The organism is Nonomuraea sp. NPDC049141, assembly GCF_040648415.1.
In the GTDB taxonomy this organism is placed as follows: Bacteria; Actinomycetota; Actinomycetes; order Streptosporangiales; family Streptosporangiaceae; genus Nonomuraea.
Map to the genome: position 1 here is coordinate 510675 of NZ_JBEZDR010000007.1, position 54920 is coordinate 565594.

Consider the following 54920-nt stretch of genomic DNA (forward strand, 5'->3'; position numbering starts at 1 on the left):
GGGCGGCCTTGGTGGTGAACCCCTCCCTGAACACCTCTTCGACCAGGTCAGGAGCGATACCGGGACCTGAGTCGCCGACCCGTACGTGCAGGCCCTCGGCGTCGGTCAGCACCGACACCTCGATCGTGCCCGTGGCCCCGTCGAGCGCGTCCATCGCGTTGGCCACCAGGTTGCCGACCACCAGGACCGCGTCCTGCGGGTCGCCGAGCGTACCCTCCGCCACCGCGGAGTCCTCGGACAGGACGAGCTGGACGCCGCGCTCGGCCGCCTCCGCCGACTTGGCGAGCAGCAACGCGGCCAGCGTCGGGTCCTGGACGCGATCGCGCAGGCCGGTGGCGTACGTGCCGCGGGTGGTGCGGGTGATGAAGCCGATCGCGGCGTCGTGCTCGCCCAGTTCGAGCAGGCCGACGACGGTGTGCATGCGGTTGGCGAACTCGTGCGCCTGGGCCCTGAGCGCCTCGGTGGCGCTGCTGGTGTCGTCGAGCTCGCGGGCCAGCCGTACGAGCTCGGTGCGGTCTCTGAGGGTGACCACCCAGCCGCGGTGCTGGCCGCGTACGGAGACCGGCGTGCGGTTGAGGACCAGCACCCGCTCACCGTGCAGCACGATCCGGTCCTCGCCCGGGTCGGCGCCGCCGAGCACGTCGCGCATCCGCTCGGAGACCGGCATCTGGGTGAGGTCCTCGCCCACCTCGCCGAGCAGTTCGCGGGCGGAGTCGTTGACGAGCGTCACGCGGCCCGCGAGGTCGAGCGCGAGCACGCCCTCCTTGACCCCGTGCAGCACGCCCTCGCGCTGCTCCAGCAGCCCGGCGATCTCGCGCGGCTCCAGGCCGAACGTCTGCCGGCGCACCCGCGCGGTGATCAGTGCCGCCGCCGCGAGGCCGGACAGCAGCACGGCCAGCGCGGTCCACACCAGCGGCGGCAGCGCGCCCGCGAGCTGACCGGTGACCGTGGTCTGGAGGACGCCGACGGAGACCAGGCCGATGACGTTGCCGTACTCGTCGAAGATCGGCGCCTTGCCCCTGACCGTGGTGCCTATCGTGCCGGTCTCGGTGCCGACCCAGCTCTTGCCGGTGTTCAGCACCGAGGCGCCGTCGGTGGACAGCCGCTTGCCGATCAGCGCGGCGTTGGGGTGGGCGTACCGCGTCTGCTCGCGGTTGGCGATGACCACGTAGTCGGCGCCGGTCGTCTGCTGGACGCTCAGCGCGAGCGGCTGCAGCACGGTCTGCGGATCCTTGACGTCGAACGCGGCCCTGACCTGAGGCAGCCCCGCCACGGACTGGGCGATCGCCAGCGCCCGCTGCTCGTACAGCGAGTCCAGTTGGGCGCGCGTGTGATTGGCCCACACGCCTCCTGTGCCTCCGACGGCCAGCAGCACGATGACCATCTGGAGCACGAACAGCTGGGTTCCGAGGGAGGCGTCACGTACCCGTCTCACCTGGCCCATGGAAACATGCCGAGGTCACAGGGGGGTTGCGACCAATACGACCTATACGACGGCTATCGTAAAAAGGTCGACTCCATCGGCAACGGACTTCACCATCCAGTATCTCGTAACGTGAAATCCCCCCTTTGGAGTGATCATGCGTCTCCGCATACTCGCCGCCGTCGCGGCGCTCTCCGTCGCCGCGGTGTCCGGCTGCGGCGCCGGCTCCGGTTCCGGCTCTGAAGGCGGGGGGACCGGCGCTCTGCGCATCATGGCTCCCGCCTCACCGGGCGGCGGCTGGGACCAGACATCCCGTACGGCCGAGCAAGCGATCAAGGCCGTCGACCCGAAGCGCCGGGTCGAGGTGTACAACGTGCCCGGCGCGGGCGGCACGATCGGCCTGGCCCAGTTGGCCGGCGAGAAGGGCAACGGCAACCTGCTGATGACCATGGGCCTGGTCATGGTCGGCGCGATCGAGCAGAACAAGTCCAAGGTCACCCTGGCCCAGACCACGCCGATCGCCAAGCTGACCGAGGAGTACGAGATCATCGTGGTCCCGGCCGCCTCCCCGTTCAAGTCGGTGGCCGACCTGGTCGCCGCCTGGAAGGCCGACCCGAAGAAGGTGTCCATCTCGGGCGGCTCGGCCGGTGGCACCGACCACATCGCGGCCGGGCTGATGGCCAAGGCCGCCGGCGTGGACCCGAAGCAGGTCAACTACATCGCCCACTCGGGCGGCGGCGAGGCGCTGAACGAGCTGCTCGGCAACAAGGTGAGCGTCGGCATCTCGGGCGTCGGCGAGTTCGCCGAGCACGTGAAGTCCGGCAAGCTGCGCGCGCTGGCCGTGACCTCGGCCCAGCGGCTGCCCGACCTCGACGCGCCCACGCTCAAGGAGGCGGGGCTGGACGTGGAGCTGACCAACTGGCGCGGCTTCGTGGCACCCCCCGGGATCGACGACGCGGCCAAGAAGTCGCTGACCGACCTGGTGACCAAGATGCACGACTCGCAGCCATGGAAGGACGCGGTGGCCAAGAACGGCTGGATCGACTCCTTCCAGACCGGGCAGCAGTTCGCCGACTACCTCAACTCCGAGCAGGCCAAGGTCAAGACCATCATCGCCGAGTTGGGCGTCGTCTCCTGATGTCCGAGACCACAACCGGTCGTACCGGCCCGGGTGACGGCGAGAAGCGGCGCTGGAGATGGCGGCCCGAGCTGGGGCTGGCTCTCATCGTGCTCGCGCTCGGGGTGTTCGTCGTCATCGGGACGCTCGACGTGTCCGCCGCCGCCTCGCAGCTCGGCATCGGGCCGCGGTTCTTCCCGATGCTGGTGGGCGGCTCCATGATCGTCGTCGGCCTGTTCTATGTGGCCGACGTGCTCAGGGGCGGCCGCGGCGACCCCGAGGAGAGCGAGGACGTCGACGTGGACGCCCCCGCCGACTGGCGCAGCGTCGGGCTGGTGAGCGGGATCTTCCTGGCGTTCACCGCGGTGCTGAACGTGCTCGGCTGGATCATCGCCGCGAGCCTGCTGTTCTTCGGCCTGTCGCTGGTGCTCGGCGCTGAGCACCGGCTGCGCGCGGCGGGCGTCGGAGTGATCCTGGGGATCGCCACCTACCTGCTGTTCGTCAAGGGCCTGGGCGTGTCGCTGCCCGGTGGGCTGCTGCGGGGGGTGATCTAGGTGAACTCGTTCCAGCTCCTGCTCGACGGTTTCGCCGGGGCGCTGACGCCGATCAACCTCATGTACGCGCTCATCGGCGTCACCCTCGGCACCCTCGTCGGCGTGCTGCCCGGCATCGGGCCCGCCATGACGGTGGCGCTGCTCCTGCCCATCACCTTCACCGTGCCGCCGACCAGCGCGTTCATCATGTTCGCCGGGATCTACTACGGCGGCATGTACGGCGGCTCGACCACCTCCATCCTGCTCAACACCCCCGGCGAGTCGTCCTCGATGATCACCGCGCTGGAGGGCAACAAGATGGCCAGGCGCGGCCGGGCGGCGCAGGCGCTGGCCACCGCGGCCATCGGCTCGTTCGTGGCGGGCACGATCGCGACCGCGCTGCTGGTCGTGGCGGCGCCCGCGGTGGTGAGCTTCGCCATCGCGTTCGGCCCCGAGGACTACTTCGCGCTGGCGATCCTGGCCTTCACCGCGGTGTCGTCGGTGCTGTCCCGCTCGGTCGTGCGCGGACTGGCCTCGCTCGGGTTCGGCCTGGTGATCGGGCTGATCGGCATCGACCAGCAGACCGGGCAGGCACGGCTCACGCTCGGCATGGACCAGCTGCTCGACGGCGTGGACGTGGTGGTCGTGGCCGTCGGGCTGTTCGCGCTGGGCGAGGCCCTGTACGTGGCCTCGCGGCTGCGTCACTCCCTGCCCGAGGTGGTACCGGTGGGCCGGGCCTGGATGGGCCGTACCGACTGGCGCCGGTCGTGGCTGCCCTGGCTGCGCGGCACCGCGCTCGGCTTCCCGTTCGGCGCGCTGCCCGGCGGCGGCGCCGAGATCCCGACCTTCCTGTCGTACGCGGCCGAGAAGCGGCTGGCCCGCGGCGTCGCCAAGGAGGAGTTCGGCAAGGGCGCCATCGAAGGCGTCGCCGGGCCCGAGGCGGCCAACAACGCCTCGGCCGCCGGGACCCTGGTGCCGCTGCTGACGCTGGGCCTGCCCACGTCCGCGACGGCCGCGATCCTGCTCGCCGCCTTCCAGCAGTACGGCCTGCAGCCCGGGCCGCAGCTGTTCGACCACAACCCGGCCCTGGTGTGGGGCATGATCGCGTCGCTGTTCATCGGCAACACGATGCTCCTCGTGCTGAACCTGCCCCTGGCGCCGCTCTGGGCGCGCGTGCTGCGCATCCCCCGGCCGTACCTGTACGCGGGCATCGTGCTGTTCGCCGCGCTCGGCGTGTACGCCCTGAACGGCTCGGTGGTGGACCTGGTCGCGCTCTTCCTGCTGGGCCTGCTCGGGTACGCGATGCGGCGCTTCGGACTGCCGGTCGCCCCGGCGGTGATCGGCCTGATCCTGGGGCCGATGGCGGAGATCCAGCTACGCCGGGCCCTGGCCATCGGGGCGGGCGACGTGACCGTGCTGGTGAGCAGCCCCATCGCGGTGATCCTGCTGCTGCTCTCTTTGCTGGCGCTGCTCGCGCCGCTGTTCAGGAAGCTGATGGAACGGCGCCACGTCGAACCGGCCCTGCCCACATCGCGGGAGGACTAGGGCCCCGTTTCCTGTCGTAGCGACCGGGCATCATGGCGGCCATGGCCGTGAAAGTACAGGTGACCTTCGACTGCGCCGACCCCGAGAAGCTGGCCAGGTTCTGGGCCGAGGCGCTCCGCTACCGGCTGGAGGAGCCTCCCCAGGGCTTCGCCACCTGGCAGGACTACTGGCGCGCGCGGGGGCTGCCCGAGGAGGAGCTGACCGGCGACGGCGGCTACGACTCGGTCGTCGATCCGGCCGGGGTGGGGCCGCGCCTGTGGTTCCAGAAGGTGCCCGAGGGCAAGGTGGTCAAAAACCGCCTCCACCTCGACCTGTCGATCACGTCAGGCCATGACCGCCCGGTGGAGGTCCGCAAGGCCCAGCTCGACGCCGAGGCCGAACGACTGGTCGGGCTGGGGGCGACGCTGTCGAAGGTGCTCCTGGTGGAGGGCCTGCCCGACTACTAAGCGATCACCCTGCTCGACCCGGAGGGCAATGAGTTCTGCATCAGCTGAGCGTTTACCGGCTTTGCGACGGAGGCCCCGCCGGCTCGCTTCGTCAGCGAGTGGCGGGGCCTTCGGCGACGCATTACCCCTCGACGGGCTTACTCGGAGACGCCCAGCTTCTCCAGGATCAGCTCGCGGGCCCGGGCGGCGTCGGCCTTGCCGCGGCTGGCCTTCATCACGCCGCCCACCAGCGCACCGGCCGCGGCGATCTTCCCGGAGCGGACCTTGTCGGCCGCGTCGGCGTTGCCGGCGATGACCTGGTCGACGATCGCCGACAGCTCGCCCTCGTCGTTGACGATCTTCAGCCCGCGCCGCTCGACGACCTCGTCCGGCGAACCCTCCCCGGCCAGCACGCCTTCGAGCACCTCGCGGGCCAGCTTGTCGTTGAGCGCACCGGAGGCCACCAGCTCGGTGACCCGGGCGATCTGCGCGGGCGTGATGGGCAGGGCGGCCAGGGCCACCCCGGACTCGTTGGCCCGCCGCGCCAGCTCGCCCATCCACCACTTGCGCGCGTCGGCGGCCGGCGCGCCCGCCGCGACCGTCGCCTCGACCAGGTCGAACGCGTCGGCGTTGTGCATGGCCTGCATGTCGAGGTCGGACACCCCCCACTCGGCCTGCAGCCGCTTGCGCCTGACCGACGGCAGCTCGGGCAGCGCTTCCTTGAGCGTGGCCACCCAGGCCGGGTCGGGCGCGATCGGCACCAGGTCGGGCTCGGGGAAGTAGCGGTAGTCCTGCGCCTCCTCCTTGGACCTGCCGGGCGTGGTGACGCCGGTGTCCTCGTGGAAGTGCCTGGTCTCCTGGATGATCCGGCCGCCGTCGGCGAGGATCGCCGCCTGCCGCTCGATCTCGCTGCGCACGGCGCGCTCGACGCTGCGCAGCGAGTTGACGTTCTTGGTCTCGGTACGGGTGCCCCACTCGGAGGCGCCACGCGGCATGAGCGAGACGTTGACGTCGCAGCGCAGCGAGCCCTCTTCCATGCGCACGTCGGAGACGCCCAGCGAGCGCATGGTCTCGCGCAGCTCGGTCACGTACGCCTTGGCCACGTCGGGCGCCAGGCTCTCGGTGCCCTCGATCGGCTTGGTGACGATCTCCACCAGCGGGATGCCGGCCCGGTTGTAGTCGACGATCGAGTAGTCGGCGCCCTGGATGCGGCCGGTCGCGCCGCCCACGTGGGTGGACTTGCCGGTGTCCTCCTCCAGGTGCACCCGCTCGATCTCGACCCGCACGGTCCGGCCGTCGACCTCGACATCGAGGTAGCCGTCGAAGCAGAGCGGCTCGTCGTACTGGGAGATCTGGTAGTTCTTCGGCATGTCCGGATAGAAGTAGTTCTTCCGGGCAAAGCGGCACCACTCGGCGATCGAGCAGTTCAGCGCCAGGCCGATGCGGATCGTCGACTCGATCGCGACGGCGTTGGCCGTCGGCAGCGAGCCGGGAAAGGCCAGGCAGGTCGGGCAGACCTGCGTGTTGGGCGGGGCGCCGAAGGTCGTCTTGCACCCACAGAACATCTTCGACGCGGTGCCGAGTTCGACGTGCGTCTCCAGCCCGAGCACCGGCTCGAACCGGGCGAGCGCCTCGTCGTACGGCATGTGCGTATCGACAGTCATGGTGGAGTCCTTAGTTCAGAGAGCCGGAGCCTTGGACAGCAGGCTGCCGCCCCAGCGGCTTTCGAGGGCCTGCTCGACGGCGGCGCCGACGCGGTAGCAGCGGTCGTCGCCCAGCACCGGGGCCATGATCTGCAGGCCGACCGGGAGCCCGTCCTCGTCGGCCAGGCCGCACGGGACCGAGATGGCCGCGTTGCCCGACAGGTTGGACGGGATCGTGCACAGGTCGGCGAGGTACATGGCGATCGGGTCGTCCGCGCGCTCACCGATCGGGAACGCCGTCGTCGGCGTCGTCGGCGAGACCAGCACGTCCACCTGGTGGAAGGCGGCCTCGAACTCGCGCGAGATGACCGTGCGCACCTTCTGCGCCTGACCGTAGTAGGCGTCGTAGTAGCCGCTCGACAGCGCGTAGGTGCCGAGCATGATGCGCCGCTTGACCTCGGGGCCGAACCCGGCGGCCCTGGTCATCGCCATGACCTCCTCGGCGCTGCGGGTGCCGTCGTCGCCGACGCGCAGGCCGTAGCGCATGGCGTCGAAGCGCGCCAGGTTGGAGGAGCACTCCGACGGCGCGATCAGGTAGTAGGCGGGCAGCGCGGTCAGGAACGACGGGCAGGAGACCTCGACGACCTTGGCGCCGAGCGATTCGAGCAGCTCGACGGCCTCGTGGAAGCGGGCCAGCACGCCGGCCTGGTAGCCCTCGCCACCGAACTCCTTGACCACGCCGACGCGCAGGCCGGAGATGTCGGCGTTGCGAGCGGCCTCGACCACGGAAGGCACGGGCGCGTCGACCGAGGTGGAGTCCATCGGGTCGTGCCCGGAGAACGCCTCGTGCAGCAGCGCCGCGTCGAGCACGTTGCGGGCGAACGGGCCGGGCGTGTCGAGCGAGCTGGCGAACGCGATCAGGCCGTAACGCGACGAACCGCCATAGGTCGGCTTCATGCCCACGATGCCGGTCACCGCGGCTGGCTGCCGGATCGAGCCACCGGTGTCGGTGCCGGTGGACAGCGGCGCCTCGTACGCGGCGACGGCGGCGCTGGAGCCACCGGACGACCCGCCGGGGATCCTGGTCAGGTCCCACGGGTTGTGCGTCGGGCCGTAGGCGGAGTTCTCGGTGGAGGAGCCCATCGCGAACTCGTCGAGGTTCGTCTTGCCGAGGATGACCAGCCCGGCCGCGCGCAGGCGGCTCGTGACGGTCGCGTCGTACGGCGGGCGCCAGCCTTCGAGGATCTTGGACGCGGCCGTCGTCGGCATGTCGGCGGTCGCGAAGATGTCCTTGTGCGCGATCGGCACCCCGGCCAGCGGGCCGAGCCGCTCACCGGCGCCCAGCCGGGCGTCGACGGCCCTCGCCTGCTCGACGGTGGTCTCGCGGTCGATGTGCAGAAACGCGTTGATCTTGGGCTCGACCTCGGCCATGCGGTCAAGATGCGCCTCGGCCACCTCGACGGCGGTCACCTCGCCACCGGCGATCAGCGCGCCCAGCTCGGCGGCGGTCTTGTGGATCAGGCTCATGCCTCCTCCCCCAGGATGCGCGGGACCCGGAAGCGGTTGTCCTCGACGGCCGGCGCGCCGGACAGCGCTTGCTCGGGCGTCAGGGACTGTCGCACCTCGTCGGCGCGGAAGACATTGGTCAGCGGAAGCGCGTGCGACGAAGGCGGAACGTCCTCGGCGGCGACCTCGGCCACCTTCGCGACCGACTCGATGATGGCATCGAGTTGGGTGGCGTAGTGGGCGAGTTCGTCATCGGTGAGGGCCAGCCTGGACAACCGGGCCAGGTGTGCGACCTCGTCGCGGGTTATGGCGGACATGAGTCGTTTAACCCGTTTCGTGGATGGAGTTGGGACACTGTCATCCTAGGGGCCTTGACGGAGCGAGACCGAACCGTTAATCCTCGCCACAGTGGAAGCGTCGGCTCAAGCGGTCTGAGTGACCTCGGAGCGGTAGCCGTACTCGATCCCGGGCGAGCTCTCGAAGTGTTCGCGCAGCCAGACCGTGGCCTCGGCGGGCGGCATGGGCTCGTTGAACAGCCAGCCCTGGCCCATCTCGCAGCCCATCTCGGTGAGCCGGATCGCCACGTCGTCCGACTCCACGCCCTCGGCGACCGAGTGCAGGCCGAGGGAGCGGACCAGGTCGACGATGGAGCGCACGATCCGGTAGTCGTCGTCGGACTCGGCGATGCGCTTGACGAACGACGCGTCGATCTTCACCTCGGACACCGCCAGCCGCTGCAGCCTGATCAGCGAGGAGTAGCCGGTGCCGAAGTCGTCGAGGGACAGCGGCACGCCGAGCACGGCCAGCGCCTTGATCGTCTCGTGCGTGTAAGCCTGGTCGCCCATCAGGATGCGCTCGGTGACCTCCAGCTGGATCGCCGAGGGCGGCAGCCGGAGCTTGGCCAGCCCCGCCTCCAGCTGGTCGGGCAGCGCCGAGTCGAGCAGGTCGCGGGCGGAGATGTTGACCGAGACCTGCACCCGCAGGCCGCTGTGCCACCAGCGGGCGGCCTGCTCCAGCGCGGCCTCGATGACGTATTCGGTGAGCTGGCGCATGAGGTAGGACTGCTCGGCCAGCGGGATGAACTCCGACGGCGGGATCTGGCCGTGCACCGGGTGGCGCCAGCGCAGCAGGGCCTCCATGCCATGCACGGCGCCGGTGCCCAGGCCGACCTTGGGCTGGTAGTGCAGCCTGAGGTCGCGGTTGTCGACGGCGCGCCGCAGGTCGCCGAGGAGGTTGAGGCGTTCGGGCGAGTTGCGGTCCTTGTCCGGCTGGTAGAGCTCCACACCGGTACGCCCCTCCTTGGCAAGGTACATGGCCACGTCGGCGCGCTGGAGCAGCAGCTCGAAGTCGGGGGCGTGGTCGGGATAGAGCGCGATGCCGACGGATCCGTCGAGGTCGAACGACATGCCTTCCAGCCGTACCGGCTCTCTGAGCGCCGCCCGCAGCCTGGCCGCCACCTCGCGGGCCGCGTGGGCGTCCCTGATAGAGGGCAGCAGGACGGCGAACTCGTCACCGCCCAGCCGGGCCACGACGTCGCCGGGCCGTACGGAATGGGTGAGCCGGTGGGCGACCATCTGCAGCAGCCGGTCACCAACCGGGTGGCCCATCGTGTCGTTGACCTCCTTGAACCGGTCGAGGTCGATCAGGAACAGGCCGACCCGCTCGTCCTGGCGGGCCTCGGCGAGCGCCTCCTCGGTGCTCACGATCAGCATCTTGCGGTTGGGCAGGGCGGTCAGCTCGTCGTGCATCGCCTGGTGGTCGCGGCGCATGGACAGCGTGGCGGTGAAGTAGACCGCCGCCAGGGGTGCCACGAACAGCGGCACGAGGGAGGGCGCGTGGGTCATCACCACGACGACCAGGGGCGCCAGGCCGAGCAGCGCGGCGTAGACGAGGCTCTGCGGGCCGAGGCTGGCCCTCAGCACGCGGGTGATCGACCGGCGCTCGTGCAGCGCCACCGCGCCGCTCACCAGCGCGGCCCTGACGGCGAAGTAGGCGATGCCGGCCAGCGTGATCGCCAGCATGTCGGAGCCCGTGGGAACCCACGGCGCGGCCGGGCGCGGCACGATGCCGAACAGGCCGAGCACCACGCCGGCGGCGGTCAGCGCGAGCGTCGACTGGGCGATGTTGAACATCACCCGGTGCCACGCCTTGCGGGTGACGATGCCGTTCATCGTCACGGCCACCGCCTGCATCAGCACCGCCACGGGCAGGCCGAAGTGCAGGAGCACGGCGAAGGTGAACATGGTGGAGGGGTACGTGCCGCCGACGGCGGTCGCCGAGGACACCATGACGGGCCTGAGCTCGCCCAGCACGGCGAGGATGGTCAGCACCCAGAACAAGGGTGTGCGGGCGAGCTCCGCCAGACCGGCCGGGTCGAGCCGGAGCATGGCCACGGCCAGCGCGGTGAAGCCGATCACGGTGATGCCGGCGAGGAACGCCCACAGAGGCGTCCCGACGCGTGGCCCTGTGTCGCGGGTGTCGGTTGGGTCAGCCATCAGTAACAGAACCCCCATTAGGTCACTATGGGAGGGTACGACCTTTACCCCACTTCGCGAAACCAACCGCGTACGTTCCGTCACTTATCCTTCGGACATATACCCCAAAACCACTCTTCGTATGCTACCCGCGACAATCTGTAGATGGCCTATGGCTCCGGAGTGACAGCCGCCTGCGCCGCCGCGTCCGGTCCCTCGGTCAGGAGCACCTCGAAGCCCGCCCCGTCGAGGATCGGCACGCCCAGGCTGACGGCCTTGTCGTACTTGGACCCGGCGTTGTCCCCCGCCACCAGGAACGAGGTCTTCTTCGACACCGAGCTCGCGACCTTGCCGCCCCGATCGCTGAGCGCCTCGGCGGCGGAGTCGCGGGTGAAGCCCGGCAGCGTGCCCGTCACCACGAAGGTCAGCCCCTCCAGCGTCTGCGGCCCCTTCTCGGGAGCGGGCTCGTCCTCCATGCGGACGCCCGCGGCCCGCCAGCGGGTGATGATCTCGCGATGCCAGTCGACCTCGAACCAGGCGCGGATGGTGGCCGCCACCCGCGACCCGATGCCCTTGATCGCGGCGAGCTCCTCCTCCGAGGCGGCCATGACGGCGTCGATCGAGCGCAGGGCGACCGCCAGGTCGCGGGCCGTGGGCGGCCCGACGTGGCGGATGGACAGCGCGACCAGCACGTTGGCCAGCGGCGCCTGCTTCGCCCGCTCGAGCTCCTCGATGAGCTTGTGAGCGTTCTGGCTGGCCTCGCCGTTGATGTTGGAGAAGAACGAGACGACCTTCTCCTCGCCCGTCTTCGGATCGATCTTGGGCAGGCCGCTGTCCTTGTCGCGGACCACTGACCTGATCGGGATCAACCTGTCCAGCGTCAGGTCGAACAGATCGGCCTCGGTACGCACGACCGGCTCCTGCGGCGGCAGCGGCTGGGTGAGCGCGGTCGCCGCGACGTAGCCGAGCCCGTCGATGTCGAACGCGGTGCGCCGGGCCGCGAAGAACAGCCGCTCGCGGATCTGCGCGGGACAGCCGCGGGCGTTGGGGCAGCGCAGGTCGGCGTCGCCCTCCTGCTCGTAGGCCAGCTCCGTGCCGCACTCGGGGCAGTGGGTGGGCATGACGAACGGGCGCTCGGACCCGTCACGCAGGTCGGTGACCGGGCTGAGGATCTCGGGGATGACGTCGCCCGCCTTGCGCAGCACGACGGTGTCGCCGATGAGCACGCCCTTGGCGGCCACCACCGCGGCGTTGTGCAGCGTGGCGCGCTCGACCGTGGAACCGGCCACGCTGATCGGCTCCATCACGGCGAACGGCGTGACGCGGCCGGTGCGGCCGACGCCCACCTGGATGTCGAGCAGCTTGGTGTTGACCTCTTCCGGCGGGTATTTGAAGGCGATCGCCCAGCGCGGCGCCCGCGAGGTGGAGCCGAGCTCACGCTGGGTGCGGAAGTCGTCGACCTTGACCACCACGCCGTCGATCTCGTAGGGCGGGTCGTGGCGGTGCACGCGGTAGTGCTCGATGAAGGCGTCGATCTCGGCGAGGTCGCCGACCACCCGGTAGAGGTCGCTGACCGGCAGGCCGAACTCCCGCAGCCGCTCGTAGACCTCGGACTGCGCCTTGGGCTCGGCCGCGCCCTCCCACACGCCGACACCGTGCACGATCATGCGCAGCGGGCGCTGGGCGGAGATCCGCGGATCCTTCTGGCGCAGCGAGCCGGCCGACGCGTTGCGCGGGTTGGCGAAGGGCGCGATCCCCTGCTCGACGAGCTGCTCGTTGAGCCGGCCGAACTCCTCGACCGGCATGTAGACCTCGCCCCGGACCTCGATCAGGCTGGGGATGTCGGTGCCCTTCAGCCGGTGGGGCACGCCCTCGATGGTGCGGACATTGGGCGTCACGTCGTCGCCCGTCCGGCCGTCGCCCCTGGTCGCGCCGCGCTCCAGCCGGCCGTCGCGGTAGACGAGCGCGATCGCCAGCCCATCGATCTTGAGCTCGCAGAGGTAGGGCCCGGGATCGCCCTCGGCCAGCCGCTCGGCCCGCGCCTGCCACGCGGCCATCCCGGCCGGGTCGAAGGCGTTGTCGAGGCTCTCCATCGGCGCCAGGTGATCGACCTTGGCGAAGTCACCGGCGACCGGCGCGCCCACCTTCTGCGTCGGCGAGTCGGGCGTCACCAGGCCCGGATGCGCCGCCTCCAGCGCGAGCAGCTCGTTGAACCACTCGTCGAACTGACCGTCGCTGACCGTGGGCCGGTCGAGCACGTAGTAGCGATAGCGGGCTTCCTCCACCAGCTCGCTCACCTCGGCGTGCCGCTCACGCGCGGCCACAGGCACGCCCTCGACGCTTGGCTCGCTCACCAGGGTCTCCTTCCGTCCAACACCCTGAGCAAACGCTATCGCCGAGTACCGGCAACGGGCACCTTCCGCGGTGCCCGGTCGCGGCGTGAACGGGGTCAGCCGCCCTGGGACCAGACCCCGTCCCAGGACGAGCACTTGCCGGTGACCTTCGTGGCCGTGCCGCGGCAGACCCGGCCTTCGATGGAGAGCATGTAGCCGGTGGGGAAGGAGAACGCCAGCGGCTTGGTCCCCGAGCAGTTGTGGAAGGTCTTGGCGCCCCTGCCGCCGTCGTCCTTGACCCACCGGAACTTCAGCCACGAGCACCCGCTCCGGCCGGGGAAGTCGTAGAGCTTGCCGTTGATCGTGAACCCCGGCCGGTCGAGGACGACCTTGCCCTTGGCCTTGCCCGCCCGGTCGGTCGAGTAGATGGAGCCCCAGTTCCATGTCTCAGGGTTGGCAGCGGCCGCGGCCGGCGCGGCAAGGGACGCGGAGGAGATCAGGAGCGTGACGCCGACCGCCACAGTACGAAAGATCATAAAGTGAGGCTACTCAGCCGGATTGCAACCCGCTTGCCGGATCGTCGCGCAGCACCTGAGCGGCCTTGCGGCAGGCGGCGAGGGCGGCCCGCGCATAGCCGGGCGAGGCTCCGGCGAGCCCGCAGGCCGGGGTCAGCACGACCTGCCCGGCCAGCTTGTCGGGCGGGAAGCCGAGCCGCCGCCACAGGTCCAGCGCGGGCCTGGCGACGACACCGGCATCGGCCAGCCGGGTGTCGGTGCCCGGCACCACCCCGAGGAACAGCAGCAGCCCCGCCTCCAGAGCCTCCCCGAGCGCGTCGTCGTCCCGGCGGCTGAGCAGGGAGGCGTCCAGCGAGACGCCGCGGACACCGGCCGTACGGAGGAGGCGGAGGGGCACCGAGGGCGCGCAGCAGTGCACGACCGGGTCGCCGAACAGGCGCAGCGACTCCGCCACCCGCCAGCCCTCCACGGGGGCCAGCCGCCCGAAGCCCGAGGCGGTCGGCACGGTGCCCGCGAGCACGCCGGGCAGGCCCGGCTCGTCGAGTTGCAGGACGATCTCGGTGACCCCGGGCAGGCGCCGCCGCACCTCCGCGACGTGGTCCTCGACGCCCTGGGCGAGCGAGGCGATCAGGTCGCGTACGGCTCCGGCGTCGGAGAGCATCTTGTCGCCGTACTTGAGCTCGATGGTGCCCGCCAGCGTCCACGGCCCGCAGACCTGCAGCTTGAGCGGCCCCGCGTAGTCGTGCCCGACCTCCTCCAGACCGTCGAGATCGCGTCTGAGATGGTCGACGGCCCGCTGGTGGTCGCGTCCCGGCCGGTCGGCCAGCCGCCATCCCGACGGCTGCACCTCCACCGCCAGGTCGACGAGCAGCCCAGCCGTCCGCCCCACCAGGTCGGCGCCTACGCCACGGGCCGGCAACTCAGGTAGGTACGGCAGGCTCGGCAATTCCCCGAACACCATCCGAAGCGCCTCGAAATGATCCTCACCCGGATGCGACCCAACCCCGGTGGCTTCCAACGTCGACATGGCACCAGCGTAGGCTCTGGAAACATGAAGCTGACCAAGCACGGCCACGCGTGCGTACGCCTGGAGAAGGACGGCAACGTCCTCGTCGTCGACCCCGGCACCTTCACCGAGGGCCCCGTGCTCGACGGTGCCGGCGCGGTGCTCATCACCCACGAGCACATGGACCACGTCGACGTCGAGCGGCTCAAGGCCGCCTCTCCCGACCTGGAGATCTGGACCTGCGAGGTGGTCGCCGCCCAGTTGACGGAGGTGCCGGCGAAAGTACAGGTCGTACGGCATGGCGACGACTTCACGGCGGCGGGTTTCGCGGTGAAGGCGTTCGGTGAGTGGCATGCGAAGAACCACCCTGACGTGCCGATTGTGCAGAATGTCGGCTTCATGGTCGACGATGAGGTCTTCTACCCGGGTGACGCGCTGACCCTGCCGGGGGTCGAGGTGCCCACCCTCCTGGTGCCCACGAACGCTCCCTGGATGAAGCTGCTGGAGATGGTCGACTACCTGCGCGCGGTCCGGCCGGCCAGGGCGTACTCCACCCATGACGGGCTGCTCAACGACATCGGCCTCAGCCTGGTCGACAACTACCTGAAGCTGGAGTCCGACAAGCAGCACGCCGACATGCGACGACTCAAGGTCGGCGAGTCGGTCGAGCTGTCCTGAAGTGTCAGCCGGCTGCGGCGATGGTGGCCGAGCCGATGACGGTCTCGCCTGAGTACAGCACCGCCGCCTGCCCCGCCGCGACCCCCGTGGCGGGGCGGTCGAGGGTGATCCGCAGCCCCTCGCCGGTCTCCTCGAAACGGCACCCGTAGACCTCGCCGTGGGCCCGCAACTGCACCTTCAGCTCGCCCAGCGCGCCCAGCGCGACAGGCTCCGCCGGGCCGTTCCAGACCGGCCGGCCGCAGGTGATCGAGGTGACCTCCAGCGCCGACCGCGGCCCCACCGTGACCGTGTTGGACACGGGCTCGATCGACAGCACGTAGCGCGGCCTGCCGTCGGCGGCGGGCCGGTCGATGTGCAGCCCCTTGCGCTGGCCGATCGTGAAGCCATGGGCACCGTGGTGGTTGCCGACGACCTCACCCTCCTGGTCGACGATCGGCCCTTCGGCCGCGCCGAGCCGCTTGGCCAGGAAGCCCCGGGTGTCGCCGTCGGCGATGAAGCAGATGTCGTGGCTGTCGGGCTTGTCGGCGACCGTCAGGCCCCGCCTGGCGGCCTCCTCGCGTACCTCGGCCTTGGTCGAGTCGCCCAGCGGGAAGATCGCGTGGCCGAGCTGCTCACGGGTGAGCACGCCCAGCACGTAGGACTGGTCCTTGCCCTGGTCGGCGCTCCTCGACAGCACGCCGCCCACCAGCCTGGCGTGGTGGCCGGTGGCGACCGCGTCGAAGCCCAGCGCCAGCGCCCGGTCGAGCACCGCCGAGAACTTGATCTTCTCGTTGCACCGCAGGCACGGATTGGGCGTGCGGCCCGCGGCGTACTCGGCCACGAAGTCCTCGACCACGTCGCGCTGGAAGCGCTCGGCCATGTCCCAGATGTAGAACGGGATGCCGATCACGTCGGCGGCGCGCCGCGCGTCGCGGGAGTCCTCGACCGTGCAGCAGCCCCTGGCCCCCGTGCGGTGGGACTGGGGGTTGGCCGACAGGGCCAGATGCACGCCAGTAACGTCGTGACCGGCCTCGGCGATCCGGGCGGCGGCCACGGCGGAGTCGACGCCGCCCGACATGGCGGCAAGCACACGCAATCCCATGACCATCCCAGCGTACTGTCCCGCCAAGGGTGCCCGGCCATCTGCACAAGCGGGGCCCGCGTCTGGGAGGATTCAGGCCATGCGACTGTTCGGGCGCAAGGACGACGAAGAAGAGCCCACCGAGCCGAGCGACGGCATCGCGCCGTTCTGGGCGTGGTGGGAGGAGACCAGGCCGCGGCTCGACTCGCTGGTGGCCGCCGGTGAGGCCGAGGGGCTGTCGGAATGGATCGCCCCGGCCGTGGCCGCGGTGCATCCCGACCTGGTCTGGGAGGTGGCTCCCGGCCGGAACGCGGCGCACGCGCTGGTCGTGACCGCCGCCGGCGACCCCGAGCTGCGCTCACTGGCGCACCGCTGGGTCAAGGGCGCGCCGCCCGCCGACCTGCTGTGGGAGTTCCATCCGTCACGCCAGGTCAACCCCCAGGCGCTGGAGCTCACGCTCGACGTGGGCGGTTTCGAGTTCGCGCTGGACAAGCTGATGCTGGGGCTGCGGGTGCCGCCCAACTCACCGCGCGTGGACGTGGCCGCCTATCACCCGATCTTCGGCCAGCTCGACGAGGACACCCGGCTGGAGGCCACGCTGCTGGCCCTCGACTGGCTGCTCGGCGAGGACGACGTGGCGCGCTGGGTGGGCGAGATCACCCCGGCCACGTTCCAGCCGATCGACTCGGTCGCCGCCGTGCATCTGCCCGCCGTGGTGGCCGACCTGGCCTCCGGCTACGAAGAGGAGCAGTGGGCGCTGCTGGAGGGCCAGACGGCGGCGGGCGCGCCACTGATCGCCACCGCCCGCTATCCGCTGCGGCCGGTCGACTATCCGCTCTTCGACCAGCACATCGCGATCACGCTGCCGTACGCGCATCGCGACGAGAACGGGCTGCCCGTCGGCGAGTCGCTGGCGGCGCTGCGCGACTTCGAGGAGCGGCTGGCGGCCCGGCTGCTCAAGCTCCACGACGACGCGGTGCTGGCCGCGCACCTGAGCGCCGAGAGCCACCGGGTCATCCACATCTACGCCGACCCGACCGGCGACGCGGCGATCCACGCCAAGGAGCTGATCGTGAGCTGGGAGGAAGGCGAACCGCGGGTCGACGTGGCGACCGACCCCGCGTGGACCGCGGTGGTGGCCTTCATCAACTAGCCGCCGCTAGCTGAGTCCGGCGCGGCAGGCGCGTTCGACCGCCGCGGGCAGCACCTCGATCAGGCGGTCGACGTCGTCCTGGGTCGAGGTGTGGCCGAGCGAGAACCTGAGCGACCCCCTGGCCGCCGCCGCGTCGGCGCCCATCGCCAGCAGCACGTGGGAGGGCTGGGCCACCCCGGCCGAGCAGGCCGACCCGGTCGAACACTCCACGCCCTTGGCGTCGAGCAGCATGAGCAGGGCGTCGCCCTCGCAGCCGGGGAAGGAGAAGTGGGCGTTTCCCGGCAGGCGGTCCACCGGGTCGCCGTTGAGCACCACGTCGGGGACCGCCTGGCGTACGCGCTGGATGAGGTCGTCCCGCAGCTCGGTCAGGCGGCGGCTCAGCTCCTGCTGCTCCTTGACCGCGACGCGGATCGCGGCGGCGAAGCCGGCGATGGCGGGCCCGTCGAGCGTGCCGGAGCGCACGTCGCGCTCCTGGCCGCCGCCGTGCATGACCGAGACCGGCGTCTGCCCTCGGGCCAGCAGCAGCGCGCCGACGCCCAGCGGGCCGCCGACCTTGTGCCCGGTCACCGTCAGCGCGTCGGCGCCCGAGTCGGCGAACGACACCGGCAGCTGCCCGACCGCCTGCACGGCGTCGGTGTGGAACGGGATGCCGCTGTCGTGCGCGATGGCGGCCAGGATGCGCACGGGCTGGACCGTGCCCACCTCGTTGTTGGCCCACATGACGCTGATCATGGCGACGTCGTCGGGGTCGCGGGCGATGGCGGCGCGCAGCGTGTCGGGATGCACCCGGCCGAGCTCGTCGACCTCCAGCAGCTCGACCTGCGCGCCCTGGCTGTCGGCCAGCCAATGGGCCGGGTCGAGCGCCGCGTGGTGCTCGACCGAGCTGATCAGCAGTCGCTTCCGCGGCCGGCGCGCCCAGTAGAGGCCCTTGACGGCAAGGTTGTCGGCTTCGGTGCCGCCCGAGGTGAACACGACCTCGCTCGGTCTGGCGCCCAGCGTGTCGGCGATCGTCTCGCGGGATTCCTCGACCACCCTGCGCACTCGGCGGCCGGTCGCGTGCAGCGATGACGCGTTTCCGACCAGGCCGAGTTGCTCCGTCATGGCCTCGATCGCCTCGGGAAGCATGGGCGTGGTCGCCGCGTGATCAAGGTAGGCCGACGGTCTGCTCACCAGGAAAGCGTATCCCCTTTGCCACTGTACCGTCCGGACGGTACAGTAGAGGCATGAGAAGGGACGAGCTCTTGGATGCGGCAGAGGATCTCCTCTGCGACCAGGGCTCGACCGCGCTGACCCTGTCCGCGGTGGCCGATCGGGCCGGCGTGAGCAAGGGTGGCCTCCTTTACCACTTCTCCTCCAAGGAAGCCCTGATCAAGGGCATGGTCGAGCGGCTGATCGACGATTTCGACGAGTTGATGGCCGCCCAGACCGGCGCCACCTACACCGAGCGCTACCTGGCGGCGACGCTGGAGGCCGTGCGCTCCAACCGGCTGCGACGATGGGCCGTGGTCACCGGGGCCTCGGGCAACATGTTCCTCCTCGCGCCGATACGCGAGGCGATGGCCCGCTGGCACAGCGAGGGACTGGACGACGAGCCCGACCGGGTGGCGTCCCAGATCGTCCGGCTGGCCTGCGAGGGGCTCTGGGACGTGGCGAGCCACGATCCCGACCTCAACGCCGAGGGCGACCTGCGCGCCCTTGAGGCCCGCTGTCGCGCCCTTCTCAAACCCTAACCCCCCTTACCCCCTTACCTTCCTTCGCCGCCCGGGCTCGCGTCATGAGCTCCGGGCCGCGTCGCGTGCCAACTAATGAGTGATTTGCGAGGTATATCCCTATGATCCGCGACTTGAGGATCGCCCGTTATGGGGCGGTTCTTACTTTTGTTCTGGCCGGGCTGCTGGTGGGCACGATGACCGTGCGCATCCCGGCGTTGACCGACAAGCTCGGCCTGTCCGAGTCGGCGGTCGGCGTGCTCCTGCTCGCCTGGGGCGTGGGCGCCTTGATCACCATGCAGTCCATGCGCCGGATCATGGCCCGCGCGGGCAGCAAGACGATCCTGCGGATCGGCGGCCCGCTCACGGCGCTCGGCCTGGTGGGCGTGGCCTTCGCGCCGAACTTCCCGCTGCTGCTGGCCGCCTCCGTGTTCTTCGGCATGGCGTTCGGCATGGTGGACATCGCGATGAACGCGCAGGGCTCCACCGTGGAGCGGGCCTACGGGCGCCCGCTGCTGAACGGCATGCACGCCGGCTGGTGCGTGGGCGCGATCTCGGCGGGCGCCCTGGGCAGCCTGTCGATCGCCCTGGGCCTGTCGTTCACCGCCAACCTGGCGCTGGTCGGCCTGGTCTCGCTGCCGGTGACGGTCCTGCTGGGCCGCACCTACCTGCCCGAGGCCCCGGCCGCGCGGACCGCCACCAAGGCCGGACGCCGCCTGCCCCCGGTCGTCTACCTGCTCGGCGCCATCATGTTCTTCGCGTTCATGGTGGAGGGCACGGTCGCCGACTGGAACGGGTTGTTCATGCGTGACACCCTGGGCGCGCCGGAGGCGCTGGCCGCGCTCGGCTACCCCGTCTTCGAGGTGGGCATGCTGGTGGCCAGGCTCACCGGCGACCGGCTGGGGTCCAGGTTCGGGGTGCGCGGCATCATGACCGCCTCCGGCGTGGCCACCGCGGGGTTCTTCGCCGTCGTCCTGGTCGCGCCCGCGCCGCTGGTGGCGGTGGTGACGATGTTCTTCGTCGGCCTCGGCGTGGCCACGATCTCGCCGATGACGCTCTCGCTGGCCGGGACCGCCACCGACAACCCCGGCCCGGCGATCGCCCAGGCCGGTGCCATGGGCTACGCGGGACTGCTGCTCGGCCCCGTGGTGATCGGCTTCCTGACGGACGCCACGTCGCTGCGCGCCGCGCTCGGGATCGCCGTCGTGCTGGGTGTGGCGATCGCGGTGGCCGCCCGCTTCCTGCCACGTCAGGAGCCCATGTCGGTCACGGTCTGGCCGGCCGTCGAGGACGCGAGCAGGGAGCCCGAGCCGGCCCACGCCTGACCCCGTGACATTTGTCCTAGTTGGGTGGCTTACATTCTGCACTGCCCCGATCCGCCAGTCAGTGCGAGGCTGAGCCCATGGTCAAACCGATCGCCACCGCCTCGGTCCTCGTCGTGACCGCCGTGCCGAGTGTCCTCCAGTTCTTCCTCCCCGGCCTGGAGCCCGCGCTCATGCGGGACCCGGCGGCCATCGACGCCGGGGAATGGTGGCGGCTGGTGACCTCCCTCGTCGTTCAGGACGGCGGCGTGTTGGGCACGCTGTTCAACCTGGTGTTCCTGGCGGTGCTCGGCTACCTCGCCGAGCGCTCGCTCGGGCCAGCCCGCTGGCTCATCCTGTACGGCGCGGGCGCCGTGGCCGGACAGGCGGCCGGATACCTGTTCAACGATCCGGGAGCCGGGAACTCGATCGCCCTGTGCGGCCTGGCGGCGGGCCTGGCCATCGCCTGCGAGGGATCGCTGGAGCGCTCCGTGGGCGCCTTCTACGCGGTGATGCTGGGCGCGTCCGCCCTCGCGCCGTCCGACGGCACCTGGAGCTGGGTGGTGACGGCGGCGCTCGCCGCGGCCGGGTTCCAGCTGGTGGTCCACCGGGAGCGGCTGCCCCTGTGGATCTTCCCCGTCGTCCTCGTGGCCGTCGGCGTCATGCTCGCCGCCCTCGCCGACCTCCATGGCGTGGCCCTGCTGGGTGGCATGATCGCGGCCTGGGCTCTGACCGTAAAGTCCCGTTCGACCTCACGGCCTACATCGCTCGCGTAAAGAACGGGCCCGGCACCCCCTACGGGGAGCAGCAGTTTCACGCGCTCATGTCCGAGAACGGGGTGATCCCGTGGTCACTTGGCCAGGCCCGGGAGCTGGCGACGCGGATCCGGGAGGCGCTCGCCGGGGCGTGAGCTGGAAGTTCTCTGTGGATCTCGGCCGGGCCTCGCGGCAATCCGCTGCTCGGGGGCTCGGGCTCACAGAAACCTCACAGATCTCCTCAGAAGCCCTCCATCCCGGCGTACGACGCTGGCCGCATGATCCAGCTCAACGGACTGACGAAACGCTACGGCGAGGTGCTCGCCGTGGACGACCTCACCTTCACCGTACGACCGGGCCTGGTCACCGGCTTCCTCGGCCCGAACGGCGCGGGCAAATCCACCACGATGCGGATGATCATCGGCCTCGACCGGCCCACCTCGGGCTCGGTCACCGTCAACGGGCGGGCCTACCGCGACCTGCCCCAGCCACTGCGGGAGGTGGGGGCGCTGCTGGAGGCGCAGGCCGTGCACCCGCACCGCAGCGCCTACAACCACCTGCGCTACCTGGCGCAGACCAACGGGATCCACGACCGGCGCGTGGCCGAGGTGCTCGACCTGGTCGGGCTCACGGACGCGGCCGGGCGGCGGGCGGGGGTGTTCTCCCTGGGCATGAGCCAGCGGCTCGGCATCGCCGCCGCCCTGCTCGGCGACCCGCCGGTGCTGCTGTTCGACGAGCCGGTGAACGGGCTGGACCCCGAGGGCGTCCTGTGGATCCGCACGCTGATGCGCGGGCTGGCCGCCGAAGGGCGCACGGTGCTGGTCTCCAGCCACCTGATGGGCGAGATGGCGCTGACGGCCGACCGGCTGGTGGTCATCGGCAAGGGCAGGCTCATCGCCGACGCGGAGACCGCGACCTTCACTGACACCGGCGAGGGAGTGCTCGTCCGTACACCTGAGGGCGTCATGTTCACCCGGCTGCTGCTGCTGGCCGGAGCCCGGGTGCGGGCGGGCCTCGACGGCGAGCTGATCGTGACCGGCCTGACCGCGCCCGACATCGGGCGGCTGGCCGCCACCGAGGGCGTGCCCCTGTTCGAGCTCGCCCCGCGCCGCACCAGCCTGGAGGAGGCCTTCATGGAGCTCACCTGTGACAGCGTCGAGTACGGAGCGGCCCGATGACCGCCGCGGGCGTGCTGCGCGCCGAATGGACCAAGTTCGCCACCATCCGCTCGACGACGGTCCTCTCCGCGGCGATCGTCGCGATCTCGACCATGTTCGGCTGGCTGTTCGGCACCGCGAGCGCCAACCAGTACGCCGCCGCCTCGGCACAGGACCGGCTGGACTTCGACCCGATGTCCCCGGCCACGCGGGGCCTGTTCATCGTGCAGTTGCTGGTCGCGGGGCTGGGCGCGCTGGTGGCCTCGTCCGAGTACGGCTCGCGCACGATCCGGGCGAGCGCCGCGGCCGTGGGCCGGCGGCGCCTGCTGACCGCCAAGGCCGGGATGACCCTGCTGGCCGCACTGCCGGTGAGCGTGGCGGCCGTGTGGCTGATGGTCCTGACCTGCATGGCGACGCTTTCCGCTCGCGGGGCGCCGGCCATCTGGTTCGGCGACGCCGCCGTCGTCCGCGTCCTGACGCTCGGCCCGCTCGTGCTCACGCTGCTGGCGCTCTTCGGCCTGGCGCTCGGCTTCCTGATGCGGGCCACGGCCGCCGCGGTGAACGTCAGCACCGCCTTCCTGCTGCTCCCGATCTTCGCCGGGTCCTCTCCCGGCTGGCTGCGCGAGCTCCTCGGCATCTACTGGCCGAACGTGGCGGCCTTCTCGGCCGCCTCGGGTCAGGCGGACGCCGGTCTTCCCCCCTGGGCCGGGTTCGGGATCCTCATCGGGTTCACGGCGGTGATGCTGGGCGTCGCGTTCGTGAAGTTCGAGTCCCGCGATCTCTGAGCGCACGGCTCGTACGGACTCATAAGCTCAAAACGGTCAGGACAGGGAGGGCGTCAGTTGCGTGACGGCGAACGGCTGCTCGTAGTCGACGACGAACCCACCGTCAGGGAGCTGCTCTCGGCCACCCTGCGCTTCGCGGGCTTCACCGTGAGCTCGGCCGAGAGCGGCGTGCAGGCGCTGGAGTCGGCCGGACTCGACCCGCCCGATCTGGTCCTGCTCGATGTGATGCTGCCTGATCTCGATGGGTTCGAGGTCATCCGCCGGCTCAGGATGCTGCCCCGGGGCGAGGGCCGGCCGGGGCCGGTGCCGGTGCTGTTCCTGACGGCCCGCGACGCCACGGCCGACAAGATCAACGGGTTGCGCCTGGGCGGCGACGACTACGTGACCAAGCCGTTCGACCTGGAGGAGCTCCTGGCCCGCATCAGGGCCATACTCCGGCGCACCGGCGCGGCCCCCGGCGCCGGCACGCTGCGTGTGGCCGACCTCGAAGTCGATCCCGAGGGCCACCAGGTGACCAGGGCGGGCCAGGCCGTACGGCTGTCACCGACGGAGTTCAGGCTGCTGCTCCACCTGGTGCTCAACGCCGGGCGGGTGCTGTCCAAGGCGCAGATCCTCGAACACGTCTGGCGCTACGACTTCGCCGGGGACTCCAGCATCGTCGACACCTATGTCAGCTACCTGCGCCGCAAGGTGGACACCGGGGACACGAAGCTGATCCACACCGTCCACGGCGTCGGATACGTGCTGCGCAGGCCCAAACAGTGATCGGGCGCCTGTCCCTGCGGCTCAGGCTGCTGGCCATCACGGTGGCGCTGCTGGTCGCCGGGCTGGTGGTGATCAGTTCCGTGGTCGTGCAACAGCTGGAATCCCAGCTTCTGACCAGGATCGACGAGAAGCTGGCGCCCATGGGCGCCGCCCTGTCCGTGATCCCGCCCGAGCTGGCCGAACGGCTGCGACAGGGGTCGGCCGGCAACCCCGCGGCGCAGCTCGACCTCTTCGGGCAGGGTTACGCGGCCTACCTGTCCGCCGACGGCACGATCCTGCGGGAGCTGAGCACCGTACCCGGCCCCCGGCTGCCTCGGCTGGACTCCGCGGCCGTCGCCGCCCACGCGAAGCGGCCGTTCACCGTGAGTGGTGCCGATGGCGTGGATTGGCGGGCGGTCGCGCTGCCCAAGGCGAAACCGGACAGCTCCGGTCACGCCAGTGTGGTCGTGGCGGTCTCGCTCGACGCCATGGACGCGACGATCGGCCGGGTGCGGTTCGCCTGTCTCGTCGCGGGATCGGTGCTGCTGGCCGTACTGGCGCTCATCGGAAGTGTGGCGATCCGGGCGGGGCTCGCGCCGCTGCGGCGCGTGGAGGAGACCGCGGCGGCGATCGCCGGCGGTGACCTGACCAGGCGGGTGCCGTACCTGGCCATGCCGGGGACGGAAATCGGGCGGCTCGCGCACGCGCTGAACGGCATGCTCGCCCAGATCGAGCAGGGGTTCGCCGCCCGCGCGGAGTCCGAGGCCCGCATGCGCGGGTTCGTCGCCGATGTCAGTCACGAGCTGCGCACGCCGCTGTTCGGCATCAAGGGGTTCTCGGAGCTGTACCGGATGGGCGGCACGGACGCCGAGGCGGCGCTGGCCCGCATCGAGAGCGAGTCCGGGCGCCTGGCCCGGCTGGTGGACGACCTGCTGCTGCTCGCCTACCTCGATGAACCCGAGAGGCTCGATCTGACCCCCATGGACCTGCGTACGCTGGCCGCCGACGCGCGGCATGACTTCGCCGCGCTGGACCCGTCCAGGCCGGTCGCGTTCACCGGGCCCGGCGACGGACCCGCGGCGAGCGCTCCGGTGCTGGGCGACGAGGCCAGGCTACGGCAGGTGGTGAGCAACCTCGTCGGCAACGCCGTCACCCACACGCCCGCGGGCTCCCCGGTCAGGATCGGCGTCGGCACCGTGGGCAGACAGGCGGTGCTGGTCATCGAGGACGAGGGGCCGGGGCTCAGCGCCGAGGAGTCGGCCCGTGTCTTCGACCGCTTCTACCGCGCCGACGGCTCCAGGGCCAGGTCCACCGGTGGAGCGGGACTCGGCCTGGCCATCGTGCGCTCCATCGTCGCCGCCCACGGGGGTCGCGTGGAGGTCCGCTCCGCGCCGGGGCGGGGAGCGGCCTTCCACGTCCTGCTCCCCGCCATCGACCCGTGAACCTACTTGCGCTTGGTGACCTCTTCGGTGAGCTGTGGCACGACCTGGTGCAGGTCGCCCACGACGCCGTAGTCGGCGAGCTCGAAGATCGGCGCCTCCGGGTCCTTGTTGATCGCGACGATGGTCTTCGCGGTCTGCATCCCGGCCCGGTGCTGGATCGCACCGGAGATGCCGGCCGCGATGTAGAGCTGCGGCGACACCGTCTTGCCCGTCTGGCCCACCTGGAACTGGTGCGGGTACCAGCCGGCGTCCGTGGCGGCGCGCGAGGCGCCCACGGCCGCGCCCAGGGCGTCGGCCAGGCCCTCGATGACCGAGAAGTTCTCGGCCGAGCCGACACCACGGCCACCGGAGACCACGATCGCGGCCTCGGTCAGCTCGGGGCGCGCGCCCTTCTCCTGCTTCACCCGGTCGAGGACGCGGGCGGCCCTGGCGGACTCGGTCAGCGTGATCGACACCTGCTCCTCGGTGCCCGTCCCCGCGGCGGCCTCGGGGGCCGTCGAGTTCGGGCGGACGGCGATGATCGGCGTGCCCTTGCTCACCTTCGAGCGGACGTTGACGCCGCCGCCGAAGATGGACTGGTCGGCCACGAAGCCCTCGCCCAGGCCCACGGCGTCGGTGATGACGCCCGAGCCGGTCTTGACCGCGAGGCGGCCGGCGACCTCCTTGCCCTCGGTCGTGGCGGCCACCAGCACCGCGGCGGGCGACTTGTCCGCCACCAGGTGGGCGAGCAGCTCGGCCTTGGGCGCGACGACATAGTCCACGATCTCGTCGGCACCGGCGACGTAGATCTTGTCAGCACCGTATTCGGCGAGCCTGGCCTTGGCGCCGTCGGTGATGCCGGGGCCGGCCCAGACGGCGGCCGGCGTGCCGAGCGAGCGGGCCAGAGTCAGCAGTTCGAGCGTGACCTTCTTGACCTCTCCGTCGACGTGCTCGACGAGAACGAGAATCTCCGACATATCAGCTGTTCTCTCCCGGGCTCAGATGAACTTCTTGGACGCGAGGAAGTCGGCGGCCTTGGAGCCCCCGTCGCCCTCGTCCTTGACGATCGTGCCGGCCGCGCGCGGCGGGGCCGCGGCGAAGTCGACGACCTCGGACCAGGCCGCACCCAGGCCGACCTGGTCGGCCGCGATCTCCGCGTCGGCGATGGCCAGCGTCTCGACCGGCTTCTTCTTGGCCGCCATGATGCCCTTGAAGGAGGGGTAGCGCGGGTCGTTGATCTTCTCCACCACGGACACGACGGCGGGCAGCTCGGCCGCGACCTTGTCGAACCCGTAGTCGGTGATCCGCTCGATCACGATCTGCGAGCCCTCGACCTCGACCTTCTTGGCCAGCGTGAGCTGCGGCGCGTCCAGGCGCTCGGCCAGCATCGCGGCCAGCACGCCCGTACGCGCGTCGGTCGACTCCGAGCCCAGGATGACCAGGTCGAACCCGATCTTCTTGAGCACCTGCGCCATCGCGTAGGAGGTCGACAGGGCGTCGGAGCCGTGCAGCGCGTCGTCCGTCAGGTGGACGGCCTTGTCGGCGCCCATGGCCAGGGCCTTGCGGATGGTCTCGGTGGCCCGGCTCGGCCCCATGGTGAGAACGGTCACCTCACCGCCGTGGGCTTCCTTGAGCTTCAGGGCCTCCTCGACCGCATACTCGTCAAGCTCGTTCACCACGCCGTCGACGGCGTCACGGTCGAGCGTCTTGTCATCGGACCGGAGCTTGCGCTCGGTCGCCGTGTCGGGGACCTGCTTCACGCAGACGACGATGTTCATGGCCGGTGGACGACCTCCCGTGTTCGCGTACGCCGTCGCTCGGTGCGACTGGCGCCTGATGCATGCTGACAGACTGCCAGGTGCCCTATGAGGGCGGTGACAGGGGGTGGACTCCCTCTGCCTTGCCGCCATGTTACCCATGAGTAGCTTAGCTGCAAGCGCGAGGCTTGCGACAAAGCATCCACCACCCTACCGAACTTTATTCCGTTACCTGAGTTCAGGCCGACAGCAGGAAGACGATCCCGACCACCAGCGCCGTCCCGGCGAACAGCGCGAGCGTGAACGTACTGAAGAACGTGCTCAGCCCCAGGCAGAGCCCCGCGGCCCCGAGCATCGCCGCGAAATCGTAAATGATCCGGCTCGTCCTGAAGAGGCCGCGCGATAACAGCGCCACCCCCGCGTCGACCACGGCCACCAGCGCGTACGCGGCCAGCAGGAACAGCGCCACCTCCGGCAGCGGCTCCCGCGCGGCGGCGGCCAGCAGCGCCACGAACAGCCCGGAGCCGATCAGCCAGCGCCTGCGTACCGTCTCCCGGTGCCGGGCCCTGGACTCCTCGACCGGTGGACGGAGCCGCTCCTGGCCCGGCCGCCATTCGCGGGTCTCCAGGTCCTTCGTGTCGCCCTGCCGGGAGCGCAGGGCGGTAGCCGCGGGCGGGCGGGCGTGGTGGGCGCGAGGGATCTCGACGCCCAGCCGGGCGCAGATCTGCGCGGCCGTCGGCCGCGCGGCCGGGTCGATGGCCAGGCACTCGTGCAGCAGCGGGGCCAGCCAGTCCGGCGCCCCCTCCAGGTCGGCGTCGTGGTGCACGACGCGGTAGGCGACCGCCGACGCCGGCCCCTGCCCGTACGGCTGGCGTCCCGTGGCCGCGTAGGCCAGCGTGGCCCCGAAGGAGAACACGTCGGCCGCCATCCCCGACTCCTTGCCCTCCAGCACCTCGGGCGCCAGATAGCCGGGCGTGCCCACCACGGCTCCCGAGGCCGTCACCGAGAGCGAGTCGAGCGCGCTGGCGATGCCGAAGTCGATGACGACCGGCTCGCCCTCGGCCATCATCACGTTGGCCGGCTTCAGATCCCGGTGCACGACCCCCGCCTCGTGCATGGCCAGCAGCGCGTCGGCCAGCCCGGAGGCCAGCAGCCGCAGCTCGGCCACCGGCGTGGGGACCGCGCTGAGCGGCCTGCCCTGGACGTAGCGGGTCACCAGATAGGGCTCGGCCACGTCGAGAGAGGCGTCGAGCACCTCGGCCACGTGCGGCCCGCCCACCAGCCGCATGGTCTCCACCTCGCGGGCCAGCCGGGCCAGCGCGCCGCTGTCGGCCGTCACGTGCGGGTGCAGAACCTTGACCGCGACCGTACGGCCCTCGGGGTCGAGTGCCAGGTGCACCACGCCGAACCCGCCCGCTCCGAGCCGGGAGAGTAACTGATACGGGCCCAGCTTCTGGCTCATACCCCTGTTCTCCCCCCGGAGCGGGCCAAGACACTTACGACCAGGGTGACAGGAATCCCATTCCCATGCCGTTGAGCAGACTGTCGATCAGGCCGGTGATCAACCCCATCGTGCTGTGCCGCGCCTGGCTGGTCAGCTCGTCGATCACCGTCTCCGGAGCCCGCCAGGGCACCCACGACGGGTTCTGGCCCATCGCGAACATCACCGCGAGCAGCGCGGCCGTACCGACGACCAGGGCGGCGACCAGGGCCGCGCCGGGAGTGCGCAGAATGCCGGTGAGCGAGCGCGTGACCGCCTTGCGCGGCGCGCCGCCGCCCGGCAGCACGAACAGCCCGGCCGAGAAGGCGCCCGCGCCGTACGCGGCGGCGTCGTTGACGCTCATCCCACCGCCCCAGCGCAGCACGCCCCAGACGCAGACACCGAACATCAGCGCCAGCGGCACGTGGACCAGCGTCACGAGCGCGGCCTTGACCAGCGCCCACGGTGTGCCGACCAGGACGAGCAGCGGGTCGGCCGCACTGCTCCCGCGCACCTGCCGGCGCTTGACCATGTCGCCGAAGAGGTATTCGCCGACCCGCAGCACCAGCGCCAGCGCGACGGCCACCGCGCTCACCGCGACGGGCAGCATGACCGCCAGCGCGGTCAGCGTGACCAGCAGTAGCAGGCCGACGAACTGGCTGCCGACCAGATAGCGCTTGCGCTCGGCCGGCGGCGCGGGCGAGTAAGGGGGCGGCTGCTGGGGTGGCCGCGCCCGCTGACTCGCCTCGGTGGGCTGGTAGGCGGGCGGATGGGTGGGCGGCGCCGGATAGCCGGCGACCCGCTGGTCGACGCGCGGGGCCGGGTGCCTGTCCGGCATCGGCGCCGGGACGTAGGGCGGCGGCTTCTCCTCGCGCGGCGGCGCGGGCGGGCTGCCGTACGTGACCGGCGGCAGCACGTCGGCGTAGTTGTCCATGACCCGCGTCCGGTTGCCCATCCGCTTGGTGCCGGTCGGCCCGTCGGACGGCGTCTCGTGGAAGGAGGTCACCGTCGGGTCCAGCGACCTGGCCATCCGCAGGAGTTCCTGGGCGCTGGGCCGGGCGCCGGGCTCGACGCGCAGTGCGCGGCTCAGCCAGCCGCGCAGCCAGGCGGGCGCCTTGTCGATCTGCGCGCGCCCTTCCATGATGTTGAAGCAGACCGCCTCGAAGGTGCCCGTGCCGAACGGCGGCGCGCCCGTCGCGGCGAAGAACACCGTGGAGGCCAGCGCGTGCACGTCGGCCGCCTGGGTGATCTCCGAGTCGCGGATGATCTCGGGCGCCAGGTAGCCGGGCGTGCCGACGAACATCCCCGTCTGGGTCAGCCTGGTGGCGTTGACCAGGTGCGCGATGCCGAAGTCGATGACCAGCGGCTCGCCGTTGACCAGCATGACGTTGGACGGCTTGAAGTCGCGGTGGATCACCTCGGCCGCGTGGATGGCCACCAGCGCCTGGCACAGGCCCTGGGTCAGCCTGATGATCTGCCGCGCCTCCAGCGCGCCCTCCGCCAGCACGGTCTCCTCGAGCGTGCGGCCGGGCGCGAAGCGGGTCACGACGTACGGCTGGCCGCCGACGAGCTCGGCGTCGACCACTTCGGCCACGTACGGGCTGCGTACCCGGCGCATGGTCTCGACCTCGCGCGTCAGCCGGTCACGAGCCTTCAGGTCGGCCGCCACGTGCGGGTGCAGCACCTTGATGGCCACCTCGCGGCCCTCGGAGTCGAGGCCCAGGTGGACCACACCCATGCCGCCCTCGCCGATCTTCCTGACCAGCCGGTAGGGGCCAAGACGTTCCGGTGCCTGGGTGCTCATCGCCACCGTCCCAGCATCATCCCCCGGGGTTCCCCTTCAGTCCGTTGAGCTGGGTCACCACAGGTCCGACGTTCAGCGGAGCCCATACGGCCCTCCTCGCGTTGTCGAACGTGCCGTAGGCGAGGATCAGGGAGAGCGCGGCCCCCGCCGCAAGAACTCCCACCATCACCATCGCCGCTGTTCTCGAGGGTACGAGCGATGAGAGGGTTCTGCGCATCTGCCTTCCAGGTCCCTCTACTCCCGGGCCCGAGCAGACGGTCCACAGGGCGATCGCCGCTCCCCAGGCCAGCGCGTTGTAAGGGTTCATCTTGACGACCACGGCGAGCAGCAACGTCACCGGGAGTCCCAGGATAAGCGCGTAGAAGGTCAGCGCGAAGGTGATGCCCACCGACTTGACCAGCGCTTTGGGGAAGGCGAACACCCGCACCACGTCGAGCGCCGCCGATCCGGTGGACCTGCGCGCGGTGAGCTCCGGCTGGGCCAGGTCGGCCGCGCGCAGCAGCACCACGACCGGGATCGCCACCAGGGCCACCAGCACGGGCGCCAGCACGGCCGCCACGATCATCAGGATCAGCAGCATCGCGCTGGCCAGGCCATAGGCCCTGGACCGCTGGAGCGCCTGCCCCGGGCGGGCGCCCGGGATGAACGGCTCGCGCTTGGTCCGCAGGTCGGGCTGCTGGTAGGAGTCGCGCGGGCCCTGCTGGTCCGGCGGGAGGTACGGGTCGCGCTTCGCCTGGGGATCGGGCGGGAACTGGCCCTGGACCGGGATGTAGGGCGGCGGCTGGACCGGGTTGCCCCTGCCGTAGTCGGGCGCGTCGGGGCGCACCCGGCGGGTGGGGATGTCGGGCGGGTCCGTCGGGCGTACGCGCCGGGTCGGCACGTCGGCCTCGGCCGGCGGCGTGTGGCTGTTGTGCTGGGCGGAGACCTGCCACGGCTGCGGGGTGGCCTCGCGCTGCATCTTGCGCAGCTCCTCAGGAGTCACCCTGCGGGTCGGCCACGGGTCGCCCTGCTGCTCGGGGAGCAGCGAGACGTACTGCTGGTCCGGCGGCGGCTGCTGGGGCGGCTGGCCCTGGGGCGGACGGTTCTGGCCGGGCCCCTGCTGTGGCTGTCCCGGTTGCTGGCGCAGCTGGCCGTCGACGAGCTTCCGCGGCGTCATAGGCGGCGTCGAGACGTCGTACGACGGCTTGTCGGCCAGCGGCTGCGGCGTCGGCAGCTCGATCGACGGGCTGGAGCGGTCGGACCGCGGCACGGTCGAGATCTCGTCGGCCACACCGCTCGGCGGCCTGGGCAGCATCCGTGCGGTCTGCTCGGCCAGCTCTGCGGCCTTGGGCCGCTTGGCGGGGTTGCGCTGGAAGGCGGCCTTGAGCAGCGGCTGCAGCTCGGCCGGGGCCGCGCTCACGTCGGCCTTGCCCGCGGTGATGTTGTAGAAGATCATCTCCAGCGTGCCCTTGCCGAAGGGCGGCTGCCCGGTGCCCGCGTACAGCAGCGTGCCCGCCCAGGCGTGGACGTCGACCTCGGGGCCGGCCTCCTGCCCCTCGATGATCTCGGGGGCGAGGTATCCGGGCGTGCCGATGAACATCCCCGTCTGCGTCAGCCGGGTCGCGTCGACCGCCTGGGCGATGCCGAAGTCGATGAGGACCGGCTCGCCGTCGATGATCAGCACGTTGCCCGGCTTGAGGTCGCGGTGGATCACCCCGACCGCGTGCACGGCGGCCAGCGCGGTGGCGACCCCGTGCGCGATCCTGACCAGCGCGGGCAGATCGAGCGGGCCGTCGTCCTTGACGATCTCGTCGAGCGGTCGTCCGGGGACGTAACGCGTGACGATATACGGCCGATGACCGGTCACATCGGCGTCGAGCACCTCGGCGATGTACTTGCTGCGCGCCCGGCGCATGGTCTCGACCTCGCGCGAGAGCCGCCGCCTGGCGACCTCGTCGCCGGCGACTTCGGCGCGTAGGACCTTGACCGCCACCTGTCTCCCCTGTGGGTCGACAGCGAGGTGGACAACGCCCATTCCGCCTTCACCGAGCCGCCTGAGCAGCCGGTAAGGGCCGAGTCGGTCATCGTTCATGGCATGAAGCACCATACCGGCTTAATCCCCGCCCACGAGATGAACCATGAGGCCACATTCCCACTCGTACAACGTTCCGATGGGGCCCATCGGTTTCCAGTTCAACGGTCTCGAATTGGCGTCAGTTCGCCAGAGGGAGGACCTCTGCACCCTTAAGTCCGGCAAGTGTGGATCCGGCGATGGCCAACTTGGACCGCCGCACCCCGCTTCCGATCACCACTCTGTGGTGCTCCGCCACCTTCGTGTCCACCAGGATCGGCCAGTCGGCGGGCAGGCCCAGCGGGGTGATGCCGCCGTACTCCATCCCGGTGAGCTCGACCGCCTCCGCCATCGGGGCGAAGCTCGCCTTGCGCGCGTCGAGATGCCTGCGCACGACGCCGTTCACGTCGACCCGCATCGTCGCGAGCACCATGCACGCCGCGTAACGCGTCTCGCCGCCGCGCTTGGCCGCGACGACCACGCAGTTGGCCGACTCGTCGAGTGTCACGCCGTAGCGCTCGCAGAACGCCGCCGTATCGGCCAGCTCGGGGTCGATCTCGGCCACGTCGACGCCGCCGAGTCCCTGCACGGCACGTGCCACCGGCTCGGCCAGCAGGTCGATCCGGTCGGTCGCGGGCACCCAGTCCAACGTCATCCCATCTCCTCGATCGCTTTCTCTGAGGACCTTACGCCGGTCCCCGGAGTCGCGTGCGACGTCACGGTGACTGCAATACCCGTTGGTGCAGCTGGGTGACGGCGCCGCGGGCCGACTCCATGGCGCCCGCCTGCCACGCGATCAGGTAGGTGAGCCAGTCACCCGCGAAGTAGACCCTTCCGCTGGGGCGTTGCAGAAGAGTGAACGACGAATCAATGGCGGGCCAGCGCACCCAGCCGCCCTGGATGTGCTCCTGACGGTCCCAGGCGATGGAGACGCTGGAGAGCAGGTCCTTGCCGTACTTGTCGCCGTGGATCTTCCTGCCCTGGGTGAGGGCGCGGCGCCTGCGGTCCTCCGGGGTGAGCGCGCCGTAGAGCTCGGCGTTCCGCTCGGTGTTGTAGTAGCCGACGAGCACGCCGCGCTCGGAGTGGAAGCCGGCCGACGGGTACCAGATGTGGGTGATGTCCAGGTCCGTCTCGGTCACGCCGCCGTAGATGCGGTCCTCCAGCTCCCACCAGCGCCGGCCGTACTCCAGCCCGATCTTGCCGCTCGCGACCGGGATGGGCGTCTTGAGGGCGGCAGTGACGGGGGCGCCGAGGTTGTGCGGGATCTTCGCGAGCAGGTGGGGCGGGAGGGTGGCGATGCAGTAGTCGGCCTTGAGCGAGCCGCCGTCCCAGGTGACCTCGACGCCGTCGGCCAGGTTGGTGATCTTGTTGACCTTGACGCCGGTCCTGATCCGGTCCTCGCCGACCGCCGCCGTGAGCTTGGTGACGATCGCGTCCATGCCGCCGACCGGCTGCAACATGGGGGTGGACTGCTCGTAGCCGAAGTCGTTGGTGATCGAACGGCCGGTGCCGGCGGCGAGGACGGCGTGCAGGGTGCCGGGAGCCGGGATGGGGGTGCCACCGTCCAGCGCCGGATATTTGACGAAACCGCGGCGGTCGGAGCCTTCGTAGCCGAGCTTGGGACCCAGGTCGCCGAACCTGCGGAGGAACTCCAGCAGGCGTTCCTGGTCGTCCCTGCTGACCTGCTTGTCGAGCGCGCCGACATTTGTCGCTTTAGCCAGAAGCTCAGCGACATATCCGTACATATCAGCACGCGCGGCTCTTGCCCGGATCGTCTGGCCGTTCGTGTGGACGAGGGCCTGTCCGTTGTTGTTGATGAACGTCTCGATCGGGATGCCCAGCTCGCGGCAGTAGTCGAGCGTGACCATCCACGGCGCGATCCGCCCCGGGCCCGCGTTGAAGTAGACGCCCTCGCCGAACTTCACGTCCTGGGCGGGGCCGTTCAGCTCGGCCAGCCGATCGCCGCCGCGCAGCGTGAGGTTCCGGCCGCCGGCCCGGTCCCTGGCCTCCAGCAGTGTGCAGTCGTAACCGGCCTTGCCCAGCTCGTACGCGGCGGTCAACCCCGCGACGCCGGCCCCGATGATCACCACCTTGGCCGCCGCCTTGCCGCGCAGCGAGAAGTCACCCTGCCGGGGAGAGGCGAAGTCCTTGTCCTGCCCGGACGGCGCCAGACCCAGCGCGCCCATGGCGGCGTACATCGCTCCCGCGCCACCCACCGCCCCGATGCCGACGAGCAAGCTCCGCCGGGTCAGCGCCGCGCCCTCCATGCCCCTGCTCCCCACTGTGCGGGCCTACCGTCCGCGAGCTCACCTTTGCGCGCCCGCCCTTGCGGGCCCGCTGTCGCGCACCCTTTTCCGCTTTTCGCGGCCCATCTTCGCGGGTCCGACGGCCGCGCGTCTCGTCTATCGAACGGCGCCGTCGTACGACCTCACTCGCCTTGCGAGCGCTCAGCCGTACGGACCGCTGCCACAGGCGACCTGGCCACCGATCGTGGCGAAGATACCGAACAACGCCATGATCTGTGCGAAGTCATCGGTGGTGAACTCGGTGTGCCGCGCCCCGACCGACTTCACGCCGGGCACGAGCCCCACAGCGGCCGCGATGGCAGTGGAGTTCCACTCCACGCCCAGCGTGTACGGCGCCGCCACCCGGTAAGGCGTGAAGTCGCTCAACCGCCCCAACGCCCTTGCCGTCGCCTCACGGATCCGCGCCTGGGCGACGCTTGGCGGCAGCAGTTCGGCCGAGAACTTGTCGATCCCCTTCTTGACCGCCACCGTCTCCACATCGCCGAGCAACTCGCGCGCCTCTTCACCGACGGCCTCGTCCCCGGTCACCACCACGACCGGAACACCATGAGCCCCGGCGCACGCCGCCACCAGCCGCGTCTCGCCGCACACCTCGCCGTTGAGGTAGACGTTCTGGATCTCCTTGCCCATCCAGGTGTGGTTGAGCACGCCGTGGGGCACCCCCGCGCGAGCGTGGTAGCCCACGAAACAGGCGGCCTGGAACGACCCGTCGACCCCCTGCGCCATCCGCTGCGCCTTACCCGGTCCGCGGATGAGGGTGGCACGCGGGTCCAGCAGGTCGATCCGCAGATTCTTGGTGGACCCGTGCGCGTCGTTCACCAGCACCGTGGTCGCCCCCGCCTCGAACGCCCCCTCGACGGCGGCATTGGCGTCGGCGGTCATGAGCTCGCATCCCCGCTCGTAACCACGCTTACCGGCGTGCATCTCCTCGGGGTCGGTGAGCCCGGTCACGCCCTCCATGTCGACCGACAGATACACCTTCACAGCCCTACTCCTCACCTGTCCCAGCAAGCCTCATGTGGCCTATCACGTGCCCCATGTCTCCACCCGGCGGACCTCGGCCTCGGTCATGAGCCCGACCTCGGACGTCATGAACTCGGCCGCCTGGTAACGCCACGGGGCGGGGATCTCGGCGAGCGCCGGCGGATAGCAGTGGTCGAGCCAGCTCGTCGACTCCTCGGTGGCGTCGAAGTAGTCGAGCGCCTTGCCGAACAGCGTGTCCTCGATGCCGGGCACCCGCGCCAGGCCGTACTCGACCATCTCCTGCCCCCCGTACGGTGGCGGCTGGAGCCACTTGCGCACCCGGGGATCGTCGGCGGTGAAGGGTGTGTCGAGCGGCCGACGCTCGACGGCGGCCTGGATGAGCTCCTTGTACAGGCACTTGCCGCACGTACGGCACGGGCCGTCGGTGCCCTGCAGGCACCATCGGACGTGCTCCTTGAGCTCCGAGGTCAGCGCCAGCCGCATGGTGACCGCCTCACTCACGCCGCCCACGGGAAGCACGATGTGCACCCCCGCCGCCGCGAACAACCGCCCCCACGCCCCGTGCGGCGCCCACATCAGGTTGTCGGGCGTGTAACGCAGCAGATAGCGATCCCCGCCGAGCCACCGTGAACCCAGTTCATAACCGAACGCCAGTCCCCCGAGATCCATCCGGTCGGCGTGCAGCAGCGCCCCAACGGCGACCGCGTGGTGCTCCGGGTATCCGGGCCGGGGCTCGGACAGTGTGAACTCCAGGTCGGAGTCCACGATGGTGAGCTCCCGTCCGGTCCGCCGGGCCAGCCTGGCCAGAACGTCGGAGCGGTAGTGCGGCCACCGATTCGGCACACGGGGATGCGACACCCGCCGGAAGTGCACGAACGGCGCCTCGGGATAGATGGCCGCCGCCGCCACGGAGTCCGCGCCACCGCTGTAGGAGATCGCTAAGTTCGTCCCGGTACGACGGGCCTCCGCACCTACCGGCCCCGCTTCGACGCCCCACCCGTCGTGCAGCGCGGCGGCCACCTCCGGGGAGATGGCCCGGTCGAACACGATCTCCTTACGCGTCCACGGCGCCACCACGGTCCACGCGGCGACGGCGAAGAGATCGGGGTGCGCGTCCTCGGGGACGCCGGCGACCGTGCAGGAGTTGGTGGCCAGCTTGACCGGGTGCTCGTCCGCGGCCTTGCCGGTGATCTCGTCAGCGGCCCCGAGCCGGAACGTCAGCTCGCCTCCGGCCCAGCTCACGCGCATGACTGATCCTCCACCCGAACGCCGTCACCAGGGCCCGGCGTCCGCGACTTGAGGTCGTCGATCGCCTGCCAGAGGAGAACCTCGTTCTGCAGCACGCCGTCCAGCGCCTTGGCCGTCTCCTGAGCCAGGCGGTGGGTGTCGTCGAGCCTGGCCTTGTCGGCGGTGGCCGCGGTGGCGGGCCTGGCATTCCTGAGGCGCTCGACCTCGTCCTGCAAGCTCGCCATCTCCCGGCGCAGGGTCTGGACCTCCCACAGGGCGTCCCTGATGTCCTGGCGGTGATCGCCGATGGAGATATAGCGGGAATCAAACCACGTGCGCACGGCTTTGCGCAGGCGGGCGGGGACCAGGACGCGCATCATGAAACGCCACGATAGTGGCAAATCTTCGGCCTTCAGGACGCTGTTTCCGAATGGCAACCAAGTCACATAACTGGTGTCAACATCACTTGTCGCGACGGGTCCCAGCGGGATTACCGACCCCCACTTGTCGCGCGCCTTTCATGATCATGACGCTGGGAGAAGTCCTGGGCGTGGTCGGACGCGCCCTTACCGCAAGCGTCCGGGCCGGCGTTCCACCTGAGCGGTCCATACTCGATGGTGTGAACCTCGTCCCCCCAGATCTTCACGGTGCTCACCCGCCGGTCGTCCTGCCGTCCCCGGGAGTCTGACCGTGGTCGAGGAGCTGATCGCGTACGTGCGGGAAGCGTTCGGGTGGGATGAGGACGTCACGGCGTCTCCGGGGCCCCGGGGCGCACTGGGTCAGATCTGGCGGCTGGACGTCGGCCCGGCACGCTACGCGCTCAAGGAGATCTTCGCCGAGCCGCCGTCGGAGGCGTTGATCGAGGCGGAGCTGGCGTTCGCGCGGCAGGCGGCCGAGGCGGGCGTACGGCTGCCCGCGAGCCACCCCGACCGCGAAGGGCGCCACCTGCTCACGCCGCCCGGCGGGACCTGGCTGCGCCTGTACGACTGGCTCGACCTGCGGCCGCTCGACCTGACGGCCCGAGCCACACCGCGCGAGGTCGGCGCACTGCTCGCCCGCCTGCACCGATGCGCCCCGGCCACGACGGCCGAGCCGGGCGGCGGACCGCCCGATCCCTGGTACGACCGCGTCCCCGCCGCCCATGAGTGGGCGAAAGCGTCCGCCGAGTGGGCGGAAGCTTCCGCGTCCGGCGTGGTGTGGGCCGCACGACTGGCCGACCTGCTGACCACGCTGCCCGAGCTGTGCACGGCCGTCGCGCCCGCCGACCCCGCCAGGCTGATCGTCTGCCATCGCGACCTGCACCCGGAGAACGTCCTCGCCGAATCCACCGGCGATCTGGTGGTCGTCGACTGGGACAACCTCGGTCCGGCCGAGCCGGGCCGAGAGCTGGCCCGGGCGCTGTTCGACTGGTTCTGCGACAACTCGATCGCCGACCTCGACGCCATGCGGGGCATGTACGAGGCGTACGTGCGCGCGGGCGGCCCTGGTCGCATCACCGATCCGGCGGACTTCTCCATGCTCCTCGCCTCCCGCCTGAATTTCCTGCGCGTCCAGGCGCGCGCCGCGCTCGACCCGCGCGCCGAGCGGCGGCACCGCGAGTGGGCGGAACGCGAGATCGACGAGGGACTGCGCATCCTGCCCACCCCACGGCAGTTGGCCGACGTGCTGGAGCTGGCCCGCGCGCGCTAGACCTGCTTCAGCATGCCGCCGTCGATGACCAGTTCCGAGCCGCTGATGTTCGGCGCTTTGCCGGAGGCGAGAAAGACCACCAGGGCGGCGACCTCGGCAGGTTCGGTCATGTGCCCGGTCGACAGGTTGGTCGCGGCCGGGATGCCCTCGACGAATTCCTCGAGCGACACGCCCGCCTGGCGGGCCAGCGTCGCTCCGTTGCTGCCGGGTGCGGTCCAGACCGGGGTACGCACCGGTCCGGGGGCGATCGTGTTCACCCGCACGCCCTGGGGGCCGAACTCTTCAGCGAGAGCCTTGCCGAGGTTGGCCAGTGCCGCCTTGGCGGCCGAGTAGTCCACCAGGTAGGGGAGCGCCAGGCGCGAGTTGACCGAGCCGATGTTCACCACCTGGCCGCGCCGCCGCAGGATGCTCGGCAGCGCCGCCCTGGTGGCCCGCACGGCACTCCACAGGGTCAGATCGAAGGTGCGCTGCCAGTCCTCGTCGGTGGCCGACAGAAAGCCGTCGAGTCGTGGCGCGGCACCGCCGACGTTGTTCACCAGCAGGTCGATCCCGACGAACTCGCCGAGCGCCGCGTCGATGAGCCGTCCGGGCCCTTCGGGCGTGGCCAGATCGACTTCGATGGGGAGTGCCGCGAGCTCCTTTAGTTCCGTACTGATCGTCCGCGCCCCCGCGGCCACCCGGTAGCCGTTCTCCACCAGCGCCCGTACCACGGCGAGGCCGATGCCCTTGCTGGCTCCGGTGACCACCGCGATCTTCTCATTTTCCGACATGAGTTACCTTTCTCTCGTTGATCTTTCCGGGCAGGCGAAGGGCGAGCAGCGAGCCGAGCACGCAGATCGCCAGAGCCCACCAGAACGTGCTTTCGAACAACCGGATGTCGATCAGCGCGCCGGGCCCTCGCCGGAGAGCGTGCGCCGCGTAGCCGAGCAGGAGCGCCGTTCCGCCGGGCACCGGCGCGAGGACCGCGACCGAGCCGGCGCCGAAACCGTCACCGGCACGGGTGAGGCCGTAGAGCAGCACCGCGAGGCCGAGCGAGAGCAGCAGGAGGCCGAGGACGTCCAGTCGTGTCGTGCCGGTTTCCGGGCGATCGCGAGGCAGCACCCTCAGTGACAGGACCACCGCCAGCAGTCCCAGCGGCAGGTTCATCGCGAACAACCAGCGCCAGGACAGATGGTCGATGATCACCCTTGCCCCGACGAGCACCGTCAGAGAGTCGGCGACAGTGGTCAGCGCGCTACCCGCAAGGTAGACGCCCAGCGCGGCCAGCCAGAGCGTCCTGCCGCCGAATCGGTCGGCGCCCCATCCCGCGACCGGGACGGCCACCGCCAGGGCGAGCAGGTAGGCGGTGGTGACCCACTGGATCTGGCCGCGCGGTGCCGCCAGCGCTCCGGAGAGCCGATCGATCCCCACGACCACGACCGTGCTGCTGTTGAGCAGGGCGAGGAACGCGCCGAAGCCAAGGACGCCGCCCAGCGCCGGCAGCCCCGGAGTTGATCGTGTCTGGAATGCCATCGCCCCTCGTCGACACTAGTAAACGGCTTTGATAGTGTTCGACTATACTTAAACCGTTAGGTGGTGTCGACATGGGGTGGGACAGGGACGAGCCGGCCGCGGAATTTCACCGCGTACCGGCCCGGTTGGTCGCGGTGTTCGATTTCCTCAACACCTGCGATCTGCGGACCTTCGGCGGGCATGAGCCCGACGACGAGCTCGCCGGGTGGCTCGGCGATTGCGATCCGGCCGAGCGCGAGCGCGCCTTCACGCTGCGCCGGGCACTCCGCGCCATGGCGCGGGCCAACCGGACAGGCGAGCTCGACCCGGCCGCGGCCGGAGAGCTCGACGAAGTGGGCGCGACGCTGCCTCTACGGGCGCTGTCCGACGGCGGCGGCCTGCTCGGCGTCACCGCGGCGGACGGCGGCGTTCCGGGTACGCTCGCGAACCTGCTGGCCGACGTCATCGTCGCGTCGGCGGACGGGTCCTGGGCCCGGATGAAGGAATGTGCCGCACCGGACTGCCGCTGGATCTTCTACGACCACGCCAAACCACGCAACGGGCGCTGGTGCTCCACCGCGGGCTGCGGCAACCGGATGAAAACCCGCGCGTACCGCAACCGCACCTCGTGAGCCCTCGTGGCTGGGGAAATGACTGGAGGCAGTCCTGGCGCCGCCGGTAGACTCACCGCGCATGATCGAACTGGACGAGCAGGGACGCCCGGAACCTCCTCTCGCGGGCGACGAGACCGCCACGCTCCTGGGGTTCCTGGAGTACCAGCGCGCGACCTTAGCGTGGAAGTGCGCCGGACTGGACGCCGCCGGCCTGAACGCGACCGTCGCCGCCTCCACGATGACCCTCGGCGGGATGCTCAAGCACCTGGCCTACGTCGAGAGCGACTGGATCTCGCGGTGGCTGCACGGGAGAGACCCGGAGTCCCCATGGAACACGGTGGACTGGAAGGCCGACCCCGACTGGGATTGGCACTCGGCCACCGAGGACACCCCGGAACAGCTCCACGCGCTCTGGCAGGACACCGTGGCCCGCTCCCGCGTTCTGGTCGCGGAGGCGATGGCCGACGGCGGCCTGGAGCGGTTGGCCCAGCGTTCCTGGCCCGATGGCCATACGCCCAGCCTGCGATGGATCCTGTTCCATCTGATCGAGGAGTACGCGCGGCACAACGGACATGCCGACCTCATCCGGGAGTCGGTGGACGGGCAAACCGGCGAGTAACCGCGATCAGGACGCCTTGTCCTCACCCTTCAGGTGCTCGGGCAGGCCGGTATTGGGGATGCCGAACTTCCGCGCGTACTGATCGTTGAGTTCGGACCAGCCGAAGTCGACGGCCGCCGCGCCGCGGATCGGCGGGATCGGCCGCCCTTCGAGCAATTTCTCGGCCACGTCGAGGCAGATGTGCCAGCCGGCCGCGACCTTCGGGAGCCAGTCGCGGTCCTGGACGGTGTGCCGCAGGGTCAGCCGGGCACCGGTGTCGGTGGCCACCAGTTCCCAGCGCAGCAGGTCGGTGCCGAGAGTGTACTCCAGCAGCGTCGGTGGTTCGGCGCGCAGGACCTCGGCCGCCAGGTCCTGGGGATGCTCGTCGTCGATCATCGTGATCGTGGCGTCGCCCGCCTTGGACAGATCGCGGTCAGCGGTGTACGGCGCCCACGCGGCGAGCTGTTCGGGCTCGGTCAGCGCGGCCCACACTTTCTCGGGCGGATGGCGCAGGTCGCGGGTGAAGACCAGCGTCCAGCGGTCTTCCGCCGCCTCGCAGTCGACCTGGGCCAGAGGGCTCGGGCGGTATGCGTCGGACGTCATGACTACTCCAGATTGTCGAGGTGGCGCTCGAGAGCGGCGAGATGCCGGTCCCACAGGGTGCGATACGGCTGAAGCCAGTCGTCGAGCGCCTGGAAGGGACCCGCCTGAATGCGGTAGATCCGCCGCTGCGCCTCCGTACGACAGGTGACGAAACCGGCTTCCCTGAGCACCTTCAGCTGCTTGGAGACCGTGGGCTGGCTGACGTCGAGCGCGTCGACCAGCTCGTTCACGCTGCTCTCGGCCTCCAGGAGCCGGTCGAGAATCCGGCGCCGGGTCGGTTCGGAGAGCACGGAGAACGTATCGACGGACATGCCTCCTATATTCTCTGCCAAGCATATGCCGGTCAAGGTATACACATGTCTTACGCGCTGTGGATTATCATCTTTTGTGGTGCTTTGGGCGCTTTCGGTATCGTGGTGAGAGAGATCCCGGAAGAACCGAGGCGGGCACATGTCCGACCGTGCATCGAAGGAACCCCGTCGGTACCGATACCGGAGTGAGCGCGAACAGCCGGACGGGCAGCGCGGAAACGACGCCCAGGAGCCGGAGTACGACGAGATGGCGCTGGGCGGGGAGCCGCTGAGCGACGAGCCGGATGTCTTCCTCGATGTTCCCCTGCTCAAGGTGGACGAGATCCACCTCGAGGTGGACGATCTCCGGGCACGGGTGTCACTGAGCGCCGAAGTCCTCGACCTGGTCCGGCTCAGTGTGGGAGCGGATGTGGCGCTCGGCCGGGTGGCGCTGGACATCAAGGGCGTCGAGGCCGAGGCGCTGCTCAAGGTACGACTCCGCAACGTCGCGCTGATCCTCGACAGGGTGCTGCGCACCATCGACCACAATCCGCAGATTCTCGAGAACCTGACGCGCGGCCTGGAGTCGACTCTTCGTGACGTCGGAACCGGCGCCGGCCATGCCGTCGGCGAACTCGGCCGGGGAGTAGGAAGAGCCGTGGAAGACGTCGGCCGCGGAGCTGGGGAAGCAGTAGAAGAAGTCGGCCGCGGAACCGGCGGGGCCGTCCATGAGGTCGGCCGTGGGACCGGGGAAGCCGTAGAAGGAGTCGGCCGAAGCACCGGCGCAGCCGTCGAGGAAGTCGGCCGGGGAGCCGGTAAGACGGCCGAATCCGTGGGCGGCACGGTCAAGGGCGGGGGCGAGGGGGACGACGAGCCCGTACGCGACCGTGATCGGGTGCCGAAGCGGACCGCGAAGCGCGCCGTACGAGAAGGCAAGCCCGTCCGACGTCGCCCCCCGGAGGAGACCGAGCGCGAGCGCCCCAGGCCGGTCCGGCGACCGGAGAGGCCCTCATGAACGCCGACGGCGGGCAGCCGATCCTCCATGAGCCGGCGGACATCGTTCTCACCGCCACGGTGAAGGCGGACGAGCTCCGCTTCGACGAGGCGCCGCAGACGCACGTCGAGTTCTCCGGCCGCCCTGGTCACGAGTCAGGCTCCGGCAGCGACCGGACCAACCTGCCGGATCGCGTGGAGGAGAACATCACCTACCGGCACGTCCAGGTTGATTACGTCCTCGCCTCCACGCTCACCATTCGCAGCTAAGCGACAGAACCGTACGAGGGTTTACCCGCCCACTCGTAGGTGGTGTACACGACGCCGGCGTCGGTGACGGTCGACCCGGTGACCTTCAGCCCAGCCGGAGTGGTCCCCTCGGCGAAGAGCCGCTTTCCCTGGCCAAGGATGACGGGGAAGACCAGCAGGCGGTACTCGTCGATCAGTTCGGCCTGCTGGAGCGTACGCATGAGATCGCTGCTCCCCTGGACGAGGATCTCGCCGTCGGTGCGCTGCTTGAGCTCGGCGACCGTCTGAGCGGCCTCGCCCACCAGGACCTGGGTATTGCGCCACTCCGCGTTCATCGGCGTCCGCGTGGCGACGTACTTCGCCATGCCGTTGATCTTGGCGCCGCCTTCCTCGTCGGGCACGTCGGGCCAGTACGAGGCGAGGATCTCGTACGACTTGCGACCCAGAAGCATGCCGTCCGCGCGCTCGAGCTGCTCGCCCATGATGCGGCCGAACCCCTCATCCACGTGCGGGGGCAGCCATCCGCCGTGCGGGAAATCGTTGGAGTCGTCCTCGCCGGCCCCGCCGGGACCCTGCATGACACCGTCCAGCGAAACGAAGGTCGAAACCACCAGCCTGCTCGCCATCTGCCCACTCTTTCGCTCGTGGTGCGGAAAGCGGGTCCGTCCGGCCCGCCGTTTTCCTGTGCCTTCAGCTTGGCGGAACCCATTTACGGAATCCTTAAGGCCTCCCTACGGCGACCGGCGTCCACACGCCGTCCGGAAGTGGGTGGCGATACCGAACGCCTCGCGCAGCTGGGCCATGTCGTGACGGTCACGGTCGCTGGGTTCGTAGCCCTGGTGGAAGGCCACCTGCTGGGCGGCTGACAGACAACCCACCGCAACGCTCTCGATCATGCCCGTGGTGAAGGCGTCCGCCGGATAGAGAAAGACGCCTCCGTGACCGTCGGCTTGCTGGACGGCGGAGCCGTCCGCCTCGAACCGCAGCGGATGCAGATCCAGCTCATGACCGCGCTGGTCCTTCATGACGAAGCGGACGGGCCGGCCCGGTGAGGCATCGGACTGCTCGGCGAACCCGGCGGCCTCCAGCGTCTTGATCAGCAGCGGCTCCTGCTCGACGCGGTGCAGCAGGTCAAGGTCGCGGTGCTCGCGAGTGACCTTGCCCACCAGGGCGTCGATGCCCCATCCACCGGCAACCCACACCTCGCACCCCACGTCACGCAGCAGCGCCAACACCCGCAGCAGCACACTCGCATCCATCATGCGGGGCATTCTGCCCTGCCTCGGGCGACACGAAAATGATCACGGATGGCAACTCGCCGATACGCTGAGTGATCCGTGTTACTACGGACCTTGCTGATCTTTCGAGAGCGTCTCAGGAGGTTCGATGACACTCATTCATGCTGGTCAGGCCGTAGCTATCGCGGCCGCTCTGCTCGCCGGCCCGTTCACCACGGCGTCAGCGGCGGACGCCGTCACCGCCGGCGCGCCGGCGCGGCTGCTGCCCAAGTTCTCGGCGACCCTGGTGGCCCGTCACAGCGGCAAGTGCCTGGACGTATCGGGCGTCAGCACGGCCGACGGAGCCAACATCCACCAGTGGACCTGCATCAACGGTCAGGCCAACCAGGAGTGGAACTTCGTGGCGACCAGCGATGGTTACTACACCCTCCGCGCCACGCACAGCGGCAAGTGCCTGGACGTGGCGGGCGTCAGCACCGCCGACGGAGCCAACGTCCACCAGTGGACCTGCCTCTTCGCCCAGCGCAACCAGGAATGGCGGCTCGTCCAGAAGGACAACGGCTACTTCACCGTCGTCGCCCGTCACAGCGGCAAGTGCCTGGACGTGGCGGGTGTCAGCACGGAGGAGGGGGCCAACGTTCACCAGTGGACCTGCCTGCCCGCCCAGCGCAACCAGGAGTGGCGACTCGCCTGAACGATCTGCGCATGACGGGTCATGTGTCGTCGCCGTCGTTGAGGCGGCGCAGGAGGTCGAGCAGGGTCGCGCGGTCCCCCGCCGACAGGGTCGCGTAGCAGGTGGCCAGGACCTCGTCGGCGATCTGGTGCCCCGCGTCGAGCAGCTGCTCGCCGGCGGGCGTCAGATGGTGCTCGACGCGTCGCCCATGACCCGGCCTGCGCTCGATCAGGCCCTGCGCCACCAACCGGCCGGCGAGTGTGCCGAACGCCTGCTCACTCTGGAACGTCGCCGAAGCCAGAGCACGGGCTGATGCCCCAGGTGTACGGCTGATCGCGCGCAGGGCATCCCACTGGGCCAGCGTGGTGCCGACAGTGGCGAGCCGACTGTCCAGCGCCCGGTGCTGCCGGTATTGGGCTTGCTTGACCGCTCTTCCAAGGACCTGCAGTTCACCGGGCATGGACCCAGTCTAGCGCTTACTCAACTAGCTTATATCAACAAGTTTAGTTATGGTGTGGCCATGCCTACACCTCGCACCATCGCGCTCTACCCGGACCTGCCGCTCACCCTGACCGAATCGGGAACCGGCCGTCCCGTCCTGGTCCTGCACGGCGGTGGCGGCCCCGCCACCGTCGCCGGGCTGGCCGGCCATCTCGCGCGGACCACCCACACCATCACCCCCACCCACCCCGGCTGGGACGGCACGCCCCGCCCCGACTGGTTCACCGGCATCGACGACCTCGCCCTCGCCTACCTGCACTACCTGCACGACCATCAACTGTCCGACGTGCTGGTCATCGGCTCCTCACTCGGCGGCTGGACCGCCGTCGAGATGGCCGTACGCGACAACGCGGGCATCATCACCGGACTCGTCCTGATCGACCCCGTGGGCGTACACGTGCCCGCCGAACCGATCAGGGACTTCTTCGCCCTCGACGCCCGCGGCGCCGCCGAGTACTCCTGGCACGACTCGGACCGCTTCTACGTCGATCCCGCCGACATTCCCGCCGAGCAACTCGCCCTCCGGCAGGCGAACATGGCCACCATGCGCATCCTGGCCGGCGACCCCTACATGCACGACCCCAAACTCGCGCACCGCCTGGCCCGCGTCCACCTGCCTACCCTGCTGATCTGGGGAGAGAGTGACCGCATCGCCACCCCCGCCTACGGCAAGGCGTACGCGGCCGCCTTCGGCAACGCCCGGCTTGAGATCATCCCCGAGGCCGGCCACCTGCCACAGATCGAACAACCGCACGCCACCCATGCGTTGATCGACGCCTACCTGAGCCGCTTCAGTGATCCTCAGGCGATCTTGGGTGCGGCTCGCATGCCCACCCAGCAGTACTGAGTCCCGCCCGTGATGGTGAAGATGACGGGCATCTCCTCGGAGATGCCGGATCCGGCGAAGTACGCGGCGAAAATGGTGTCCGTCACCGGCTTCAGCTCCGATTCGAGGGGCGGGGAGACGCCGGCCGCGTCGTCGACGAATTCGTACCGTACGTGCGGCTTGCCGTCCTGTTCGCTGACCGTGATGATGACGCCCGTACGCCGGTAGGTGCCGAAGAACGGGGTCGCGTCGACCGTGATGGGCGGGCTCGCGGGGGCGAAGGGTTCGGGCATGGTGATGCCGAGCGCGCCGAGGAGTTCGGTGAACAGCTCGACGTACAGGGCGCGCGCGTTCCCGCTGTTGGTCATCAAGGCGATCGCGACGCCGCTGCCGGGGAAGATCCGCAGGAGGGCGTGCTGGGAGACGGCGGAGCCGTCGTGGCCGAACCCGCGGAAGCCCTCCTGGTCGTACAGGCACCAGCCCAGACCCCATCCGTCGGCGGAGACGGTCCATCGGTCGGGGGAATCGACCTCCCGATGCCGCATCGCGGCGACGGATTCGGCGGACAGGACGCGGGTGCCGTCGGGCGCCACGCCGCCGTCCAGGTGCATGCGCGCGAAGCGGACCATGTCACCGGCCGAGACGAGGACCCGCGCGGCCGGGCCTGTCGAGCGAGGCTGGATGTCCCAGACCGGGGCCGGGTCGGGGTCCTGTCCCGGCGCGCCGAGGTGGCCCATCGCGGCCCGGAACCGCAGCACCTCCTCCGGCAGGGTCATCGAGCGCTCAAGTCCCAGCGGGGTGAACAGCATGTCCTTCATCGCCTGGTCCCACGTCTTGCCGGTGAGCACCTCGATGATGCGGCCCAGCACGACGAACCCGAGGCCGGCGTAGGACGCCGCGGTGCCCGGTGGGAGGGCCAGCGGCACCTCCCGGGCGGCCGCGACGTACTTGGCGAGGCAGTCGTCGCCCCGGCCGGTGTCGTGGTGGAAGTCATTGGTGAGTCCGCCGCTGTGGGACAGCAACTGCCGGACCGTGATGACCTTGGTGGCCTCGGGGTCCGGGGTGCCGAACTCTGGCAGCACGTCCACGACCAGCGCGTCCAGGTCGAGCTTTCCCTCGTCGACCAGCCGCATGATCACGGTGGCGGTGTAGACCTTGGCGATCGATCCGGACTGGAACACCGAGTCCGGCGTCACCTCCACACCCGTCGCCCGGTTCAGCACCCCCGAGGCCAGCTCGTGGATCTCACCGTCCACCAGCACCGCCAGCGCGGCTCCCGGCACGTGATGCTTGGCGCGCAGGAAATCCAGCCGCTCCTGCCAGTGCGACGCGAAGTCCCCGGCCGTAGCGCGTTCGTTGGACATTTCGGCTCCTTCAGCGATGCCGTGCGGTCTTGTGTGCACCCGACGATGCCCACCACCGCTGTCAGCGAGCTGATGCCGCGCTGTTACGGGGTTTCGAACCAGGTCATCATGGCTTGGCCAGCGGGATGATCCTTCGGTACTTGCCACCGGGCGCCTGCTGCGGCGGCTCCTCGGCGTGTTCGAGTGTGACGTCACCGACCTTGTGCTCGGTGAGCAGGTGGGCGATCTCGCCGCGCACCGCCTGCCACACGCGGTCGGCGTCGGCGCCCTCCTCCGGCTGCAGGCGCACGCGCAGCGTGGTGGGCGCCGTCTGGACGATCTGGAACTGTTCGATGCCGGAGGCACGGTCCAGCAAGGTGCCGAAGGCCATGGGCGAGATGCTGACGTTCTCGCCGCGACCGGTGGGGAAGGTGAGCATGTCGGCGGCGCGCCCCCGCACCTGGATGGCGGGCAGCGGGCTGCCGCACGGGCAGGGATCGGGGCGGAGCAGAACGCTGTCACCGAGGTCGTAGCGCAGGATCGGCTGGACGCGGTTGACGAGGTTGCTGAGCAGGACTGTGTGCGACAACTCGCCCGGCGCGACCGGCCGGTGGTCGGCGTCGACGGGTTCGAGCACGGCCCAGTCGCTGTTGACGTGGTACCAGCCATGCCGGCAGCCGACGCTGAGGAAGCCGCACTCGGTGGCGGCGTAGGCGACACGCACCTTGGCACCGAACGCGGTGGCGAGCCGTTCCAGATCAGCCGCCGTCGACGTCTCACCGCCGACGATGATCAGCACCGGATGGATGCGCAGGCGACCGGCTTCCTGCTCGCCGGCCAGCAGCGTGATCATGCTCAGGAAGCCGACCAGGATCGCGGGGTTGTACCGGTTGAGCTCGGCCGTGAGCTCCGGCAGCGGCTGGTGTATCGAGAAGGTCCGCATCGCCCGGCCGAGCAGCGGGCTGTCCCGCTGGAACCGGGCTGTCCCGGCGGCACTGAGAAAATGGCCGCCGGGTGCGGACATGACGGCGCTACGGCCGGCGCGGGCGAGGGTGCGGATGACGTCGCCGACTCCCACACCGGCGCTGGCGCGCGACCCGAGGGAGGTCTCCACGGCCATGCTCCGCTGATCTATCAGGAAGATGCCGCGCACCCCGCTGGTGCCGGTGGTCGTGGCCACCAGGTATTTGCCACAGAACCGCTCCCCCACCAGGGCGGGGTCGGCCACGAACTCCTGAACTCGCTCCAGGGTCACCTCGCGGTCGGTGACCCAGTCGTCGAAGCGGCCCATCAGCAGCTTCTTGTTGGTGACCGGCAGCAGCATGGGGTCGTCGACCTGCTCCGGCAGGTCTCGGTACAGCTCGCGGTAGTACGGTGAGTTGGCGCGGGCGTAGGCCACCATCTCGACCAGGTGGGCCCGCTGCCGCCGCGCGATCGCCGCGGGGCCTTCGCGCATGGCGCGTCGTGCGTCGCGGGCAAGTTGTCGAGCGCTTTCTTGCATTATGGGGTATTCCTTTCTCCGGTGAGCGGGATGTCGCTCTCCTCAGGAAGCTCGGAGACCATAGGCGCGGGTCGTACCGAGAGCAGGCCGGACATGGCGATGTCGAGGCCACGCTGGGTGGCCTCCCACAGCTCCTCCTGCGACCGGCCGAGCTGGACACTCGCCAGGCCCGTCTGCTGAATGGCGCCCAGCAGGGATCCGGTCATCGCCGCCGCCGTGATCGGGTCCAGTTGGCCGGGGAACACCTTCACCAGCTCGTCGGCGATCCGTCGCTGCAGCTCCATCAGCATGTACAGGCTCTTCGCCTGGAGCGACGGCGTGGTCAGGACCAGCCGGGCCGCCGCCGACAGCTCCTCGGGCTCCCGGCGGGGAATCTTGGGCCGTCGGTGGGCTCTGTACTCCTGGACCATCCTGCCCAGCACCTCGCCCGGGCTCTCTTGCGGCTGGCGTTTCGCGATCGCCTCGAACATCACGTCGTAGTCCTGCTCGACGTCTACGAACAGCACCTCGTCCTTGCTGCGGAAGTAGTTGGAGAACGTCTTGGGGTCGACATCCGCCGCCGCGGCGATCTGCGCCATCGTGGTCTGCTCATACCCCTGCTCCTCGAACAGCCCGATGGCCGCCATGACGATCCGCTGTCGAGTCAGCCGCTTCTTCCGCTCGCGCCGCGTCTCCTGCATACCCCAAATATACGCATAAAAGAATTTTCCCAGCAACTGGAATATTGCGCGTCACGCAGGTTAGTCGCGGAAGGCGAGCGCGTGCTCGGCCGCCCACGAGCGGAACGAACGCGCCGCACCTGCGGTGACCTCCTCCACCGTGGCGGTGACCGGCGCCGGGCAGTTGGTCATGTCGGCCTGGGCGCGCAGAATGCCGTCCACCGCCTCGGGGGGCCAGCCGCGGGCCAGCATCTCCCGCCGGGCATCCTGCGGGGAGGTCTCCTCCCAACGCACCGGGCGACCGATCGCCTCACCGATGACGCGCGCCTGCTCGGCCTGGGTCAGTGAGTGCGGCCCGGTCAGCTCGTACACGGCGCCGTCGTGTCCGTCCCGGGTCAGTGCCCGCACCGCGACCGCCGCGATGTCCCGCTCGTGCACCAGGGACATCGCGGCCTGGCCGTACGGCGCGCGCACCACGCCCTCCGCGCGGATCTGCTCGGCCCAGCGCAGGGTGTTGGCCGCGAAGGCGTGCGGGCGCAGGATCGTCCACTCCAGCCCGGACCGCTCGATCAGCCGCTCGGCCCGCCGTTCATGCTCACGCACGGCCGCCGATGACAGATAGACCACCCGGCGGGCATGCTCGGCCGCGACCGCCAGCACCGCCTCCAGCCCCTCAGCCGAGGCGAAGGGCCAGACCAGGAACACCGCCTCGACGCCCTCGACGGCGGCGTTCAGGGAGTCGAGCACCGACAGATCACCGCGCACGCTCTCGGCGGCGGGCGGGAGCTCGGCCGGTCCTCGGGTCAGCGCGCGAACCTCGGCCCCCGCCTCCAGCAGTTGCGCTGTCACGTGGCGGCCGACCGTGCCGGTCGCTCCGGTGACCAGAATCCGTTGTGGCATCTGATGCCTCCTGTCGAAGGAACAACTGATGCTCCAACGTAGGAGGGCCGGACAGGATGACCAATGCTTTAACGTGCGGGATTCATACGCGATCGTCTAAGTGGCGATCGTCAGGCCGCCCTTTCCAGGTCGTCATAGGTCACTCGGTGCGCCAGCGGCAGCCCGGCGGCCAGCCGCTCCAACTCGTCCAGCACGGCGGCGCCCATCCGGGACAACTCATTGCCATGCGAGCCGGCGAGGTGCGGGGTGAGGAAGACGTTGGGCAGGTCGAACAGCTGGGAGTGCGGCGGGAGCGGCTCGGGCTCGGTGACGTCGAGGATCGCCGACAGCCGCCCCGACTTCAACTCGGCCACCAGCGCGTCGGTGTCCACCAGGCTGCCCCTGGCCGTGTTGATCAGCACCGCGCCGTCCGGCATCAGCTTCAGGCGCTCGCGGTTCAGCATGTGCCTGGTCTCCGAGGTGGCCGGGGCGTGCAGGCTGACGATGTCGCTGCGGCTGAGCAGCTCTTCGAGTGAGGCCTGCCGGATCCCCTCGACGCTGGTGTAGGGGTCGTACAGGCACAGCTCCAGGTCGTACGGCGCGAGCAGGTCGATCACCTTGCGGCCGATCCGGGAGGCGCCGACGATGCCCACCCGCCTGCCGTTGTTACCGACCGTGGCCTGGATCTGGGCGAGGGTGAAGGTGCGCTCGCGCCGGTAACGCTCGCCCAGGGTGAAGATGCCCTTGCCGGCCAGCAGGATCGCGCCGACGGTGTATTCGGCCACCGGCACCGCGTTGGCGTCGGCCGCCGAGGAGATCAGCAGATCGCGCTCCCAGCAGGCCGGGGAGACCAGGCTCTTCACCGAGCCGGCCGCGTGCAGCACGGCACGCAGCCTGGGGGCGGCGGCCAGCAGTTCCGCGTCCAGCGGGGGGCAGCCCCAGCCGGTGATCAGGATCTCGGTCTCGGCGAGGGACAGGCGGGGATCGTCGAACCGCTCGGCGACCAGCGTCACGTCGATGTCCGCGATCGTGTCCAGACGTCGCAGCAGGGGCGCGGGGAAGAGCAGCGCGAGGTGTTCCTCGTGCATGGCGAACAGCGCCTTCGGGCGGGTGGACACGGAGAAGCCCTCCACTTCGTAGATAACGGTTTCTACGGTAGGACCACGGCCGCCAAATGGTCAACGCTTGCCTCGGAAGCCAACATTCGCGCAGGTAGCTGCAGCCATCTTGATCAAAGAGTGGTCAATTGTAACGTATCCGTAACGCATTCTTGTGGGATGAGCTGTGCAGTCGTAGCGTTCGCAGAGACCGGTTTCTATCGCCGGGCAGCTCCGCCAACCATCGCGGCGGATGTCAGCGCGCAGAACTGCCGTGATGCCCAATCTGGAGGAATGTCATGAACGGCACCCGATGCCACCGGCCGAGTGCGGCGAGAGAGCGGTCCTGGCGATGAGCCGGGTGGAGACCAGGCGGGAAACACAGGCGAGACCGCCGTCAGAACCGCCCGAGAGCAAGCGTCGCACCCGGCCCAGGAGGGCGCGGGTGAGCCTGGCGGCCGGGCTGCTCGCGCTGCCGGCGGTCGTCTACTTCGTGGTCTTCAACTACCTGCCCATGGCCGGTCTGGTGGTCGCGTTCAAGTCCTTCGACGTCTCTCAGGGCATCTTCGACAGCCCCTGGAACGGCCTGGAGAACTTCAGGTACTTCCTGGACTCCGGGGACGCGGCACGGATCCTGTTCAACACGATCTTCCTCAACGCGCTGTTCCTGGCCACGACCCTCGCCGCGGGGATCACTCTGGCGATCATGCTGAACGAGATCCGGAGCACGCTGTTCAAACGGGTCTCCCAGTCCGTGGTCTTCTTCCCCTACTTCGTCTCCCCCGTGGTGATCAGCATCATGTTGCAGGTCTTCCTCGCGGGCGCCTCCGGCGGAGGCGGGGCCGTCAACGACATGCTGAACCTGTTCTCCCTGCCCACGCTGGACTGGTACACCGAGCCGGGACCGTGGCCGTGGATCCTCACCGTGGTGAAGGTCTGGCAGCTGGGCGGGTACATGAGCGTCATCTTCCTGGCCGCGATCACCGGGATCCCCGAAGAGGTCTACGAGGCCGGGATGATCGACGGCGCGTCGAGGGCGCAGATGGCCTGGCGGATCACCCTTCCGCTGCTGCGGCCGACCGCGGGAGTCCTGACCGTGCTGGGTGTCGGCCGCATCTTCTACGGCGACTTCGGCACCATCTACGCGATCGTCGGGGACAACGGCACCCTGTTCGACACGACGGACGTCATCGACACGTACGTGTTCCGCGCCCTGCGTCAGCTCGGCGACTTCGGCACCACCGCCGCGGTGGGCCTGTTCCAGTCGGTGGTCGGGTTCGTCCTCGTGGTGATCGCGGTCATGATCCAGCGCAAGTACGCCAAGGAGACCAGCGTCCTATGAGCCGTAGAAAGCTGGAGCCCTTCACGATCATCAGCATCATCGGCGTCGGATTCGCCGTGCTGGCCTGCGCGGTACCGTTCTGGCTGATCATCTCGGGGTCCTTCACCAGCGAGGTGGACCTGGCGGTGACCGGGTACAGCTTCTTCCCCTCGGCCTTCGACCTCACCGCGTACAAGATGATCTTCACTGGTCCGGCGGTGCTCGACGCCTACATCGCCAGCGTCTTCATCACCGTGGTCGGCACCGCCCTGTCCCTGGCCGTGACCTCGGGAGTGAGCTGGGTCATCGCCCGGCGCCTGCCGTACATCAGCCGGCCGCTGACCATCTTCGCCTACCTGCCGATGCTGTTCACCGGCGGGCTCGTACCGCTGTACCTGCTGGTCACGCAGTATCTGCACCTGCAGAACACCTACTTCGCGGTGATCCTGCCGCTGCTGGTCGCCCCGTTCCTGGTCTTCATCCAGGTGAGCGCCTTCCGCCAGCTCCCCGCGTCGATCTTCGAGTCGGCCAAGGTGGACGGCGCGGGCGAGCTGCGGATCTTCTTCCAGATCGCGCTACCGCTGTCCAAACCGATCCTCGCCGTCGTGGGCCTGTTCTACGCCGTGCACTACTGGAACGAGTGGTTCACCGCGCTGCTGTTCATCGACGACGTCCACAAGTTCCCGCTCCCCCTGGTCCTGCAGAACCTGATCTCCAACATCTCGTTCACCCAGATGCTGCCGCAGCTCGCCGAGCAGGCGACGCCGGTCTACCAGCTCCGGCTGGCCCTCACGGCCGTCACCATCGGCCCGATCCTGCTGGCCTACCCCTTCGCCCAGCGCTACTTCGTCAAAGGCATCACCCTTGGCGCCACCAAGGGCTGAGCTCGCTCCCCCCATCAAGGAGACACCGTGTCTGATCAGAACCTGTCTCGGCGCGGCCTGCTGAGCGTCGGAGGTGGCCTCGGCCTCGCCGCCCTCTTCGCCGGTGCCGGCTGCTCCTCATCGCAGCAGCCGACGGGAAGCCAGAGCAGCGCGCCCGGCAAGGCGCTCACGCTCAGCCTGCTGCTCCCCGGCGACGTACCGGCCGGCTGGGACGCCGTCCTGGCCGAGGTCAACAAGAAGCTCCAGGCCGAACAGGGCTTCACCATCAAGCCGCAGTTCATCCCCTGGGCCAACTACGGCCAGCAGGCGCTGCTGAAGTTCACCGCCGGGGAGAGCTTCGACACCGCGCTGCAGGCCCGCTGGCTCAACATGACCCAGCTCGCCGCCAGCGGCTCGATCGTGGAGCTGAGCTCCCTGCTCAGCAGCGGCAAGTACCCCAACCTGACCGCCACCATAGACCCCAAGATCATCGAGCTGAACCGGTGGAGCGGCAAGCTGTACGGCCTGCCGCAGATCAACTCCGTCGCCCGCTTCCACCACTTCGCCATCCGCCAGGATCTGGCCGACAAGTACGGCATGA

General features: G+C 70.0%; 55 protein-coding genes (2 of these 55 cut by a window edge). 23 read left to right on the forward strand and 32 right to left on the reverse strand.

Annotation, left to right across the window (positions count from 1 at the left end; genetic code table 11):
* Window positions 1-1444 carry the 5' portion of a sensor histidine kinase gene (locus AB0B91_RS23995; RefSeq protein ID WP_358323353.1) on the reverse strand. Its footprint begins 140 nt before the window's first position, so the window shows 1444 of its 1584 coding nt (coding positions 1-1444); the start codon lies at window positions 1442-1444; the stop codon falls past the left edge of the window.
* 136 nt (window positions 1445-1580) lie between these two features.
* Here AB0B91_RS23995 and AB0B91_RS24000 point away from each other — a divergent pair, with 136 nt between their 5' ends.
* The 4 genes from AB0B91_RS24000 to AB0B91_RS24015 are packed head-to-tail and all read left to right on the forward strand — an operon-like array spanning window position 1581 to window position 5064.
* Entirely contained in the window at window positions 1581-2561 is a 981-nt protein-coding gene (locus tag AB0B91_RS24000; RefSeq protein ID WP_358323356.1) for a tripartite tricarboxylate transporter substrate binding protein, read from the forward strand.
* Window positions 2561-3094 (forward strand): tripartite tricarboxylate transporter TctB family protein, encoded by a 534-nt coding sequence (locus AB0B91_RS24005; protein ID WP_358323359.1) that lies wholly within the window; start codon window positions 2561-2563, stop codon window positions 3092-3094. Before AB0B91_RS24000 ends, AB0B91_RS24005 begins: the two co-directional genes overlap by 1 nt.
* Window positions 3095-4618, forward strand: a complete 1524-nt coding sequence (locus tag AB0B91_RS24010; RefSeq protein ID WP_358323362.1) for a tripartite tricarboxylate transporter permease — start codon at window positions 3095-3097, stop codon at window positions 4616-4618.
* A 41-nt stretch (window positions 4619-4659) separates the two neighbouring features.
* Window positions 4660-5064: a VOC family protein gene (locus tag AB0B91_RS24015; RefSeq protein WP_358323364.1), complete on the forward strand. Its 405-nt coding sequence runs from the start codon at window positions 4660-4662 to the stop codon at window positions 5062-5064.
* Window positions 5065-5201: 137 nt separating this feature from the next.
* On the opposite strand, the gene gatB is transcribed toward AB0B91_RS24015, so the two are convergent.
* The 7 genes from gatB to AB0B91_RS24050 form a co-directional block, all read right to left on the reverse strand.
* Entirely contained in the window at window positions 5202-6707 is a 1506-nt protein-coding gene (gene gatB, locus AB0B91_RS24020) for an Asp-tRNA(Asn)/Glu-tRNA(Gln) amidotransferase subunit GatB (protein WP_358323367.1), read from the reverse strand.
* Between the two features lie 15 nt (window positions 6708-6722).
* Window positions 6723-8213, reverse strand: a complete 1491-nt coding sequence (gene gatA / locus AB0B91_RS24025) for an Asp-tRNA(Asn)/Glu-tRNA(Gln) amidotransferase subunit GatA (RefSeq protein WP_358323370.1) — start codon at window positions 8211-8213, stop codon at window positions 6723-6725.
* On the reverse strand, window positions 8210-8509 hold the full coding sequence (gatC, locus tag AB0B91_RS24030) for an Asp-tRNA(Asn)/Glu-tRNA(Gln) amidotransferase subunit GatC (protein ID WP_358323373.1): 300 nt from the start codon (window positions 8507-8509) through the stop codon (window positions 8210-8212). Before gatC ends, gatA begins: the two co-directional genes overlap by 4 nt.
* A gap of 105 nt (window positions 8510-8614) precedes the next feature.
* Complete coding sequence (locus AB0B91_RS24035; RefSeq protein ID WP_358323376.1) at window positions 8615-10687, reverse strand: EAL domain-containing protein; 2073 nt, start codon at window positions 10685-10687, stop codon at window positions 8615-8617.
* A gap of 149 nt (window positions 10688-10836) precedes the next feature.
* Entirely contained in the window at window positions 10837-13020 is a 2184-nt protein-coding gene (gene ligA, locus AB0B91_RS24040; RefSeq protein ID WP_358323378.1) for an NAD-dependent DNA ligase LigA, read from the reverse strand.
* A gap of 95 nt (window positions 13021-13115) precedes the next feature.
* Entirely contained in the window at window positions 13116-13535 is a 420-nt protein-coding gene (locus AB0B91_RS24045; RefSeq protein ID WP_358323381.1) for a hypothetical protein, read from the reverse strand.
* A 13-nt stretch (window positions 13536-13548) separates the two neighbouring features.
* Window positions 13549-14541, reverse strand: coding sequence for a methionine synthase (locus AB0B91_RS24050; RefSeq protein ID WP_358323384.1), 993 nt, complete (start codon window positions 14539-14541; stop codon window positions 13549-13551).
* A 24-nt stretch (window positions 14542-14565) separates the two neighbouring features.
* On the opposite strand from AB0B91_RS24050, the gene AB0B91_RS24055 reads away from it, so the two are divergent.
* Window positions 14566-15198, forward strand: coding sequence for an MBL fold metallo-hydrolase (locus tag AB0B91_RS24055; RefSeq protein ID WP_358323387.1), 633 nt, complete (start codon window positions 14566-14568; stop codon window positions 15196-15198).
* A 4-nt stretch (window positions 15199-15202) separates the two neighbouring features.
* Here the strand turns inward: AB0B91_RS24055 and mnmA are convergent, their stop codons facing one another.
* Window positions 15203-16279, reverse strand: coding sequence for a tRNA 2-thiouridine(34) synthase MnmA (gene mnmA, locus AB0B91_RS24060; RefSeq protein WP_358323390.1), 1077 nt, complete (start codon window positions 16277-16279; stop codon window positions 15203-15205).
* A gap of 79 nt (window positions 16280-16358) precedes the next feature.
* Between mnmA and AB0B91_RS24065 the strand changes: the two genes are divergently transcribed.
* Entirely contained in the window at window positions 16359-17411 is a 1053-nt protein-coding gene (locus AB0B91_RS24065; RefSeq protein ID WP_358323393.1) for a DUF695 domain-containing protein, read from the forward strand.
* A 6-nt stretch (window positions 17412-17417) separates the two neighbouring features.
* Here the strand turns inward: AB0B91_RS24065 and AB0B91_RS24070 are convergent, their stop codons facing one another.
* Window positions 17418-18581 carry a cysteine desulfurase family protein gene (locus tag AB0B91_RS24070; protein WP_358323396.1) on the reverse strand — a complete coding sequence of 388 codons (1164 nt, stop codon included), beginning with the start codon at window positions 18579-18581 and terminating at the stop codon, window positions 17418-17420.
* Window positions 18582-18634: 53 nt separating this feature from the next.
* Between AB0B91_RS24070 and AB0B91_RS24075 the strand changes: the two genes are divergently transcribed.
* The 7 genes from AB0B91_RS24075 (at window position 18635) to AB0B91_RS24105 (ending at window position 25304) form a co-directional block, all read left to right on the forward strand.
* Complete coding sequence (locus tag AB0B91_RS24075) at window positions 18635-19141, forward strand: TetR/AcrR family transcriptional regulator (protein WP_358323399.1); 507 nt, start codon at window positions 18635-18637, stop codon at window positions 19139-19141.
* Between the two features lie 101 nt (window positions 19142-19242).
* Window positions 19243-20445, forward strand: a complete 1203-nt coding sequence (locus AB0B91_RS24080; RefSeq protein WP_358323402.1) for an MFS transporter — start codon at window positions 19243-19245, stop codon at window positions 20443-20445.
* Between the two features lie 77 nt (window positions 20446-20522).
* Window positions 20523-21197, forward strand: coding sequence for a rhomboid family intramembrane serine protease (locus AB0B91_RS24085; protein WP_358323405.1), 675 nt, complete (start codon window positions 20523-20525; stop codon window positions 21195-21197).
* A gap of 257 nt (window positions 21198-21454) precedes the next feature.
* Window positions 21455-22354, forward strand: coding sequence for an ABC transporter ATP-binding protein (locus AB0B91_RS24090; protein WP_358323408.1), 900 nt, complete (start codon window positions 21455-21457; stop codon window positions 22352-22354).
* The gene (locus AB0B91_RS24095; RefSeq protein WP_358323410.1) at window positions 22351-23118 is read left to right on the forward strand and encodes a hypothetical protein; all 768 of its coding nucleotides are present in this window, start codon (window positions 22351-22353) and stop codon (window positions 23116-23118) included. Before AB0B91_RS24090 ends, AB0B91_RS24095 begins: the two co-directional genes overlap by 4 nt.
* A 57-nt stretch (window positions 23119-23175) precedes the next feature.
* Complete coding sequence (locus AB0B91_RS24100; RefSeq protein ID WP_358323413.1) at window positions 23176-23883, forward strand: response regulator transcription factor; 708 nt, start codon at window positions 23176-23178, stop codon at window positions 23881-23883.
* Window positions 23880-25304, forward strand: coding sequence for a HAMP domain-containing sensor histidine kinase (locus AB0B91_RS24105; protein ID WP_358323416.1), 1425 nt, complete (start codon window positions 23880-23882; stop codon window positions 25302-25304). Before AB0B91_RS24100 ends, AB0B91_RS24105 begins: the two co-directional genes overlap by 4 nt.
* A 2-nt stretch (window positions 25305-25306) precedes the next feature.
* On the opposite strand, the gene AB0B91_RS24110 is transcribed toward AB0B91_RS24105, so the two are convergent.
* The 10 genes from AB0B91_RS24110 to AB0B91_RS24155 all read right to left on the reverse strand — a co-directional run bounded on the left by AB0B91_RS24110 (window position 25307) and on the right by AB0B91_RS24155 (window position 37271).
* Window positions 25307-26260 (reverse strand): electron transfer flavoprotein subunit alpha/FixB family protein, encoded by a 954-nt coding sequence (locus tag AB0B91_RS24110; protein WP_358323419.1) that lies wholly within the window; start codon window positions 26258-26260, stop codon window positions 25307-25309.
* A 21-nt stretch (window positions 26261-26281) separates the two neighbouring features.
* Window positions 26282-27061: an electron transfer flavoprotein subunit beta/FixA family protein gene (locus AB0B91_RS24115; protein ID WP_219531516.1), complete on the reverse strand. Its 780-nt coding sequence runs from the start codon at window positions 27059-27061 to the stop codon at window positions 26282-26284.
* Window positions 27062-27278: 217 nt separating this feature from the next.
* Window positions 27279-28502, reverse strand: a complete 1224-nt coding sequence (locus AB0B91_RS24120; protein WP_358323422.1) for a serine/threonine-protein kinase — start codon at window positions 28500-28502, stop codon at window positions 27279-27281.
* Between the two features lie 34 nt (window positions 28503-28536).
* Complete coding sequence (locus tag AB0B91_RS24125; protein WP_358323425.1) at window positions 28537-30324, reverse strand: serine/threonine-protein kinase; 1788 nt, start codon at window positions 30322-30324, stop codon at window positions 28537-28539.
* 16 nt (window positions 30325-30340) lie between these two features.
* Window positions 30341-32395 carry a protein kinase gene (locus tag AB0B91_RS24130; RefSeq protein ID WP_358323428.1) on the reverse strand — a complete coding sequence of 685 codons (2055 nt, stop codon included), beginning with the start codon at window positions 32393-32395 and terminating at the stop codon, window positions 30341-30343.
* Between the two features lie 121 nt (window positions 32396-32516).
* Window positions 32517-33029, reverse strand: coding sequence for a YbaK/EbsC family protein (locus AB0B91_RS24135; RefSeq protein ID WP_358323431.1), 513 nt, complete (start codon window positions 33027-33029; stop codon window positions 32517-32519).
* A gap of 61 nt (window positions 33030-33090) precedes the next feature.
* Window positions 33091-34641 carry a flavin monoamine oxidase family protein gene (locus AB0B91_RS24140; protein ID WP_358323434.1) on the reverse strand — a complete coding sequence of 517 codons (1551 nt, stop codon included), beginning with the start codon at window positions 34639-34641 and terminating at the stop codon, window positions 33091-33093.
* Window positions 34642-34821: 180 nt separating this feature from the next.
* On the reverse strand, window positions 34822-35664 hold the full coding sequence (locus tag AB0B91_RS24145; RefSeq protein WP_358323437.1) for a M55 family metallopeptidase: 843 nt from the start codon (window positions 35662-35664) through the stop codon (window positions 34822-34824).
* Window positions 35665-35706: 42 nt separating this feature from the next.
* Entirely contained in the window at window positions 35707-36912 is a 1206-nt protein-coding gene (locus AB0B91_RS24150; protein ID WP_358323440.1) for a DUF6395 domain-containing protein, read from the reverse strand.
* Window positions 36903-37271, reverse strand: coding sequence for a hypothetical protein (locus tag AB0B91_RS24155; RefSeq protein ID WP_358323442.1), 369 nt, complete (start codon window positions 37269-37271; stop codon window positions 36903-36905). Before AB0B91_RS24155 ends, AB0B91_RS24150 begins: the two co-directional genes overlap by 10 nt.
* Before the next feature lie 310 nt (window positions 37272-37581).
* Between AB0B91_RS24155 and AB0B91_RS24160 the strand changes: the two genes are divergently transcribed.
* A complete protein-coding gene (locus tag AB0B91_RS24160) occupies window positions 37582-38580 on the forward strand; it encodes an aminoglycoside phosphotransferase family protein (RefSeq protein ID WP_358323445.1) in 999 nt (332 codons plus the stop codon).
* Here the strand turns inward: AB0B91_RS24160 and AB0B91_RS24165 are convergent.
* The gene (locus tag AB0B91_RS24165) at window positions 38577-39350 is read right to left on the reverse strand and encodes an SDR family oxidoreductase (protein ID WP_358323448.1); all 774 of its coding nucleotides are present in this window, start codon (window positions 39348-39350) and stop codon (window positions 38577-38579) included. The two genes, AB0B91_RS24160 and AB0B91_RS24165, sit on opposite strands and share 4 nt — an antisense overlap.
* Entirely contained in the window at window positions 39337-40092 is a 756-nt protein-coding gene (locus AB0B91_RS24170) for an MFS transporter (protein WP_358323452.1), read from the reverse strand. The genes AB0B91_RS24165 and AB0B91_RS24170 overlap by 14 nt, the downstream gene beginning before the upstream one ends.
* 71 nt (window positions 40093-40163) lie before the next feature.
* On the opposite strand from AB0B91_RS24170, the gene AB0B91_RS24175 reads away from it, so the two are divergent.
* The gene (locus AB0B91_RS24175; RefSeq protein WP_358323454.1) at window positions 40164-40703 is read left to right on the forward strand and encodes a CGNR zinc finger domain-containing protein; all 540 of its coding nucleotides are present in this window, start codon (window positions 40164-40166) and stop codon (window positions 40701-40703) included.
* Between the two features lie 61 nt (window positions 40704-40764).
* Window positions 40765-41304 carry a DinB family protein gene (locus AB0B91_RS24180; protein ID WP_358323457.1) on the forward strand — a complete coding sequence of 180 codons (540 nt, stop codon included), beginning with the start codon at window positions 40765-40767 and terminating at the stop codon, window positions 41302-41304.
* A gap of 6 nt (window positions 41305-41310) precedes the next feature.
* Here the strand turns inward: AB0B91_RS24180 and AB0B91_RS24185 are convergent, their stop codons facing one another.
* Together AB0B91_RS24185 and AB0B91_RS24190 are read right to left on the reverse strand one after the other, a co-directional pair.
* Window positions 41311-41886, reverse strand: a complete 576-nt coding sequence (locus AB0B91_RS24185; protein WP_358323460.1) for an SRPBCC family protein — start codon at window positions 41884-41886, stop codon at window positions 41311-41313.
* A gap of 2 nt (window positions 41887-41888) precedes the next feature.
* Entirely contained in the window at window positions 41889-42197 is a 309-nt protein-coding gene (locus AB0B91_RS24190; RefSeq protein ID WP_358323463.1) for a metalloregulator ArsR/SmtB family transcription factor, read from the reverse strand.
* A gap of 139 nt (window positions 42198-42336) precedes the next feature.
* Here AB0B91_RS24190 and AB0B91_RS24195 point away from each other — a divergent pair, with 139 nt between their 5' ends.
* Window positions 42337-43191 (forward strand): hypothetical protein, encoded by an 855-nt coding sequence (locus AB0B91_RS24195; protein WP_358323466.1) that lies wholly within the window; start codon window positions 42337-42339, stop codon window positions 43189-43191.
* Window positions 43188-43439: a hypothetical protein gene (locus tag AB0B91_RS24200; RefSeq protein WP_358323468.1), complete on the forward strand. Its 252-nt coding sequence runs from the start codon at window positions 43188-43190 to the stop codon at window positions 43437-43439. The genes AB0B91_RS24195 and AB0B91_RS24200 overlap by 4 nt, the downstream gene beginning before the upstream one ends.
* Here AB0B91_RS24200 and AB0B91_RS24205 read toward each other — a convergent pair.
* Window positions 43436-44044, reverse strand: a complete 609-nt coding sequence (locus AB0B91_RS24205; RefSeq protein WP_358323473.1) for a dihydrofolate reductase family protein — start codon at window positions 44042-44044, stop codon at window positions 43436-43438. The genes AB0B91_RS24200 and AB0B91_RS24205 overlap by 4 nt on opposite strands.
* Window positions 44045-44149: 105 nt before the next feature.
* A complete protein-coding gene (locus AB0B91_RS24210; protein WP_358323476.1) occupies window positions 44150-44680 on the reverse strand; it encodes an aminoglycoside adenylyltransferase in 531 nt (176 codons plus the stop codon).
* Between the two features lie 124 nt (window positions 44681-44804).
* Between AB0B91_RS24210 and AB0B91_RS24215 the strand changes: the two genes are divergently transcribed.
* Window positions 44805-45350 carry an RICIN domain-containing protein gene (locus tag AB0B91_RS24215; protein WP_358323479.1) on the forward strand — a complete coding sequence of 182 codons (546 nt, stop codon included), beginning with the start codon at window positions 44805-44807 and terminating at the stop codon, window positions 45348-45350.
* Window positions 45351-45369: 19 nt separating this feature from the next.
* On the opposite strand, the gene AB0B91_RS24220 is transcribed toward AB0B91_RS24215, so the two are convergent.
* A complete protein-coding gene (locus AB0B91_RS24220) occupies window positions 45370-45789 on the reverse strand; it encodes a MarR family winged helix-turn-helix transcriptional regulator (protein ID WP_358323481.1) in 420 nt (139 codons plus the stop codon).
* Between the two features lie 60 nt (window positions 45790-45849).
* Between AB0B91_RS24220 and AB0B91_RS24225 the strand changes: the two genes are divergently transcribed.
* A complete protein-coding gene (locus AB0B91_RS24225; protein ID WP_358323484.1) occupies window positions 45850-46677 on the forward strand; it encodes an alpha/beta hydrolase in 828 nt (275 codons plus the stop codon).
* Here AB0B91_RS24225 and AB0B91_RS24230 read toward each other — a convergent pair.
* The 5 genes from AB0B91_RS24230 to AB0B91_RS24250 form a co-directional block, all read right to left on the reverse strand.
* A complete protein-coding gene (locus AB0B91_RS24230; RefSeq protein ID WP_358323487.1) occupies window positions 46632-48020 on the reverse strand; it encodes a serine hydrolase domain-containing protein in 1389 nt (462 codons plus the stop codon). The genes AB0B91_RS24225 and AB0B91_RS24230 overlap by 46 nt on opposite strands.
* Window positions 48021-48126: 106 nt before the next feature.
* The gene (locus AB0B91_RS24235; RefSeq protein ID WP_358323489.1) at window positions 48127-49455 is read right to left on the reverse strand and encodes a hypothetical protein; all 1329 of its coding nucleotides are present in this window, start codon (window positions 49453-49455) and stop codon (window positions 48127-48129) included.
* 44 nt (window positions 49456-49499) lie between these two features.
* Entirely contained in the window at window positions 49500-50180 is a 681-nt protein-coding gene (locus tag AB0B91_RS24240; protein WP_358323491.1) for a TetR/AcrR family transcriptional regulator, read from the reverse strand.
* Between the two features lie 60 nt (window positions 50181-50240).
* A complete protein-coding gene (locus tag AB0B91_RS24245) occupies window positions 50241-51059 on the reverse strand; it encodes an NAD(P)H-binding protein (RefSeq protein ID WP_358323494.1) in 819 nt (272 codons plus the stop codon).
* A gap of 110 nt (window positions 51060-51169) precedes the next feature.
* Window positions 51170-52156: a hydroxyacid dehydrogenase gene (locus AB0B91_RS24250; RefSeq protein WP_358323497.1), complete on the reverse strand. Its 987-nt coding sequence runs from the start codon at window positions 52154-52156 to the stop codon at window positions 51170-51172.
* A 424-nt stretch (window positions 52157-52580) separates the two neighbouring features.
* On the opposite strand from AB0B91_RS24250, the gene AB0B91_RS24255 reads away from it, so the two are divergent.
* The 3 genes in view from AB0B91_RS24255 to AB0B91_RS24265 are tightly spaced (at most 27 nt apart) and all read left to right on the forward strand, a layout consistent with a single transcriptional unit that may run on beyond the window.
* Window positions 52581-53477, forward strand: coding sequence for an ABC transporter permease subunit (locus tag AB0B91_RS24255; protein ID WP_358323500.1), 897 nt, complete (start codon window positions 52581-52583; stop codon window positions 53475-53477).
* The gene (locus tag AB0B91_RS24260) at window positions 53474-54340 is read left to right on the forward strand and encodes a carbohydrate ABC transporter permease (RefSeq protein WP_358323501.1); all 867 of its coding nucleotides are present in this window, start codon (window positions 53474-53476) and stop codon (window positions 54338-54340) included. The genes AB0B91_RS24255 and AB0B91_RS24260 overlap by 4 nt, the downstream gene beginning before the upstream one ends.
* Before the next feature lie 27 nt (window positions 54341-54367).
* A protein-coding gene (locus tag AB0B91_RS24265) for an ABC transporter substrate-binding protein (RefSeq protein WP_358323504.1) crosses the window boundary here: on the forward strand, window positions 54368-54920 show its beginning. 1022 nt of this gene lie beyond the right edge of the window; only the first 553 of its 1575 coding nucleotides appear in the window; the start codon lies at window positions 54368-54370; its stop codon lies off the right edge, out of view.

What these genes read in the sequence shown, in the direction of transcription:
- AB0B91_RS24000 (WP_358323356.1), top strand. Translation starts at nt 1,581, where the DNA reads ATGCGTCTCCGCATACTCGCCGCCGTCGCGGCGCTCTCCGTCGCCGCG.
- AB0B91_RS24005 (WP_358323359.1), top strand. Translation starts at nt 2,561, where the DNA reads ATGTCCGAGACCACAACCGGTCGTACCGGCCCGGGTGACGGCGAGAAG.
- AB0B91_RS24015 (WP_358323364.1), top strand. Translation starts at nt 4,660, where the DNA reads ATGGCCGTGAAAGTACAGGTGACCTTCGACTGCGCCGACCCCGAGAAG.
- gatB (WP_358323367.1), bottom strand. Translation starts at nt 6,707, where the DNA reads ATGACTGTCGATACGCACATGCCGTACGACGAGGCGCTCGCCCGGTTC.
- gatA (WP_358323370.1), bottom strand. Translation starts at nt 8,213, where the DNA reads ATGAGCCTGATCCACAAGACCGCCGCCGAGCTGGGCGCGCTGATCGCC.
- gatC (WP_358323373.1), bottom strand. Translation starts at nt 8,509, where the DNA reads ATGTCCGCCATAACCCGCGACGAGGTCGCACACCTGGCCCGGTTGTCC.
- AB0B91_RS24035 (WP_358323376.1), bottom strand. Translation starts at nt 10,687, where the DNA reads ATGGCTGACCCAACCGACACCCGCGACACAGGGCCACGCGTCGGGACG.
- AB0B91_RS24045 (WP_358323381.1), bottom strand. Translation starts at nt 13,535, where the DNA reads ATGATCTTTCGTACTGTGGCGGTCGGCGTCACGCTCCTGATCTCCTCC.
- AB0B91_RS24050 (WP_358323384.1), bottom strand. Translation starts at nt 14,541, where the DNA reads ATGTCGACGTTGGAAGCCACCGGGGTTGGGTCGCATCCGGGTGAGGAT.
- AB0B91_RS24055 (WP_358323387.1), top strand. Translation starts at nt 14,566, where the DNA reads ATGAAGCTGACCAAGCACGGCCACGCGTGCGTACGCCTGGAGAAGGAC.
- mnmA (WP_358323390.1), bottom strand. Translation starts at nt 16,279, where the DNA reads ATGGGATTGCGTGTGCTTGCCGCCATGTCGGGCGGCGTCGACTCCGCC.
- AB0B91_RS24065 (WP_358323393.1), top strand. Translation starts at nt 16,359, where the DNA reads ATGCGACTGTTCGGGCGCAAGGACGACGAAGAAGAGCCCACCGAGCCG.
- AB0B91_RS24075 (WP_358323399.1), top strand. Translation starts at nt 18,635, where the DNA reads ATGAGAAGGGACGAGCTCTTGGATGCGGCAGAGGATCTCCTCTGCGAC.
- AB0B91_RS24080 (WP_358323402.1), top strand. Translation starts at nt 19,243, where the DNA reads ATGATCCGCGACTTGAGGATCGCCCGTTATGGGGCGGTTCTTACTTTT.
- AB0B91_RS24085 (WP_358323405.1), top strand. Translation starts at nt 20,523, where the DNA reads ATGGTCAAACCGATCGCCACCGCCTCGGTCCTCGTCGTGACCGCCGTG.
- AB0B91_RS24090 (WP_358323408.1), top strand. Translation starts at nt 21,455, where the DNA reads ATGATCCAGCTCAACGGACTGACGAAACGCTACGGCGAGGTGCTCGCC.
- AB0B91_RS24095 (WP_358323410.1), top strand. Translation starts at nt 22,351, where the DNA reads ATGACCGCCGCGGGCGTGCTGCGCGCCGAATGGACCAAGTTCGCCACC.
- AB0B91_RS24110 (WP_358323419.1), bottom strand. Translation starts at nt 26,260, where the DNA reads ATGTCGGAGATTCTCGTTCTCGTCGAGCACGTCGACGGAGAGGTCAAG.
- AB0B91_RS24115 (WP_219531516.1), bottom strand. Translation starts at nt 27,061, where the DNA reads ATGAACATCGTCGTCTGCGTGAAGCAGGTCCCCGACACGGCGACCGAG.
- AB0B91_RS24120 (WP_358323422.1), bottom strand. Translation starts at nt 28,502, where the DNA reads ATGAGCCAGAAGCTGGGCCCGTATCAGTTACTCTCCCGGCTCGGAGCG.
- AB0B91_RS24125 (WP_358323425.1), bottom strand. Translation starts at nt 30,324, where the DNA reads ATGAGCACCCAGGCACCGGAACGTCTTGGCCCCTACCGGCTGGTCAGG.
- AB0B91_RS24130 (WP_358323428.1), bottom strand. Translation starts at nt 32,395, where the DNA reads ATGAACGATGACCGACTCGGCCCTTACCGGCTGCTCAGGCGGCTCGGT.
- AB0B91_RS24135 (WP_358323431.1), bottom strand. Translation starts at nt 33,029, where the DNA reads ATGACGTTGGACTGGGTGCCCGCGACCGACCGGATCGACCTGCTGGCC.
- AB0B91_RS24140 (WP_358323434.1), bottom strand. Translation starts at nt 34,641, where the DNA reads ATGGAGGGCGCGGCGCTGACCCGGCGGAGCTTGCTCGTCGGCATCGGG.
- AB0B91_RS24150 (WP_358323440.1), bottom strand. Translation starts at nt 36,912, where the DNA reads ATGCGCGTGAGCTGGGCCGGAGGCGAGCTGACGTTCCGGCTCGGGGCC.
- AB0B91_RS24155 (WP_358323442.1), bottom strand. Translation starts at nt 37,271, where the DNA reads ATGATGCGCGTCCTGGTCCCCGCCCGCCTGCGCAAAGCCGTGCGCACG.
- AB0B91_RS24165 (WP_358323448.1), bottom strand. Translation starts at nt 39,350, where the DNA reads ATGTCGGAAAATGAGAAGATCGCGGTGGTCACCGGAGCCAGCAAGGGC.
- AB0B91_RS24170 (WP_358323452.1), bottom strand. Translation starts at nt 40,092, where the DNA reads ATGGCATTCCAGACACGATCAACTCCGGGGCTGCCGGCGCTGGGCGGC.
- AB0B91_RS24175 (WP_358323454.1), top strand. Translation starts at nt 40,164, where the DNA reads ATGGGGTGGGACAGGGACGAGCCGGCCGCGGAATTTCACCGCGTACCG.
- AB0B91_RS24180 (WP_358323457.1), top strand. Translation starts at nt 40,765, where the DNA reads ATGATCGAACTGGACGAGCAGGGACGCCCGGAACCTCCTCTCGCGGGC.
- AB0B91_RS24185 (WP_358323460.1), bottom strand. Translation starts at nt 41,886, where the DNA reads ATGACGTCCGACGCATACCGCCCGAGCCCTCTGGCCCAGGTCGACTGC.
- AB0B91_RS24190 (WP_358323463.1), bottom strand. Translation starts at nt 42,197, where the DNA reads ATGTCCGTCGATACGTTCTCCGTGCTCTCCGAACCGACCCGGCGCCGG.
- AB0B91_RS24195 (WP_358323466.1), top strand. Translation starts at nt 42,337, where the DNA reads ATGTCCGACCGTGCATCGAAGGAACCCCGTCGGTACCGATACCGGAGT.
- AB0B91_RS24200 (WP_358323468.1), top strand. Translation starts at nt 43,188, where the DNA reads ATGAACGCCGACGGCGGGCAGCCGATCCTCCATGAGCCGGCGGACATC.
- AB0B91_RS24205 (WP_358323473.1), bottom strand. Translation starts at nt 44,044, where the DNA reads ATGGCGAGCAGGCTGGTGGTTTCGACCTTCGTTTCGCTGGACGGTGTC.
- AB0B91_RS24210 (WP_358323476.1), bottom strand. Translation starts at nt 44,680, where the DNA reads ATGATGGATGCGAGTGTGCTGCTGCGGGTGTTGGCGCTGCTGCGTGAC.
- AB0B91_RS24215 (WP_358323479.1), top strand. Translation starts at nt 44,805, where the DNA reads ATGACACTCATTCATGCTGGTCAGGCCGTAGCTATCGCGGCCGCTCTG.
- AB0B91_RS24220 (WP_358323481.1), bottom strand. Translation starts at nt 45,789, where the DNA reads ATGCCCGGTGAACTGCAGGTCCTTGGAAGAGCGGTCAAGCAAGCCCAA.
- AB0B91_RS24225 (WP_358323484.1), top strand. Translation starts at nt 45,850, where the DNA reads ATGCCTACACCTCGCACCATCGCGCTCTACCCGGACCTGCCGCTCACC.
- AB0B91_RS24230 (WP_358323487.1), bottom strand. Translation starts at nt 48,020, where the DNA reads ATGTCCAACGAACGCGCTACGGCCGGGGACTTCGCGTCGCACTGGCAG.
- AB0B91_RS24235 (WP_358323489.1), bottom strand. Translation starts at nt 49,455, where the DNA reads ATGCGCGAAGGCCCCGCGGCGATCGCGCGGCGGCAGCGGGCCCACCTG.
- AB0B91_RS24240 (WP_358323491.1), bottom strand. Translation starts at nt 50,180, where the DNA reads ATGCAGGAGACGCGGCGCGAGCGGAAGAAGCGGCTGACTCGACAGCGG.
- AB0B91_RS24245 (WP_358323494.1), bottom strand. Translation starts at nt 51,059, where the DNA reads ATGCCACAACGGATTCTGGTCACCGGAGCGACCGGCACGGTCGGCCGC.
- AB0B91_RS24260 (WP_358323501.1), top strand. Translation starts at nt 53,474, where the DNA reads ATGAGCCGTAGAAAGCTGGAGCCCTTCACGATCATCAGCATCATCGGC.